Source organism: Cupriavidus pauculus (genome assembly GCF_022179805.1).
GTDB classification, from domain to species: Bacteria; Pseudomonadota; Gammaproteobacteria; order Burkholderiales; family Burkholderiaceae; genus Cupriavidus; species Cupriavidus pauculus_E.
Window position 1 is genome coordinate 54246 of record NZ_BPUO01000018.1, and the last position, 57671, is coordinate 111916.

43 protein-coding genes, 1 tRNA gene and 2 riboswitches (2 of these 46 cut by a window edge) are annotated in these 57671 nt (G+C 65.6%); of the genes, 10 read left to right on the forward strand and 34 right to left on the reverse strand.

The features are described from left to right. The 6 genes from MFF62_RS26705 to MFF62_RS26730 form a co-directional block, all read right to left on the reverse strand. Positions 1 to 425, reverse strand: the 5' portion of a protein-coding gene (locus MFF62_RS26705) for a GlxA family transcriptional regulator (protein WP_238266161.1). Its footprint begins 631 nt before the window's first position; 425 of the gene's 1056 nt are visible here — the first part of the coding sequence; the start codon lies at positions 423 to 425; the stop codon falls past the left edge of the window. A 43-nt stretch (positions 426 to 468) separates the two neighbouring features. After that, positions 469 to 1677 carry an MFS transporter gene (locus MFF62_RS26710; protein ID WP_238266162.1) on the reverse strand — a complete coding sequence of 403 codons (1209 nt, stop codon included), beginning with the start codon at positions 1675 to 1677 and terminating at the stop codon, positions 469 to 471. A gap of 112 nt (positions 1678 to 1789) precedes the next feature. Beyond that, complete coding sequence (locus MFF62_RS26715) at positions 1790 to 4993, reverse strand: bifunctional cytochrome P450/NADPH--P450 reductase (RefSeq protein WP_238266163.1); 3204 nt, start codon at positions 4991 to 4993, stop codon at positions 1790 to 1792. Positions 4994 to 5144: 151 nt separating this feature from the next. Further along, positions 5145 to 5549 carry an alternative ribosome rescue aminoacyl-tRNA hydrolase ArfB gene (gene arfB / locus MFF62_RS26720; protein ID WP_238266164.1) on the reverse strand — a complete coding sequence of 135 codons (405 nt, stop codon included), beginning with the start codon at positions 5547 to 5549 and terminating at the stop codon, positions 5145 to 5147. A gap of 58 nt (positions 5550 to 5607) precedes the next feature. Then, entirely contained in the window at positions 5608 to 6999 is a 1392-nt protein-coding gene (locus MFF62_RS26725) for an FAD-binding oxidoreductase (RefSeq protein ID WP_238266165.1), read from the reverse strand. A gap of 194 nt (positions 7000 to 7193) precedes the next feature. After that, positions 7194 to 8426: an RtcB family protein gene (locus tag MFF62_RS26730; RefSeq protein ID WP_283205384.1), complete on the reverse strand. Its 1233-nt coding sequence runs from the start codon at positions 8424 to 8426 to the stop codon at positions 7194 to 7196. 152 nt (positions 8427 to 8578) lie between these two features. Here MFF62_RS26730 and MFF62_RS26735 point away from each other — a divergent pair, with 152 nt between their 5' ends. Beyond that, the gene (locus MFF62_RS26735) at positions 8579 to 8932 is read left to right on the forward strand and encodes a hypothetical protein (protein ID WP_238266166.1); all 354 of its coding nucleotides are present in this window, start codon (positions 8579 to 8581) and stop codon (positions 8930 to 8932) included. 37 nt (positions 8933 to 8969) lie between these two features. On the opposite strand, the gene MFF62_RS26740 is transcribed toward MFF62_RS26735, so the two are convergent. Next, a tRNA-Arg gene (locus MFF62_RS26740) sits at positions 8970 to 9045 on the reverse strand. A 322-nt stretch (positions 9046 to 9367) separates the two neighbouring features. On the opposite strand from MFF62_RS26740, the gene MFF62_RS26745 reads away from it, so the two are divergent. Beyond that, on the forward strand, positions 9368 to 10270 hold the full coding sequence (locus MFF62_RS26745; RefSeq protein WP_238266167.1) for a c-type cytochrome: 903 nt from the start codon (positions 9368 to 9370) through the stop codon (positions 10268 to 10270). A 114-nt stretch (positions 10271 to 10384) separates the two neighbouring features. Here MFF62_RS26745 and hemN read toward each other — a convergent pair whose 3' ends face one another. After that, positions 10385 to 11854: an oxygen-independent coproporphyrinogen III oxidase gene (gene hemN, locus MFF62_RS26750; RefSeq protein WP_238266168.1), complete on the reverse strand. Its 1470-nt coding sequence runs from the start codon at positions 11852 to 11854 to the stop codon at positions 10385 to 10387. Positions 11855 to 12097: 243 nt separating this feature from the next. On the opposite strand from hemN, the gene MFF62_RS26755 reads away from it, so the two are divergent. After that, entirely contained in the window at positions 12098 to 13270 is a 1173-nt protein-coding gene (locus MFF62_RS26755; RefSeq protein WP_238266169.1) for an ABC transporter substrate-binding protein, read from the forward strand. A 152-nt stretch (positions 13271 to 13422) separates the two neighbouring features. Here the strand turns inward: MFF62_RS26755 and MFF62_RS26760 are convergent, their stop codons facing one another. From MFF62_RS26760 to MFF62_RS26770, 3 genes are all read right to left on the reverse strand, one after another. Continuing rightward, positions 13423 to 14721, reverse strand: coding sequence for an ATP-binding protein (locus MFF62_RS26760; protein ID WP_238266170.1), 1299 nt, complete (start codon positions 14719 to 14721; stop codon positions 13423 to 13425). 4 nt (positions 14722 to 14725) lie between these two features. Next, positions 14726 to 15460: a response regulator gene (locus tag MFF62_RS26765; protein ID WP_238266171.1), complete on the reverse strand. Its 735-nt coding sequence runs from the start codon at positions 15458 to 15460 to the stop codon at positions 14726 to 14728. A gap of 366 nt (positions 15461 to 15826) precedes the next feature. Further along, positions 15827 to 17914, reverse strand: a complete 2088-nt coding sequence (locus tag MFF62_RS26770; protein WP_238266172.1) for a UvrD-helicase domain-containing protein — start codon at positions 17912 to 17914, stop codon at positions 15827 to 15829. A 304-nt stretch (positions 17915 to 18218) separates the two neighbouring features. Here MFF62_RS26770 and MFF62_RS26775 point away from each other — a divergent pair, with 304 nt between their 5' ends. From MFF62_RS26775 to MFF62_RS26800, 6 genes are all read left to right on the forward strand, one after another. Next, positions 18219 to 18443 carry a glycine zipper 2TM domain-containing protein gene (locus tag MFF62_RS26775; RefSeq protein WP_238266173.1) on the forward strand — a complete coding sequence of 75 codons (225 nt, stop codon included), beginning with the start codon at positions 18219 to 18221 and terminating at the stop codon, positions 18441 to 18443. A 116-nt stretch (positions 18444 to 18559) separates the two neighbouring features. Then, positions 18560 to 18647: riboswitch (glycine riboswitch) on the forward strand. A gap of 21 nt (positions 18648 to 18668) precedes the next feature. Further along, positions 18669 to 18791, forward strand: a riboswitch (glycine riboswitch). 83 nt (positions 18792 to 18874) lie between these two features. Further along, a complete protein-coding gene (gcvT, locus tag MFF62_RS26780) occupies positions 18875 to 20002 on the forward strand; it encodes a glycine cleavage system aminomethyltransferase GcvT (RefSeq protein WP_238266174.1) in 1128 nt (375 codons plus the stop codon). A gap of 111 nt (positions 20003 to 20113) precedes the next feature. Next, positions 20114 to 20494, forward strand: a complete 381-nt coding sequence (gcvH, locus tag MFF62_RS26785) for a glycine cleavage system protein GcvH (RefSeq protein WP_238266175.1) — start codon at positions 20114 to 20116, stop codon at positions 20492 to 20494. A gap of 78 nt (positions 20495 to 20572) precedes the next feature. After that, positions 20573 to 23500: an aminomethyl-transferring glycine dehydrogenase gene (gcvP, locus tag MFF62_RS26790; protein WP_238266176.1), complete on the forward strand. Its 2928-nt coding sequence runs from the start codon at positions 20573 to 20575 to the stop codon at positions 23498 to 23500. A gap of 102 nt (positions 23501 to 23602) precedes the next feature. Then, entirely contained in the window at positions 23603 to 24979 is a 1377-nt protein-coding gene (locus MFF62_RS26795; protein WP_238266177.1) for an L-serine ammonia-lyase, read from the forward strand. A 77-nt stretch (positions 24980 to 25056) separates the two neighbouring features. Continuing rightward, positions 25057 to 25794, forward strand: a complete 738-nt coding sequence (locus tag MFF62_RS26800) for an MBL fold metallo-hydrolase (RefSeq protein ID WP_238266276.1) — start codon at positions 25057 to 25059, stop codon at positions 25792 to 25794. Positions 25795 to 26020: 226 nt separating this feature from the next. Here the strand turns inward: MFF62_RS26800 and MFF62_RS26805 are convergent, their stop codons facing one another. From MFF62_RS26805 to MFF62_RS26915, 23 genes are all read right to left on the reverse strand, one after another. Continuing rightward, the gene (locus MFF62_RS26805; RefSeq protein WP_238266178.1) at positions 26021 to 27136 is read right to left on the reverse strand and encodes a YbdK family carboxylate-amine ligase; all 1116 of its coding nucleotides are present in this window, start codon (positions 27134 to 27136) and stop codon (positions 26021 to 26023) included. After that, the gene (locus MFF62_RS26810; protein ID WP_238266179.1) at positions 27136 to 28359 is read right to left on the reverse strand and encodes a cation:proton antiporter; all 1224 of its coding nucleotides are present in this window, start codon (positions 28357 to 28359) and stop codon (positions 27136 to 27138) included. The genes MFF62_RS26805 and MFF62_RS26810 overlap by 1 nt, the downstream gene beginning before the upstream one ends. A gap of 173 nt (positions 28360 to 28532) precedes the next feature. Continuing rightward, positions 28533 to 30485, reverse strand: coding sequence for a hypothetical protein (locus MFF62_RS26815; protein WP_238266180.1), 1953 nt, complete (start codon positions 30483 to 30485; stop codon positions 28533 to 28535). Positions 30486 to 30682: 197 nt separating this feature from the next. Next, a complete protein-coding gene (locus MFF62_RS26820) occupies positions 30683 to 31834 on the reverse strand; it encodes a branched-chain amino acid ABC transporter substrate-binding protein (protein ID WP_238266181.1) in 1152 nt (383 codons plus the stop codon). Positions 31835 to 31990: 156 nt separating this feature from the next. Beyond that, the gene (gene putA, locus MFF62_RS26825; protein ID WP_238266188.1) at positions 31991 to 35953 is read right to left on the reverse strand and encodes a trifunctional transcriptional regulator/proline dehydrogenase/L-glutamate gamma-semialdehyde dehydrogenase; all 3963 of its coding nucleotides are present in this window, start codon (positions 35951 to 35953) and stop codon (positions 31991 to 31993) included. 225 nt (positions 35954 to 36178) lie between these two features. After that, the gene (locus tag MFF62_RS26830) at positions 36179 to 38515 is read right to left on the reverse strand and encodes a primosomal protein N' (protein ID WP_238266194.1); all 2337 of its coding nucleotides are present in this window, start codon (positions 38513 to 38515) and stop codon (positions 36179 to 36181) included. Between the two features lie 501 nt (positions 38516 to 39016). Further along, the gene (hemE, locus tag MFF62_RS26835; RefSeq protein WP_238266201.1) at positions 39017 to 40120 is read right to left on the reverse strand and encodes a uroporphyrinogen decarboxylase; all 1104 of its coding nucleotides are present in this window, start codon (positions 40118 to 40120) and stop codon (positions 39017 to 39019) included. Between the two features lie 99 nt (positions 40121 to 40219). Next, on the reverse strand, positions 40220 to 41176 hold the full coding sequence (locus MFF62_RS26840) for an alpha/beta hydrolase (RefSeq protein ID WP_238266202.1): 957 nt from the start codon (positions 41174 to 41176) through the stop codon (positions 40220 to 40222). An 818-nt stretch (positions 41177 to 41994) separates the two neighbouring features. Next, positions 41995 to 42411, reverse strand: a complete 417-nt coding sequence (locus MFF62_RS26845) for a F0F1 ATP synthase subunit epsilon (RefSeq protein WP_238266204.1) — start codon at positions 42409 to 42411, stop codon at positions 41995 to 41997. Positions 42412 to 42540: 129 nt separating this feature from the next. Continuing rightward, positions 42541 to 43944, reverse strand: coding sequence for a F0F1 ATP synthase subunit beta (atpD, locus tag MFF62_RS26850; RefSeq protein WP_238266209.1), 1404 nt, complete (start codon positions 43942 to 43944; stop codon positions 42541 to 42543). A gap of 33 nt (positions 43945 to 43977) precedes the next feature. Then, the gene (atpG, locus tag MFF62_RS26855; protein WP_238266217.1) at positions 43978 to 44853 is read right to left on the reverse strand and encodes a F0F1 ATP synthase subunit gamma; all 876 of its coding nucleotides are present in this window, start codon (positions 44851 to 44853) and stop codon (positions 43978 to 43980) included. 71 nt (positions 44854 to 44924) lie between these two features. Continuing rightward, positions 44925 to 46466, reverse strand: a complete 1542-nt coding sequence (gene atpA / locus MFF62_RS26860; protein WP_238266223.1) for a F0F1 ATP synthase subunit alpha — start codon at positions 46464 to 46466, stop codon at positions 44925 to 44927. Between the two features lie 39 nt (positions 46467 to 46505). Next, positions 46506 to 47048, reverse strand: a complete 543-nt coding sequence (locus MFF62_RS26865; protein WP_238266224.1) for a F0F1 ATP synthase subunit delta — start codon at positions 47046 to 47048, stop codon at positions 46506 to 46508. 2 nt (positions 47049 to 47050) lie between these two features. Next, positions 47051 to 47521 (reverse strand): F0F1 ATP synthase subunit B, encoded by a 471-nt coding sequence (locus tag MFF62_RS26870; protein WP_238266227.1) that lies wholly within the window; start codon positions 47519 to 47521, stop codon positions 47051 to 47053. Positions 47522 to 47626: 105 nt separating this feature from the next. Next, positions 47627 to 47893, reverse strand: coding sequence for a F0F1 ATP synthase subunit C (gene atpE, locus MFF62_RS26875; RefSeq protein ID WP_092138471.1), 267 nt, complete (start codon positions 47891 to 47893; stop codon positions 47627 to 47629). An 86-nt stretch (positions 47894 to 47979) separates the two neighbouring features. Further along, entirely contained in the window at positions 47980 to 48849 is an 870-nt protein-coding gene (gene atpB / locus MFF62_RS26880; protein ID WP_238266230.1) for a F0F1 ATP synthase subunit A, read from the reverse strand. A 285-nt stretch (positions 48850 to 49134) separates the two neighbouring features. Continuing rightward, positions 49135 to 49662: an ATP synthase subunit I gene (locus MFF62_RS26885; RefSeq protein ID WP_238266233.1), complete on the reverse strand. Its 528-nt coding sequence runs from the start codon at positions 49660 to 49662 to the stop codon at positions 49135 to 49137. 436 nt (positions 49663 to 50098) lie between these two features. Beyond that, on the reverse strand, positions 50099 to 50992 hold the full coding sequence (locus MFF62_RS26890) for a ParB/RepB/Spo0J family partition protein (RefSeq protein WP_238266234.1): 894 nt from the start codon (positions 50990 to 50992) through the stop codon (positions 50099 to 50101). Between the two features lie 36 nt (positions 50993 to 51028). Further along, on the reverse strand, positions 51029 to 51802 hold the full coding sequence (locus MFF62_RS26895; RefSeq protein WP_238266236.1) for a ParA family protein: 774 nt from the start codon (positions 51800 to 51802) through the stop codon (positions 51029 to 51031). Between the two features lie 76 nt (positions 51803 to 51878). Then, on the reverse strand, positions 51879 to 52586 hold the full coding sequence (gene rsmG, locus MFF62_RS26900) for a 16S rRNA (guanine(527)-N(7))-methyltransferase RsmG (RefSeq protein WP_238266240.1): 708 nt from the start codon (positions 52584 to 52586) through the stop codon (positions 51879 to 51881). Beyond that, the gene (gene mnmG, locus MFF62_RS26905) at positions 52587 to 54542 is read right to left on the reverse strand and encodes a tRNA uridine-5-carboxymethylaminomethyl(34) synthesis enzyme MnmG (RefSeq protein ID WP_238266243.1); all 1956 of its coding nucleotides are present in this window, start codon (positions 54540 to 54542) and stop codon (positions 52587 to 52589) included. Between the two features lie 222 nt (positions 54543 to 54764). Further along, positions 54765 to 55649, reverse strand: a complete 885-nt coding sequence (locus tag MFF62_RS26910) for an N-formylglutamate amidohydrolase (protein ID WP_404990842.1) — start codon at positions 55647 to 55649, stop codon at positions 54765 to 54767. Positions 55650 to 55658: 9 nt separating this feature from the next. Beyond that, a complete protein-coding gene (locus MFF62_RS26915) occupies positions 55659 to 56672 on the reverse strand; it encodes a Bug family tripartite tricarboxylate transporter substrate binding protein (protein ID WP_238266245.1) in 1014 nt (337 codons plus the stop codon). A 129-nt stretch (positions 56673 to 56801) separates the two neighbouring features. On the opposite strand from MFF62_RS26915, the gene MFF62_RS26920 reads away from it, so the two are divergent. Beyond that, positions 56802 to 57671: the 5' portion of a LysR substrate-binding domain-containing protein gene (locus MFF62_RS26920; RefSeq protein ID WP_238266248.1), read on the forward strand. Its footprint extends 51 nt past the window's final position; 870 of the gene's 921 nt are visible here — the first part of the coding sequence; the start codon lies at positions 56802 to 56804; its stop codon lies beyond the right edge, outside the window.

Here is a 57671-nt window from a genome sequence, read left to right on the forward strand (position 1 = left end):
CAGTGGGTGGTGACGCGCTGGGCGTCGAGTAGCCCGGTACGGCACAGCACGAACGCGCCCGTGCAGACCGCGCCCATGCGCCGCACGCTGGCCGATTGGTCGCGCAGCCAGCCGACCAGCCGCGCATCGTCGGCCGACAGCCGGGCACCTGCGCCGCCAGCCACCAGCAGCGTGTCGATGGGCTTGCCGATACGTTCCGCTGCGTGCCAGTACGGCGCTTCGGCCACCAGCTTGAGCCCGCATTCGGTATCGACCACGCCATCGTCGCTGACGCTGACCACGTGTACCTCGTAAGGCGGCTGGTCGCGGCCGCGTAGCTTGTTGGCCGTGCTGAAGACCGCCGTGGGGCCGGTGACATCAAGCTCCTGTGACGGGTTCGGCGCGACGATCACGACGACGCGCGGCGGGGCGGTGACGGATTGCATGGATACGGGAAGAGTCGATGCGCAGGAGCCTGCGGTACGCCGATCATACTGCGGCGGCCACGCCCGCCGCCCGCTCGCGCCGCTGCCACGCCAGCGTGATCGCCAGTGCCAGGGCCAGCGCCGGAAGCACGGCCAGGTTCACGCCCTGCCATCCCCAGACCACCAGCACCTGTCCGGCCGCCAGTGTCGCGGCGGCCGTGAGCACCGCCGCCGAGAACTCGCTGACGGCTTGCGTGCGCGCCCGCTCGGCCGGCCGGTAGCTGCCCACCAGCAGCGTCGTGCCGCCCACCGACATGAAGTTCCAGCCCACGCCCAGGCACAGCAGCGCCACGTAGAAGGCCACCAGCGACGTCGAGCACAGGGCCACCACGGCCGCCAGCGCGGACAGTGCGATGCCGGCCTTCAGCATCGCCGGGTTGCCGTAGCGCTGCAGCAGCCAGCCCGAGAAGAACGATGGCGCGTACATGCCCACCAGATGCCATTCGATGATCTGCGCGCCCTGCCCGATCGTGTGGCTGCACGCGATGGCCGCGATGGGCGTGGCCGTCATCACGAACATCATGACCGCGTTGCCGATGCCGTTGTTGGCGAACGATGCCAGGAACACCGGCTGCCGCACGATCTCGCCCAGCGGCCGGGCCGGCCGGTTGTCCGTCGCCCCGCCGGCCAGCGCGGCGGCCGGCGGCTCGCGGTAAGCCAGCATTAGCAGCATGACGGTCAGCGCGCCGAACACCGCCACCACCGCATACGATCCGGCAAACGGCGTGGGCTGCATCATGTCGACGCTCCAGGCGGCAATGGCCGGGCCGCACACGGCAGCCACCACGCCGCCGGTCAGCACCACGGAGATCACGCGGGGCTTTTCCGGCACCGGCGCGGCATCGGCCGCGGCCAGCCGGTAGAACCGTGCGAACGCCTGGAACACGCCGACCAGCGCCGTACCGAGGCAGAACAGCCAGAAGTCGTGCCGGTAGATGGACACCACCGACACCCAGCCGCCCAGCATGCAGGCCACGCCGCCCGTACAGAAGGCAAAGCGGCGCCCGAACCGCTCGATGGCGAACGGCACGGCGATGGACGTCAGGGCCGCCGCCACGGTGATCATCGCGAATGGCAAGGTGGCCAGCGCCTTGCCCGGCGCCAGCGTGTAGCCAACCAGCCCGGTCAGGGTCAGGTCGACAGAAACGGCGGATGTGAACAAGGCCTGGCACAGCGCCAACACGCGCGCCTGCCGCATCGCAACGGAAGCCATCGGCATCTCCGGAAGTCAGGAAAGGGATGGTTCCAAGCGTACGAAGCCGCGCTGGCGGCCGAGAGACAACGTTCCGTCGAATCCTGCCAACCAGCCGGCTGCCGCCAGGTGGCTAATTAAATACGTCCTGCCGATAGCGGCCCTGCTCGACCAGCGCGGCGAACCACGCCGACGCGGCATCTGGCGCCATGCCGCCCAGTTGCGCGCCGATCTCGATCAGCACCTGCCGTACGGCCGGGGCCATGCGGCGGCCATCGCCGCATACATAGACCGTGGCGCCGGCCTGAAGCTGGGCCCAGACCTCCGCGCGTCGCTGCCACAGCAGGTCCTGCACGTAGCGTGGCGCATCGGGCACGACCGACAAGGCGGTGTGCACCTCGACCACGCCTTGCGCGGCCCATTGCGCGATCTCGTCGTGGAACAGCCAGTCGTGCCCGGGATGGCGGCAGCCGAAATACAACTGCACCGGCGCGACGGCCTGCCCTGCCGACTGCTGTGCCGCGCGTTCCTCGATAAAGCCACGGAACGGCGCGATGCCGGTACCGGGGCCGATCAGCAGCATCGGCGCGGTCGCATCGTCAGGCGGGGCGAACGGCGGGTTCGGCGTGCGGATCGATGCCGACACCTGCGCGCCAGACGGCAAGCCCTGCAGCCAGGTCGAGGCCACGCCCCGGAACTGGCCGCGCCCCGACAACGCGGGCGCCCAGACCGTACCCACCAGCAGCACCGCCACGTCGGGCGATACCAGCGGCGAAGAGGCAATCGAATAGAAGCGCGGCCGCATCGGCACCGTGCAGGCCAGCAGTTGCCGCAACGTCAGCGTGATGGCCGGAAACCGCTCCAGCACATCGAGCAGGCCCAGCCGGCGCGCGGCTACCTGCGTGGCATAGCCAGCGTCAGCGTCGTCCGAGGCAAGCTGTTCCAGCGACTGCCGCGTGAACGGGCACCGCGTGGCCTCGGCCAGCGCGCGCAGCGTCTGGCGCGACACTACGTCCTGCAGTTCGACGAAATGCACCAGCAGTTGCCGCAGCGGCAGCGCTTCGCCAATCGGCAGGCCGCGCCCGGCGCCGTGCGGTGCGCTGAGCGTGACCATGGCCTCGGGATCGAGATCGAGCCGCTCGCACAGGTCCGCCACCAGCCGGGCCTCGTTGCGCGGCCAGACCGCGATGTGGTCGCCGGTGCGGTAGGTCACGCCGGGCGGCAGTTGCAGCCGCATGGCTCGTGTGGAGGTGCGCGGGGCTTCGACCGAGAAATCCCACAAGCCGGTGGGATCGTTCACTAGCTCGGTATTCGACAGCACCGTGAACGGCTGCGTGCCCGCTGGCAGCGTGTCCGCGCGCATCGCATCGACACTGCGCACCTGCACGTCCACGCCGATACCGCCCGCGCTGGCGCCGTCGGCCTGCAACGTCTGCCAAAGCTGCGCGAGCCAGCGCTCGGCGGTCTGGTCGAAGTCGGCGTTGCCGTCGGCCTCGCCGCGCGGCAGCAGCGGCACCGCACCGGCCCCTGTGAAGAAGTCGAACAGCCGGCGTGGAAACGCCTGATACGTGGCCCATTGCGAATTGCCGCAGCCAAGCAGCGCCAGGCGCAAGCCGTCGGCGCGATAGCCACTGGCGGTCCCGCCATCGAGCATCGCCTCGAAGCGGCGGCCCGAGTCGGGCGCGCGGCCGTTGTAGGTGGCGGCCACCACGACCAGCAGGCCCGATGTGGGTAACGCATCAACCATGTCGTCCAGGTCGGCCAGCTTGGCCTCGAACCCGGCTGCCACCGCGCCGCCATGGATCTGCTCGGCCAGCTCGCGCGCCGTACCCAGGCTCGACGCGCACAGCACGGTCAGCGCCTGGCCGTTGCCGCGCACTTCCGCCTGGGCCATCTCTGCTTCTGTACCCGGTGCCGTATCGGCTACAGCCTGCGTGACGATCCGCTCATGGGGTCGCCGGCGCCGCGCACGCAGCACCAGGCCGTCGGGCTTGATCGTCAGCGTTTCTTTGAGCCGGAAGCGATAGTCGTACGGATCGTGGAAGGCGAAGTTACGCAGCATCAGGGCCAGCGCCAGCTTGGCTTCGGTCAGCGCGAATTGCCGGCCGATGCAGGCGCGCTCGCCGTGGCCGAACGGCATGTAGGCGTGCGCGGGCAGCCTGGCCTCGTTCTCCGGCAGGAAGCGGTCGATATCGAAACGCTCGGGGTTCTCCCATACCTTCGGATCGCGATGCAGCGCGGTCAGCACCACCGAGATGCGCCGGTTCTGGCGCAGCCGGTAGCGGCCGCCGATCACTGCATCCTCGAACGGCGCCACCGCGAATGCCGGCGCCGTGGGCCACAGCCGCAGCGTTTCCTTGAGCACGCGATCGAGCACCGGCATGCGTGCCAGATCGGCGTACACGGGTGGCGCATCGCCGGGCAGCACCGCGTCCACCTCGGCATAGGCTTGCGCCAGCACGCCGGGATTGCGCAGCAGTTCGTACAGCGTGAAGGTCAGTAGGCCGCTGGTGGTTTCGTGGCCGGCAATCAGGAACGTAATGACCTGGTTGCGGATGTTGGCGTCGTCGAGCTGGCGGTCGGTCTCGGGGTCGCGCGCCTCCAGCATCAGGTTCAGCAGGTCCATGCCCGGCCGGGGCGCGGCCCGGCGCTGGCGGATCACGTCATCGACCAGATCGCGCATGTAGGCCACGTCGTCGGCAAACTGCCGGTGCGCGCGGCCCATGAAGCGGTCCTGGATTGGCAGCCGCGTGAGTTTGCGCATGGCCTCTTCCAGCGCGCCGACCATCGCCACGATGAACGGGTCGAGCTGGTCGCTGGCGAACGACGCGAAGTCATAGCCGAAGCCGGACAGCGCGATTGTATCGAGCGTGAGCCGCGTCATGTCGTCGGCCACGGCGATGTCGGCGTCGGGGCCGTTGTGGCTCCACTTGTCCACCAGCCGGTTGGCCACGCGCAGCATCACGTCGAAGTAGCCCTTCATCGCGCGCTGGCTGAACGCCGGCATCAGGATGCGATGCGCGCAGCCCCAGTTCGGCTCGTCGCCATGCGCGGTGAACAGGCCGTCGCCGGCCATGTCGCGCAGGTACGACAGCGGCGGGCCGATGATCTTGCGAAAGCGCGCCGGGTCGCAGATTTCGGCGGCCAGCGCCACCGACGACACGAACGGCACGCGCCGGCCCGCGAAGTCGAGTTCGAAGATGCCGTCGTGATGGCGGCTGCGCGCCAGCAGGTGCTGCCCGACTTCACCGGGCGTGATCTGGAACAGGTTGCCGACGACAGGCCAGCCCGGATCACGGGGAATCGGCTCGAAGGCATCGGCGGGTACGGATGTCATGGATGGGGACGTTCCTGGCAGTTATCGTTGGCAGTTCCAGAGCATGCCCGCCAATGGCCGGCTTGTCCCACCCCGCTATCGGGCGTTTGAAATATTTGTTCGATTACTTCGCATGGGCGCCCGGCCCCCGCCCGGTCAGCTTCCCGCGCGCCTAGTCGACCACCCGCCCCCGCATCGCCTTGATCTGGCCGCGCTGCACCTTGGCATCCACGCGGCGTACCTTCGACGCTCGCGTGGGGCGCGTGGCGCGCCGGATACGCGGCGGTTCGGCCACGCTGCGCACCAGTTCGTGCAGGCGCCCGATCGCTTCGTCGCGGTTCATCTCGAGGCTGCGGTGCTGCTGCGCCTTGATGACGATCACGCCATCGCGCGTGATGCGGTGGTCGTGCAACGCCAGCAGGCGTTCCTTGTGGTCGGGGGCCAGCGACGACGCGCGCACGTCATAGCGCAGGTGCACCGCGTTGGACACCTTGTTGATGTTCTGCCCGCCCGCGCCCTGCGCGCGGATCGCGGTGATCTCGTATTCGTGATGGGAAATGTGGATGTCGTCGGCCATGCGGGCCATCATAGCAACGCATGGCGCGACGGTGTGTGTCGGCGCGTTTCGGCGCGTATCACGGCGCCGGCTGGATGTTCTGGTTCGTGCGGAACAGGTTTTGCGGATCGTAGGTGCGCTTGGCCTGCGCCAGCCGGTCGAAGTTGTGCCCGTACGCCGCGTTGACGCGCGACGTCTCGTCCTCGGTCATGAAGTTCACGTAGACGCCGCCCGTGGCGTATGGCGCCGACGCATTGAAGAAGTCGCGCGCCCAGGCGATGCAGGTGGCGTCCTCGTCGGCGCGATCCCAGCGCGAATGGACGTTCATCACGTACCTGGCGTCGCGATGGTGATACGCCGTGGCATCGGGCGACACGCGGTTGGCCACGCCGCCCACCTGGCCGATGAAGATCTCGGCATTCGCCGACGGCCCGCGCGCGGCAAAGTCGGTCATCAGGTCGATGGCCGCGTCGTCCAGCCGCGTGAAATTGTGCGACTTCCAGTAGTTGCGCGCACCCGGCGTCAGCAGCGGATCGAACGCCTGCTGCCACGCCGTGTACGGTACCTGGCCCACGTGCTCGCCCACCGCCTGGCCAAACGCGCGCAGCGGCGCGATGTCCTTGTCGGCCTGGGTCGGGTCCCCCGTGTGGAATACGGCCAGCACCACCACGTTCGCACCATGCGCCGATGATGGCAGGAACGGCAGCGGCGGCGCCTTGCGTAGCACGACCCAGACGTTCATGTCCGGGGGCATGGCCGATTCCGCGAACGCGCGGTATTGGCGCAGCACCGACTTGCCTTCCACGGCCGGGAACACGATCAGCCCGGCGGTGACCATCGGACCCACCCGATGCAGCCGGAACTGGAACAGCGTGACCACCCCGAAATTGCCGCCCCCGCCGCGCAGCGCCCAGAACAGCTCGGGCTCGTGCGTGGCATCGGCCCAGTGGCGTTGCCCATCGGCCGTGACCACTTCGCAGCCCAGCAGGTTATCGACGGTCATGCCGTACTGCCGCGTGAGCCAGCCAAAGCCGCCGCCCACCGTCAACCCGGCCACGCCCGTGGTGGAGTTGATGCCGAGCGGCGTGGCCAGGCCCTGCGCCTGCGCCTCGTGATCGAAATCGCCCAGCGTGGCGCCCGGGCTGACCCAGGCCACGTTGTCGCGCGCATCGATATGGACGCCGCGCAACTGGGACAGGTCGACCACCAGTCCGTCGTTGCAGATGGCGCTACCGGCGATGTTGTGCCCGCCGCCGCGCACGGCAATCGACAGGCCATGGTCGCGCGCGAAGTTGACGGCCTGCATGACGTCGGCCGTGCCCGTACATTGCACGATGACCGCTGGCCGGCGGTCGACGGTGGCATTCCAGACGGTACGCGCGACGTCGTACCCTGGGTCGTTCGGCAACAGCACCTTGCCGCGCACGGCGTGGCGCAGCATGTCGACATGATCGGCGGCTAGCGTGGGCATGATGGGCTCCCCTTCTGCTTAGAAGAAACGCTGACGGAAGAGTTATTCATGCAAGGCACGCGCCAGCCGACCGCAAACGGCTTGTGCGCGACGGTTGGCGCGATGATGTGCCTGCTTATGGATGCCGCAACGACGCAATCGGTTGCATCGGTGAGGCGGCGCACGCGAGACACGGGCGCCGGCGGGGGCCGAACCTACCCCTTCACGCAGACCACCTGGCGCAGCGTGTGCACGACTTCCACCAGGCTGCGCTGCGCGGCCATCACGGCGTCGATGTCCTTGTACGCCATCGGGATCTCGTCGATCACGGCCGCGTCCTTGCGGCATTCCACATGCGCGGTGGCCTTGACCTGGTCCGCCACGGTGAAGCGGCGCTTGGCCTCGGTGCGGCTCATGGTGCGGCCCGCGCCGTGGCTGCACGAGCAGAAGCTTTCCTCGTTGCCCAGGCCGCGCACGATAAAGCTCCGGGCGCCCATCGATCCCGGGATGATGCCAAGCTGGCCCTTCTGCGCCGACACTGCGCCCTTGCGCGTGACGAACACATCGGCGCCAAAGTGGCGTTCCTTCTGCACATAGTTGTGATGGCAGTTCACCGCGTGTTCGTCTACCTCGAACGGCTTGCGGATCACGCCGCGCGCGGCGGCGATTACGGCCGCCATCATCACCTCGCGATTGCGGCGCGCGTAGTCCTGCGCCCAGCCCACGGCTTCCACGTAGTCGTCGAAATGTCGGCTGCCTTCCTCGAAGTAGGCCAGGTCGCGGTCGGGCAGATTGGCGATGTGCTGGCGCATGTCCTGCTGCGCCAGCTCGATGAAGTGCGTGCCGATGGCATTGCCCACGCCGCGCGAGCCGCTATGGAGCATGAACCAGACGCTGCCGGCCTCGTCCAGACACACCTCGATGAAGTGGTTGCCCGTGCCGAGCGTGCCCAGATGGACGTGGTTGTTGGTACGCGCCAGCTTCGGGTACTTCTGGCAGATCCTGTCGAAGCCGGGCACCAGTGTCTTCCACACGTCGTCCACCTGCTGCGGCGCCCGGTCGCCCCAGGCCCCCGGATCGCGCCGGCCCGGCGCCCGGCCATGCGGCACCGCGCGCTCGATGGCGCCGCGCAGCCCGTGCAGCGAATCGGGCAAGTCCGCCGCCGTCAGCGTGGTGCGCGCGGCCATCATGCCGCAGCCGATATCGACCCCCACCGCCGCCGGGATGATGGCGCCCTGCGTGGGAATCACGGTGCCAATGGTCGACCCCTTGCCCAGGTGCACGTCGGGCATCACCGCCAGATGGCGGAACACGAACGGCATGCGCGCGGTGTTCTGCAACTGACGGCGCGCGTCTTCCTCGACCGGTACCCCGACCGTCCACATCTTCACCGGCTTGCCATGGGCCAGTTCCATGACCTGGTGGTCCGGGCTGTTTGGCTTGTTCATCGTGCTACCTCGACGGTGTTGCGGGGCGCTGGCGCCCTTCCTCTATGGCTGCGATCCGGGCCGGCACCCATCGGTTCCGCCCGTGCGGATTTCGTTCCACGCACCGACCTGCTAGAACAGAACTCTGGACTCGACAGAAGAAAGGGATTGCCATGAAGCACCTGCCCTCCATCCGCTTGCTCGTCCTCTCCCTCTGCCTGGCCCTGCTGTCGGCGGGCTGCACCTACTACGGCTACCCACCCGGCCCACCACCGCCCCAAGCCACCAACTACGACCGCTCGTTCTACGCGGCGGCCGACGCACTGCGCGACCAGGGCGTGACCATCCAGGTACAGGACCAGGCCACTGGCAACATTTCCGGGAATTTCGGCAGCACGCCAGTCAGCGCATCGATCCGCCAGCAGGCCGATGGCTCCATGCGCGTGGCGTTCACCACGGGCGATTCGCGCAACCCAGGGCTGATCGACCGGATTACGCAAAGCTACAACCGGCGGATGGGGCGGTAAGGCAGTAAGACTATTGGGAAGAGACTACGGAAAAACGTGGCGCGCCCGGCTGGGATCGAACCAGCAACCCCTGCCTTCGGAGGGCAGTACTCTATCCATTGAGCTACGGGCGCGATGTGAATTGTGTTGACAACGGCGAGTGCCGGCGTCGGAAAGTCGCATAGGATACCCGAGTTGTCCGTGGACGTCCATGCGGGATGCGCCGGGGCGCGTCAGCCCCGGGTTTTCACAGGTCTCTGAGCCGTCGCTTTTGGCTGCAACGGCGAAATCTTGGGTCTATAATCGGCAGCTATTTGCGTCGTACCAGAGACGTAGCGGGGTGGGAGATGGCCCCGGACGCGAAGACCGACAGATTCACACCCGAAAACAGGGCCAGACAAGCAAGCCGCCCCCAACGCGCTGTGCATAGGTTTCCCGCAAAATCGAGAGTTCTGTATGAGTGACGTCCATCAAAACGACCACCACGAGTCGCCAATCAAGACCCCTAAGCAACTTATCGCTGTGGTGATCGCCGCCTTTCTTGTGCCGATCATCGTCATCATCCTGCTGGTCAGTTTTGTCGGCCACGGCACCCATGAGGGCGCTGGTTCCACCCAGAGCGTGGAAGCGGTGAACACCCGCATCGCGCCGGTTGCATCACTGGAAATCAAGGATCCCAACGCCCCGCGCGTCTTCAAGACCGGCGAGCAGGTCTACAAGGAAGTCTGCGCAGCCTGCCACGCCACCGGTGCGGCGGGTGCGCCCAAGTACGGCGTGGCCGGCGACTGGTCGGCACGTATCGGCCAGGGCTTCGACGGGCTGCTCAAGGCCGTGCTGCACGGCAAGGGCGCGATGCCGGCCCGTGCCGGTACGGCGCCCGACGACCTGAGCGACTACGAACTGTCGCGCGCGGTGGTCTACATGGCCGATGCCGGCGGCGCCAAGTTCCCGGAACCGGCCGCTCCGGCCCAGGGTGCACCGGCCCAGGCCGCCGCCTCGGCGCCTGAAGCCGCAGCCGCACCGGCTGCCGCAGCCCCGGCTCCTGCTGCCCCGGCAGCGGCAGCACCGGCCGCAGCGGCTCCGGCGGCCGCCGCACCTGCCGCACCCGCTGCTGCGTCGGCGGAAACGGGCAAGAAGGTCTATGAGCAGGTGTGCGCCGCATGCCACGCCGCTGGTGTTGCCGGCGCGCCGAAGTTTGGCGACAAGGCCGCTTGGGCGCCGCGCCTGAAGGAAGGCATGGACGTCGTGCACAACTACGCGCTCAAAGGCAAGGGCGTGATGCCGCCCAAGGGTGGCTACGCTGGGCCGGACGCCGATGTCATCGCCGCTTCGGACTACATGGCCAACGCCGCCAAGTAAGTACCCGGTTCAGCGGCCCGCCTGGGCCGCACGCAAAAAAACCCGCGAACGATTTCGCGGGTTTTTTGTTTTTGGGCCGTCCTTCCGGCCACCAAATCGGCCTGTAACCAGCGCTCAGACCACGCGCGAGTAGCGCACCAGCGGTATCACCTTGCCATCGTTGGCCGCGCTGGCCGGTGCGGCCGGGCGGGCCGCGTCCTCGCGCAGGTAGCGGTCGAAGACCATGGCCACGCGCCGCACCAGCAACCGGCCCAGCGTCGTGATGTCGATGCGTGTGGCCGTGCGGCGGACCAGGTTGTCGGCCGCCAGCTTGTCGAGATCGGCCAGTTCGGGCGCGAACGCAGCGGCGAAGTCGATGCCGTGCTCGCGTTCCACAGCGGTGATATCGAGCGTACCGTTGCACATCAGCGCGCCGATGATGGACTTGCGCAGATGATCGTCAGCGGACGTTTCGAAACCTCGCACGATGGGCAACCGGCCGGCATCGAGCGCGGCGTAGTACTCGTCGGTCGTGCGGGCGTTCTGCACATAGTGCCCGGCCACCGCGCCAATCGCGGACACCCCCAGGCCAAGCTGGTCGTAGCCCGCGTGCGTGGCATAGCCCTGGAAGTTGCGTTGCAGCCGGCCCTCGCGCTGGGCCAGTGCCAGGTCGTCGTCGGGCAGTGCAAAGTGGTCCATGCCGATGTAGACATAGCCTGCGGCAGTCAGGCGCTCGATCGTCGATACCAGGATGTCGAGCTTCTCGGCGGCCGGCGGCAGTGTTGCTCCGTCGATACGGCGCTGCGGCTTGAAGACATGCGGCAGGTGCGCGTAGCTGTAGACCGACAGCCGGTCGGGCCGCAGGTCCAGCACCCGGTCGATCGTCGCATTGAAGCGCGCGGTGGTCTGGTGCGGCAGTCCATAGATCAGGTCCAGGCTGACCGACTGGAAGCCAAGACGCCGGGCCGCCAGCACCACGTCGCGCGTTTCCTCGTAGGACTGCACGCGGTGAATGGCCTGTTGCACCTCGGGATCGAAATCCTGCACGCCCAGGCTGATCCGGTTGAAACCCAGTTCGGCCAGCAGGTCCATGCGCGCATCGGTCACGCGGCGCGGATCGATCTCGATCGAGTGCTCGCCCTCGGGCAAGAGCACGAAATGCTCATGCAGCGCCGCCATCACGCGGCGCATTTCATCGGGATCGAGGAAGGTGGGCGTGCCGCCGCCCCAGTGCGACTGCATCACCGCGCGCCGTTCGCCAAGCTGCGCGGACACCATCGCCATTTCGCGCGCCAGGTAATCCACGTACCGCGCGCTGCGGCTGTGATCCTTGGTGATGATCTTGTTGCAGCCGCAGTAGTAGCAGATGTTTTCGCAGAACGGGATATGCAGGTAGAGCGACAGCGGAGCCGGCGCGTTGGCGCGGCATGCCTGCAGCGCATTGAGGTAGCCAGCGTCGCCGACTTCGTTGTGGAAGCGGTCGGCGGTGGGATATGACGTGTAGCGAGGGCCGTTGCCATCGATGCGGCCGGCCAGGCTGCGGAAATCGGCAAGGGCGCGACGGTCGAAGGCCGTGCTGGCAACGTCTGGATTGGGGGCGGACATGCGGGGACTCGTCTTGTGGGCGTGATTGACGACCGATGCTATGCCTCGCTCCGAACTGCAACTTTGACGCGCATCAACATCATGGCAACCGTACGCCCACCAGCCCCGCCAACGGGGGGCCTCAAGTCGGGAAAAAGTCACGGAAACGTCACGGAGGCCCGATAGTCTCGGGCCCGGCTCTCGAAGTCCCGCCTTTTGTTTTCGCTGTCGCGACACTTCCCGTCTACCGAATTCCACACTGCCATGCGCCCAGCCTTGCCGCAGTCGATCTCCTCTTGCGCGCCCGCCAGCACGGGCCGCCGCCGCGCCCTGCACATGCTGGGCGCGCTGTCAGGCTCCGTGGCACTGCCCGCATTCGCGCAGCCTGCCGGCCAGGTGCTGCGCCGCCAGTTCGTGGTGGGGCATCTGGTGGACCGTGCAGGTCCTCAGGCCGACCAGGCACGCGACTATCTGGCCGGGGCCAAGGTGATGTTCGATGCGTTCAATGCGTCGCCGGCGACGAATGGCGGCCTGCGCATCGTGCACGTGGTGCGCGATGCCGACGCATCGAACCCGCGCGCCGCCGCCTCGCAAGCGGTGGCGCTGGCCGACAACGAGCGCGCCGATGTGCTGTTCGGGCCCAGCGACAGCCTGCTGCCCACGCTGGCCAGTGCGTCCGAACTGACACGGCGCGGTGTGCAGATCGTGGCGCCGCTGTCCGGCTTGGCCATGTCGGCCGACAACGTCTGGTTCACGCGCGCCGACTACCAGTCTGAACTCGACGCGGCTGTGCATCAGTTGCGCAGCTACGGGCTGTCCAGCATCGCACTTGCTGTTTCGCCAGATTTTGCGGCGGGCACGCTCGGCGCGGGTACGCCGTGGCTGGCCCGGCTGGAGAAGGACGTCGCCACGCGTGCGGTATCGCTGGATGGCAATTTCGACGACAGCGCGCGGCGCATTGCCGCAGCGCGGCCCGGTGCCGTGATCGTGGCCGGCGATACGCTCGCCTACGGCAGCCTGGGGCGTGCGCTGGCTGCACGCAATTGGTACGGCTTCCTGGTGGGACTGTCGGCAGTCAGTCCTTCGTCGGCACGTGAAATCCTTGGTGCCAACTATGCGGGCGGCATGGTGGTAACGCAGATTGCACCGGGGCCGCAGGAGTCCACGCTGCGCGTGGTGAAGGAACACGTGGCACGCATGAAGCAGTACCTCGACGAACCGCCCTCGCCGGCCACGCTGGCTGGTTATATCGGTGCGGCGTGGCTGGTGCGTGCGGCGGCCGGCATGAAGGGCGCTGGTTCGGCCGAGCTGCGTCGGGCGCTGCAGGCGCGGGTTGATGTGGGGGATTTCACGCTGGACTTCACGCGTGGGTTCCGGGGGTCGCAGTATGTTCAGCTTGCGGCGATTGGGAAGAGTGGATTGCCGCAGCGGGCTTGAGCTTCTTGCTCCCCTCTCCCACTTGTGGGAGAGGGGTTGGGGGTGAGGGTCGGCGGCTCTGCTTGCCGACATGTCGCGATTTGAACTGCTGGCCCTCTCCCCCGGCCCCTCTCCCGCTCTGCGGGAGAGGGGAGAAAACAAGGGGCCAAAAATTAAGCGCGCGGTAGCGTGATGCTGACGCGCAGGCCGCCTTCGGGGCGGTTCGACAACTTCAATTCCCCGCCATGGCGCGCCACGATGTCGGCGGCAATAGCCAGGCCCATGCCTACGCCCCCAGTGGCGCGGCTGCGCGACGATTCCACGCGATAGAACGGTTCCAGCACGCGCTGCAATTCGGCCGGCGGAATCCCAGGCCCGTTGTCGCATACGTCGATCGACACGCGTTCGGGGCTGTCGGCCAGCACGATGTGCGCGGCGCCGCCGTAGCGGTGCGCATTCTCCACCAGGTTGACCACCGCGCGGCGCAGTTCGGCCGGGTATGCCAGCAACGGCGCGGCCTCGCCGGACAGGCGCACGTCCTGGCCGATCTCCTGCGCATCGTCGACCACGGCCTGCAGCAATGCCAGCACGTCCACACGCTGGCGTGGGCCGGCGCCATCGTCGCGGTCGCGCAGGTAGTACAGCGTGGCGTCGATCAGGCCGTTCATCTCGGCCAGGTCCTGACGCAGGCGGTAGCGCACGTCGTTGTCCTCGATGCGCTCGATGCGCAGGCTCATGCGCGTCAATGGCGTGCGCAGGTCGTGCGATACCGCCGCCAGGAAGCGCGACTGCTGCGCGAGCTGGGTGCGGATACGCTGCTGCATCAGGTTCAGCGCATGCGTGGCATCGCGCGCTTCGGCGGGGCCGGTTTCCTCGTCCAGCGGTGGCGCGTGAACGTCCTGCGCCAGCCGGTTGGCGCCACTGGCCAACTGCTGCACGGGCCGCGCCAGCAGCCGCGCGCCCACCCACGACGCAATCAGGATGGCCGCGAGCTGGAACAGCAGGCCCAGGTGCGGCGGCCAGATGCCTCGGATATGAAAACCGGGCTGCAGGCCGGGTGGACGATCGAAGTGGCGAGGCTCGCCGAACGGATCGCCACGCAGCGGCGGGCCATCGAAATCAAACGGCTCGTTGCCGCGCATGCCTGGGGGCGGACCGTGCGGCCGGTCGGGCATGAAGACGCCTTCGAGCGGATGCGGCGGTGGCCCGTTGGGCAGCAACTGGCCGGCCGCTTCGGCGTCGGATGCCGCGCGCCGCATGCGTTCCATGTAGCGCTCCGAGCCGGGGCGCGGAAACACGCTTTCGATCACGGTCACGCCCAGCACGTGTACGGCCAGCATGATGGCGGTCATCACGAAGAACAACCGCATGAACATCGAGTTGAACCGGCGACGACGGGCCGGTTCGACGGCGCGCGGATCGGGCCGCACCACCGAAGCACCGTCGGCGGACGGCGGGGTCGGACCAGCCATGCCGTCAGTGCTCCACGTTGCCGGTGAAGACGTAGCCCTCGCCGCGCACGGTGCGGATCAGCGACGAATCGCGCGGATCGTCGCGCAGCTTCTGGCGCAGGCGCGACACCAGCAGATCGATACTGCGGTCGAACACGTCGAGGTCGCGGCCGCGCGCATTGTTGATCAGCATCTCGCGGTCGAGCACGCGATTCGGATTCTCGATGAACGTGAGCAGCAGCCGGAATTCGGCGTTGGACAGCGGCACCACGGTTTCCTCGGCATCCACGAGCTGGCGCAGCGTGGTGTTCAGGCGCCAGCAGCCAAAGCGCATCTCGTGTCCCCCCGCCGTCGTGGCCGACGTGCGGCGCGTGTCGCCTCGGCTGCGGCGCAGCACGGTGTGGATGCGGGCCACCAGCTCGCGCATTTCAAACGGCTTGGTCACGTAGTCGTCGGCGCCTACTTCAAGACCCACCACGCGGTCGGCCAGTTCGGCACGGGCCGTCAGCATGATCACGGGCATGTTGCCCTGCTCGCGGATCTCGCGGCACAGCGTCAGGCCGTTTTCGCCGGGCAGCGACAGGTCCAGGATCACCAGGTCGTATTCCTGACGTCCCATGGCAGCGCGCATTGCCGCGCCACCCTCGGCGCCCTCGGCCTCCATGCCGAACGTGGCCAGGTATTCGGCCAGCATGGTACGGATCTGGGGATCGTCATCAACGATCAGCAGACGAACGGGCAGGTTGGAAGACAGGTCCATGGTGAAGATAGTGACGAAATACGAGGGAAGACGCCCGGAAGCGATCGGCCAATGTACCAGTCGCGAGATTACAGGCGATGCCGGCTTTGTATCAATCCTGATACGTGCATCGGGATGCACATGGCGTGGTGCTGGGGGATCGACGCCGGTCGGCAGGCGGAAAAATACGCTCCCGGTGCTGCCGCATCCGGGAGCGTTCAACAGGGAAGAAGCCGGGCTCGCATGCGCCCAGCCGCACCGCTACCGAAGGGCGGGCGCGGTGCGTCGCAGGAACGCCGAGGCGTTCATACGCGACGGCAATCGTAGTGAGCCGGCATGCCGGAGTCTTGTCGGGCTTGTATCAACCCGATGAGTCAGTGGCCGCGATCAGCCAGCGGCAGGCTTGTTGAGCAGCGCCTTCAGGCCGGCGAGCCGGTCCTTCGGGCTCATCGCCGGGGCGTCTTCCTGCGGCGCGGGGCCATCGTCGAGTTTCATCTCGGCGATGAAGCGCGACGGGTCGACCGAATAGGTTTCGCGAGCGCGCTTGCGCTTCTTGCACCAGCTGATCTGCAGGCTGCGCTGTGCACGCGTGATGCCCACATACATCAGGCGGCGTTCTTCCTCGATCTTCTCGTCGCCCAGGTCTTCGTCCTCGCGCGTATGGGGCAGGATGCCCTCCTCCACGCCCACCAGGAACACGTGCGGATACTCCAGGCCCTTCGACGCGTGCAGCGTCGACAGCCGCACGGCGTCCGGATCTTCCTCGCGGCCTTCGAGCATGCTCATCAGCGCCACGGTCTGCGTCAGTTCCAGCAGGTTCTTGCCTTCGTCGCCCAGCCCATCGGCCGTGTCAAAGCCAGTGGCCTCGCCCTCGCCTTCCGCTTCGGGCCGCGTGCCCTTGCGCTTGAGCCAGTCCAGGAATTCGAGCGTGTTCGTCCAGCGCGACTGCGCCTGGCGCTCGTCGAACGTGTCGTACAGATAGGCCTCGTAGTGGATGCCTTCCATCAGGTCGTCCAGCACCACGGTGGCCGGGTCCTTGGACGCGCGGTCGGCCAGCCGCACCATCGATTCGCAGAACGTGCGCAGCGGCTCCAACTGGCGCGGCTGCAGCTTGGCTTCGATGCCGCCCATCATCGCGGCCTCGAACAGCGACACCTTGGCCTGGCCCGCAAACGTACCCAGTGCTTCGAGCGTGGTGTTGCCAACGCCCCGGCGCGGCGTGGTGATGGCGCGGATGAACGCGGGATCGTCATCAGGATTGGCGATCAGGCGCAAGTACGCGCAGATGTCCTTGATCTCGGCCTTGTCGAAGAAGCTCTGCCCGCCGGAGAGCACATACGGAATGCGCTCGCGCCGCAGGATCTGTTCGAACAGCCGGGCCTGGTGATTGCCGCGATAGAGAATGGCGTAGTCGCGAAACTGCGCGCGGCGCTCGAACTTGTGGGCCGACAGCCGGAACACCACCGATTCGGCCTCGTGCTCCTCGTCGTTCATCGGATGCACGGCGATGGGGTCGCCCATGCCGTGTTCCGACCACAGCTTCTTGTCGAACAGCTTCGGGTTGTTGGCGATCACCGCGTTGGCCGCTTCCAGGATGCGCACGGTCGAGCGGTAATTCTGTTCCAGCTTGACGACCTTCAGGTCCGGAAAGTCGGTCTGCAGCAGGCGCAGGTTGTCGAGCGTGGCGCCGCGCCAGCCGTAGATGGCCTGGTCGTCGTCGCCCACCGCCGTGAAGGCGGGCGCACGCAGGTGCGATCCGCCGGCCAGCAGCTTCAGCAGCTGATACTGGCACGCGTTGGTGTCCTGGTATTCGTCGACCAGGAAGTAGCGCAGGCGGTTCTGCCACTTCAGGCGCACCGCCTCGTCGCGTGCGAACAGTTCGGCAGGCAGGCGGATCAGGTCGTCGAAGTCCACGGCCTGGTACGCATGCAGCGTGGCTACATAGTTGCGATAGACCAGCGCGGCCTGGTGCTCGTCGGCGTCCGCTGCCTGGGCAATCGCCGTCTCGGGGTCGATCATGCTGTTCTTCCAGAGCGAGATCGTGCTCTGCACGCTGCGGATCAGCTTCTTGTCGGTGGTGCCAAGCTGCTCCTGCACCAGTCCGAAACAGTCGTCCGAATCCATGATCGAGAACTGCGGCTTCAACCCGACATGCTCGGCTTCCATGCGCAAGATTTGCACGCCAAGCGAGTGAAACGTACAAACCGTCAGCTGCTTGAGTGGAATGCGCTTCCCTTCGCGCGTGGTCTTGCCTTCCATCAGCTTGGCAATGCGCTCCTGCATCTCCTTGGCCGCCTTGTTCGTGAACGTTACGGCGGCAATGTGACGCGGCTCGAACCCCTTGTCCTCGATCAGGTGGGCGATTTTCTGCGTGATGACACGCGTCTTGCCGGAGCCGGCGCCCGCCAGCACAAGGCAGGGGCCGTCCAGATAGCGGACCGCTTCGGATTGCGCGGCGTTGAGTCCGTGAGTCATGAGGCAGGGGGATCGGGGCAGACGGAATGGCTTGCGGCGCACGTGCGATGCCGCGCGCCAAAGGCGTCGATCCTAACACGCTCATGGGGGCGAAAAACTCTGTCGGGCGGCGTCCGACAAGAGGCGTTTCAGGCTGGTAACAATCGTAAAGCGGGGGCACCCGGGGCATGGAGCTTGCCTCTTATCGGACACGACCGCACGGGTCCGGCGCCAGGCAGCGCGGCCGGTTCGGGAGACATCAACACAACAAATCGGAAACGATGATTTCGACGTCAACACGTTCGACGACAACAAGGAGCCAATCATGAAGATGCTTCAAAGCCTGACGAAAGCCGCCCTGATCGGTGCCACGCTGGTGAGCTTTGCCGGTTGTGCGGACATGACCCCGAAGCAGCGCAATACCGCCATCGGCGCGGGCGCAGGTGCCCTGGGCGGCGCCGTGCTGACCAATGGCAGCGCGCTGGGTACGATAGGCGGTGCCGCCGTGGGCGGCGTGGTCGGTAACGTCGTGACCAAGGACAACCGCTAAAGCCTGGAGGGCTGGTCTCGCCGGCCGGGGGAATTTAGGGACGGGGCCGGTCGCCGCCGTCGCGCTGGCCGTCAGGTTGGCGTTTGACAAAGGCAGACCGGTCCCGTACATTCTCGCGCATCCGGCCGGGAGAGCGCGCAGCAACTGCGCCGCCGAAGGGGAACTACCCAAAAACTCTCAGGCACCATGGACCGACCGGATCGGCATGCAACATGCACACGATGCATGCCGCACTCTGGAGAGCGACATCCGCCACTGCATTGACGCAGCGGTGAGCATGTCCACCGAAGGGGCGCACGCGGCAACGAGCCGCGTAATCTCTCAGGTATCGAGGACAGAGGGGTCATCCGCCGCAGCGGATTGGTTGCGCATTTGCGCGGCCGAGCGTTGCGGCGGATGACCCTTTTTTCGTTTTCGATCCGAGGATACCCATGACGCTCCAGGCAACGCCCCTCAATGCAATCCACCGCGCCCTCGGCGCCCGCATGGTCGACTTCGGCGGCTGGGACATGCCCGTCAACTACGGCTCCCAGATCGAGGAACACAACGCCGTGCGTGGCGATGCCGGCATGTTCGACGTCTCCCACATGTGCGTGGTGGACCTGCACGGCGCCCAGACCCGCACCTTCCTGCGCGGCCTGCTGGCCAATAACGTGGACAAGCTGCAAACGCCGGGCAAGGCACTGTATTCGTGCATGCTCGACGAGAAAGGCGGCGTCATCGACGACCTGATCGTCTACTTCTTTGCCGAGGACCATTTCCGCCTGGTGGTGAACGCCAGCACGGCCATCGGCGACATCGAATGGATCCGCGCCCGCAACACGGCCACCGGCAGCGACGTGAAGATCACGCCGCGCCGTGGCGACGTAGCCCCCGAAGGCGCCGGCAAGCTGGCCATCGTGGCCGTGCAGGGTCCCAACGCCCGCGCCAAGGTCTACCAGGCATTCCCGTCCACCCAGCCCGCCGACGCGCTGAAGCCGTTCAACGCGCTGGTCGTGCAGGACCCCGAAATGGGCGAGCTGATGGTGGCGCGCACCGGCTATACCGGCGAAGACGGTTTCGAGCTGGTAGTGCCGGCCGAGAACGTGGCTGGCATCTGGGAAAAGCTGTCGGCCGCCGGCGTACGCCCGGCCGGTCTGGGCGCGCGCGACACGCTGCGCCTGGAAGCCGGCATGAACCTGTACGGCCAGGACATGGACATCAATACCTCCCCGCTCGACGCGGGCCTGGCCTGGACCGTCGACCTGCAGAGCGAGCGCGACTTCATCGGCAAGTCGGCGCTGCAGGCCGGTGGCCAGAAGCAGACGTTCGCGGGCCTGATCCTGCGCGACAAGGGCGGCGTGCTGCGCGCGCACCAGAAGGTAGTCACCGCGTCCGGCGACGGCGAAATCACGAGCGGCACGTTCAGCCCCAGCCTGCAGCAGTCCATCGCCTTTGCGCGGCTGCCGAAGGACGTGGCGCACGGCACCGACGTCCAGGTCGAGATTCGTGACCGCAAACTGACCGCGACTGTGGTTAAACTGCCGTTTGTGCGCAATGGCAAGGCACTCGTGAGCTGAGGCATCGCCCGGCTTCACATCCAACGGTCGCCCTTCCACCCGTCCGCTCGAGCCCAACCTGCTGCGGGCGGGTGAATGAAACAAGAAACACACTGTATCCCGGAGAACCTCATGAACTTCCCCGCTGACCTGAAGTACACCGAGTCGCACGAATGGGTGCGCGTCGAATCCGACGGCACGCTGACGATCGGCATTACCGACCACGCACAGGACGCACTGGGCGACATCGTCTTCCTGGAACTGCCCGAAGTGGGCAAGTCGGTTGGCGCCGGCGACGCGCTGGCCGTCGTGGAATCCGTGAAGGCGGCTTCCGACATCTACGCGCCGGTGGCCGGCGAAGTCATCGCCGTCAACGACGCCGCCTCGGCCTCGCCGGAGTCGGTCAACACCAACGCCTTCGACGCCTGGCTGTTCAAGCTGAAGCCGGCCAACGCCGACGACGTGAACGGCCTGATGGACGTCAACGCCTACAAGGCCAGCGTCGGCGCCTGATTGCGCTGACCGTTTGATGCCGCGCGCGGCGGCCAGGCTGACCACCTGCCCGCCGCCCGCTCCACGAGATTCCTTGCCATGAATGCCCCGATTCCCATGAACGCTGCCGCCCAAGCTGCACGGCCCACGCTGGCCGAACTGGAGGCACGCGATGCCTTCGCCGCCCGCCACATCGGCCCCGACACCGCCGAACAGCAACACATGCTGCAGGTGCTGGGCTTTGACAGCCGCGCCGCGCTTGTCGACGCCGTGGTGCCCGCCGCCATCCGCCGCCGCGACGGCATGTCGCTGGGCGAATTCACCGCCCCGCTGACCGAGGAAGCCGCGCTGGCCAAGCTGCGCGGGCTGGCCGGCAAGAATCGCGTACTGAAGAGCTTCATCGGACAGGGTTACTACAACACGCTCACCCCGGGCGTGGTGTTGCGCAACATTTTCGAGAATCCCGCCTGGTACACCGCGTACACGCCTTACCAGCCGGAAATCTCCCAGGGTCGCCTGGAAGCGATGCTGAACTTCCAGCAGATGATCACGGACCTGACCGGCCTGGACATCGCCAATGCGTCGATGCTGGACGAAGGCACCGCCGCCGCCGAAGCCATGACGCTGCTGCAGCGCGTGAACAAGCATGCGTCGAACACGTTCTACGTGGCTGACGACGTGCTGCCGCAGACGCTGGAAGTGGTACGCACGCGCGCGCTGCCGATGGGCATCGAGGTCAAGGTCGGCCCTGCCGCCGACGCCGCCCAGGCGCACGCGTTTGGCGTGCTGCTGCAATACCCGGGCGTGAACGGCGACGTGTCCGACTACCGCGCGATTGCCGATGCAGTGCACGCCGCCGGTGGCCTGGTGGTGGCCGCCGCCGACCTGCTGGCGCTGACGCTGATCGCCGCACCCGGCGAATGGGGTGCCGATGTGGCCGTGGGCAATTCGCAGCGCTTTGGCGTGCCGCTGGGCTTCGGTGGTCCGCACGCCGGCTACATGGCCGTCAAGGACGCCTTCAAGCGTTCGATGCCGGGCCGCCTCGTCGGTGTGAGCATCGACGCGCAGGGCAACCGTGCCTATCGCCTGGCCCTGCAGACGCGCGAGCAGCATATCCGCCGCGAGAAGGCCACCTCGAACATCTGTACCGCACAGGTACTGCTGGCCGTGATGGCATCGATGTACGCGGTCTACCACGGCCCGCAGGGTCTCAAGCGCATTGCGCAGCGCGTGCATCGCCTGACCGCCACGCTGGCGGCCGGCCTGAAGACGCTGGGCCTGGCACCTATCAATGACACGTTCTTCGACACGCTGACGCTGGAAACCGGCTTCAACACCGAATCGTTCCACGCCACGGCCACGCAGCGCGGCATCAACCTGCGCCATGCGGGCGGCTCGCGCATCGGCATCTCGCTGGACGAGACCGCATCGCGCAACGACGTGGTCACGTTGTGGGAAATCTTCGCGCACGGCAAGCCGGTGCCCGACTTCGACAAGATCGAAGCCTCGGTCGGCGACGGCATCCCGGCCAGCCTGGCCCGCCAGAGCGCCTACCTGACGCACCCGGTGTTCAACACGCACCATGCGGAACACGAGATGCTGCGTTACCTGCGCATGCTGGCCGACAAGGACCTGGCGCTGGACCGCACGATGATTCCGCTGGGCTCCTGCACGATGAAGCTCAACGCCACCAGCGAGATGATTCCCGTGACGTGGCCCGAGTTCAGCAACATCCACCCGTTCGCGCCGCTGGACCAGACCGTCGGCTACCGCGAAATGATCGACCAGCTCGAAGCCATGCTGTGCGCCGCTACCGGCTACGCCGCGGTGAGCCTGCAGCCGAACGCGGGCTCGCAGGGCGAGTACGCTGGCCTGCTGGTCATCCACGCCTACCATGCAAGCCGTGGCGAGAGCCATCGCGACATCTGCCTGATCCCGTCGTCGGCACACGGCACGAACCCGGCTTCGGCGCAGATGGCCGGCATGAAGGTCGTGGTGGTGGCGTGCGATGACAACGGCAACGTCGATCTGGACGACCTGGCCAAGAAGGCCGAGGCGCACAGCAAGAACCTGGCCGCGATCATGATCACGTACCCTTCCACGCACGGCGTTTTCGAGCAAGGCGTGCAGCAGATCTGCGACATCGTGCACAAGCACGGCGGCCAGGTCTACGTGGACGGCGCCAACATGAACGCGATGGTCGGCGTGGCCGCACCGGGGCAGTTCGGCGGCGACGTGTCGCACTTGAACCTGCACAAGACGTTCTGCATTCCGCACGGCGGTGGCGGCCCGGGCGTGGGGCCGGTGGCCGTGGGCGCGCACCTGGCGGACTTCCTGCCGAACCAGGAAAGCGTTGGCTATCGCCGCGACGACAACGGCATCGGTGGTATTTCGGCCGCACCGTTCGGCTCGGCCAGCATCCTGCCGATCTCCTGGATGTACATCGCGATGATGGGCTCGGCCGGCCTGACCGCCGCCACCGAGAACGCGATCCTGACCGCCAACTACGTGGCGCGACGCCTGTCGCCGCACTTCCCCGTGCTGTACACGGGCCAGGGCGGCCTGGTGGCGCACGAGTGCATCCTGGACCTGCGTCCGCTGCAGAAGTCCACGGGCATCACCAACGAAGACGTGGCCAAGCGCCTGATGGACTACGGCTTCCACGCCCCGACCATGAGCTTCCCGGTGCCGGGCACGCTGATGATCGAGCCGACCGAGAGCGAGTCGCTGCACGAGCTCGACCGCTTCATCGACGCGATGATCGCTATTCGCGGCGAAATCGCCCGCGTGGAAGACGGCAGCTTCGACCGCGAGGACAACCCGCTCAAGCACGCGCCGCACACCGCCGCGGTGGTGGTGGGCAACGAGTGGAGCCACAAGTACACGCGCGAGGAAGCCGCGTATCCGGTGGCGTCGCTGCGCACGCAGAAGTACTGGCCGCCGGTTGGCCGTGCGGACAACGTCTACGGCGACCGCAATCTGTTCTGCTCGTGTGTGCCGATGAGCGAGTACGCTGAAGGGGAGTAAGCCCTCCGGCCGCGTCCGCTTGAAGTCCTTCATCCGCCGCATCGACGATGCGGTTCTGGCGGCGTGCCGGTAGGCACGCCGTCTTTGTATCCGGAGTCAGCCGTGGCAGTCAGCGTCTTTGATCTATTCAAGGTAGGTATCGGCCCGTCCAGCTCGCATACCGTGGGGCCCATGCGCGCGGCGCTCATGTTCGCGCACGGATTGGAGCGCGATGGCCTGTTGGCGAGTGTGGCCAGCGTACGCGTGGAGCTGTATGGATCGCTGGGCGCCACGGGCAAGGGGCACGGCACAGACAAGGGCGTGATCCTGGGCCTGATGGGCGAATCGCCCGATACCGTGGACCCCGATGGCATCGACGGCAAGCTGGCCGCCTTGCGTGCCAGCAAGCAGTTGTCGCTGCTGGGCCGCCATGTGGTGCCGTTCGTGGAGCGCGAGCACATCGCGTTCTATCGGCGCGAAGCCATGGCCGAGCATCCGAACGGCATGAAATTCCACGCCTTCGCCGCCGACGGCGCGCCGCTGCGCGAAGCCCGCTACCTGTCGGTGGGCGGCGGCTTCGTGGTCACGGCGGGCGCGCCCAACACCCAACTGGCTGCCGCCGAGAAGCAGTTACCGCATCCGTTCCGCAGCGGGCGCGCGATGCTGGACATGGCGCGCGCCAGCGGCAAGTCGATTGCGCGGCTCATGATGGAGAACGAGCTGACGTGGCGCTCCGAGACCGAGGTGGTCGACGGCCTGCTGCATATCTGGGACGTGATGCAGCAATGCGTGGAACGCGGCTGCCGCACCGACGGCGAGTTGCCCGGGCCGTTCAAGGTCAAGCGGCGCGCGCCAGAATTGCATCGCCACCTGACCCAGCGCGCGGAGCGCACGCTGTCCGATCCGCTATCGGTCATGGACTGGGTCAACCTCTACGCGATTGCCGTCAACGAGGAAAACGCCTCCGGCGGGCGCGTGGTCACTGCGCCGACCAACGGCGCTGCCGGCATCATTCCGGCGGTGCTGCACTACTACGATCGCTTCGTGCCCGGCGCGAACCGCCAGGGCGTGGTGGACTTCCTGCTGACCGCCGGGGCCATCGGCCTGCTCTACAAACTCAATGCGTCGATTTCCGGTGCGGAAGTGGGCTGCCAGGGCGAAGTCGGCGTGGCCTGCTCGATGGCGGCCGGCGCACTTGCCGCAGTGCAAGGCGGCACGCCGGAACAGGTCGAGAACGCGGCAGAGATCGGCATGGAGCACAACCTTGGCCTGACCTGCGACCCGGTGGGCGGGCTGGTGCAGATCCCGTGCATCGAGCGTAACGCGATGGCGTCGGTCAAGGCGGTCAATGCCGCACGCATGGCCCTGCGTGGTGATGGCACGCACTATGTGTCGCTCGACTCCGTGATCAAGACGATGCGCGAGACCGGCGCGGACATGAAGACCAAGTACAAGGAAACGGCGCGCGGCGGCCTGGCGGTCAATATCGTGGAGTGCTGAGGTCCGTGATTCCAGTTGCCGGCGCGATCCGGCGACGTATCATGGAAGCACTTTCGGTTTGCCACAAAAATACCGCCATGCAGACCTTTCACCAGTTGTTCGACGACACGTCGTCCACCTTCACCTACCTGCTGATCGACGCCGCCACGCACGAGGCGGTACTGATCGACCCGGTCGACCGCCAGTACACGCGCGACCTCGTGTTGCTGGACCAGACCGGCGCCCGCCTGGTATGGATCGTCGAAACCCACGCACACGCCGATCACATTACGTCGGCCGGCCAGCTTGCGCGCATCACTGGCGCCAGCACGGCCGCCCCGTCGGGCTGCGACATCAAGCCTGCACTGAAGCAACTGATCGACGGCGACACGATCACGTTCGGCAGCCAGGTGCTGCGCGCGATCCACACGCCGGGCCACACCGCCGGCAGCATGAGCTATCTGTGGGAAGAATCCGAGGGGCCGCGACGCATCTTCACGGGCGACGCGCTGCTGATCGATGGCTGCGGGCGCACCGATTTCCAGTCGGGTGATGCCGGCACGCTGTTCGACAGCCTGACGCAGAAGCTTTTCCGGCTACCCGACGATACGCGCGTCTTTCCCGCGCATGACTACAAGGGACAGACCGAATCGACCATCGGCCGCGAGCGCGCCACCAATAGCCGCGTGGCGGGCCGCACCCGCGATGAATTCATCGCGATGATGCGTAATCTGAATTTGCCGCGTCCGAAGTTGATTGATATCGCGGTGCCGGCCAACCAGCAGCTTGGGCTGGTGGCGGGGCGCGATGGGGAAAGTGTGCCGCACGGGGCTTGATCTACGCCTATTCGGTTTGGCTCCCCTCTTCCGCGGCCTAGTCTTTCTCCCCTCTCCCGCGATTCTGCTCCCCTCTCCCGCTTGCGGGAGAGGGGTTGGGGGTGAGGGCAACGAGGTTCTGCTTGCCGATTTGGTCGCAATTTGAACCGCCGCGCCCTCACCCCCTGGCCCTCTCCCAGAGGGAGCGGGGAGAAAACAAGAGGCAAAATCTTGCCCCCTCAGCCGCCTACCCTTCCCACTGCTCGCAAGTACGCCTGACCGTATCCCGCAGGCTGTGCGCCTCATCATTGACCGCCCGCACCAGCTTCGCGTCATTGTCACGCGCCGCTGCCTGCGCACGGATATTGGCCAGCGCCTGGAGAGACCCCAGCGCCTCGGCGTGCGGCTCCAGCGCGTCGCAGATCGACAGGATATGGTCCGCGATCGGCATGCGGGTCAGTTCGTTCGGATGCACGTACTCGGCCTCCATGCCGAAGCGGCACGCCTGGAAGCGGTTGAACGTGTACACCAGGTAGTCGTCTTCTTGCGGCATGAACGGCCGCGACAGCAGCAGGTAGCGCGCCAGCGCCTGGATATAGGCCGCGATGTCGCAGGCGCGTTGCACGGTCAGCGGGGTGTCCATCACGCGCACTTCGATCGTGCCGAACTCCGGCTTGGGACGGATATCCCAATAGAAGTCCTTCATGCTTTCGATCACGCCAGTGGCCCGCATCTTTTCGAAGTAGGCCGTAAAGCCGTCCCACGTCAGCACATGCGGTGCGCGCCCGCTCATCGGGAAGGCGGCCACCGAATTCAGGCGCGCCGACGCAAAGCCGGTATCCACGCCCTGCACATACGGTGACGACGCCGCCAGCGCGATGAAGTGCGGCACGTAGCGGCCAATCGCATGGAGCAGGAACAGCGATTCGTCCGCGCTCGGGCAGCCGATGTGGACGTGCTGGCCAAACACCGTGAACTGCTTGGCCAGATAGCCGTAGAGCTCGGAAATGTACTGGTAGCGTGGCGAGTCGGAGATGGTGCGCTCCGACCACACCTGGAACGGATGCGTGCCTCCGCCGCAGATGCCGAGGTTCAGCCCGCGCGATGCGTTGACCATCAGGTCGCGCATCACGGTCAGTTCCTCCAGCGCCTGGGCGTAGTCGCGGCAGATGCCCGTGCTGATCTCGATCATCGACGGGCTGATCTCGGGCTTGATGTCGCCGGCATGCTGCGCGCCCTTGAGCGCGCGCAGCAGGTCGGGCGCGAACGGCGCCAGGTCGTAGTCGTGTCGATTGACGAGCTGCAGTTCCAGCTCGACGCCGAAGGTCAGCGCCTCGGAATGCTTGAACGGTTCGAGCGACATCAGCGCCCTCCTCCTTGATCCCGTGTCTCGCCGGCAAAGCGCAGCGCCCAGGCGGCGATGATCGGCGCCAGCAGCTGCTCGATCGCGAGCGCACACAGGATGATCGATGCGAGCGGTGCCCCCGTGCCGGGATACAGCCGGGCCACGTCGCTCATCAAAAGATAAGCCAGCCCCGACATGGGCGCCAGCGCCAGGCCCAGTGCCATGCACTGGCGCAGGCTCATCCCCGAGAACGAACCCAGCGACACCACGCCCGCCAGCTTGGCCACCTGCCGGAAGAACACCAGCGCCACGGCAAACGTTCCGCCCACCAGCCAGTCCTTGGCCGTCAGCGGCAGGCCCAGCGACACCACCATGACGATGATCAGCAGGCTGCCGGCGCTACCGAAGTGCGTGGGCCAGACATGCGGCTGGCGGTCCTGGTGCTTGAACACCACGCCGGCCAGCATCAGCGTCAGCGGCATCGACAGCTTCAGCACGCGCGTCAGCGCCAGCGTGAACAGCACCAGCCCCACCAGCACCAGGAAGCTGTAGTGATCGTCGGCCGACATGCGCGCATAGATCGCATGGCCAACCTTGCCCACGATCCACGCCAGCAGGCACGAGCCCACGAGCAGGTACAGCGGATGCAGCAGCGCCGCGCCCAGGTTGCCATATTCGGAATGGAGCCAGCCCGTGGCCACCTGCACGATGGCGGCGGCGTAGATGGAATTGAGCGCCGACATCGCCATCAGGCGCTCGGTGACCTGGCCCTCGGCACGCAGCTCGTTCTTGAGCTGCAGCACGATGGTGGGCGATGTGCTGACCGCGATGCCGCCCGCCAGGATGGCCACGCCCGGGGACGCGCCCATCCACTGCAGCACCGTGGTGACCAGGCCCCAGGTCAGCAGGCTTTCGGCGGCGCTGGTGAACAGCAGCCACGGATTGGCGCGCAGCCAGGACAGCGACAGCCGGTGGCCCAGTTCGAACAGCGCCAGGGCCAGCGCCATATCTATCAGCACGCGCGTCTGCGCGATCATGTTGTCGTCGACGATGCTGCGGCCGAGCATGCCGGCGAACAGCCCCACCACCGCGTACCCAACGATACGCGGACAGCCCAGCCACCGGCGGCAGACCTCTCCGGCCAGCCCCGCGCCAACCAGCGCGAGACCCACCCAGAACAGCCCGCCCGGCACCAGCGGCAGCGAGGGAAATAGTTGGCTCAATCCGTTCATGCGCGACATGGTAACGGAAGGACACGTCGGGAAATGTAAGTGCTTGTCCGACACTTTCCCCAACGCGCGCGCAACTTACGGCTTTTCCAAACAAAAACTGCCATCGTCTCCGATAGCGGTTTTGTAGGACTTTCAAAATCAGAATCATCCCGTGCGGCAACCCACATTGGGCCACGCCGCGGTCAGACGCCCCAGACTTTCCAGCGCGGCCGCGTTGCCTTCAGTGCGGTTTCCACCTTGGCGTACAAGCCACGCGTGCTGCCCTTTTCGGCTTCGAGGCCGCGGGCGCGCTCGAACCACGACAGCGCCGTCTCCCGCTGGCCCATCCCCAGCGCCGCCTGCACAGCGGCCAGCCAGGTCGGTGCGTCCCAGTCGTCTCGTGCGGCAAAGGCCATCTGGAAATCGGTCAGTGCCTCGGGATGGCGCTCTAGGTCCACCAGCAGCTTGGCACGCTGCACGCGCGCCGGCGCCTGGCTGCGTGCATCGCCCTCGGCCAGGTCCACGGCCTGCTCGATCAGCGGCAAGGCGCGCTCGTGGTCGCCAAGGTCGCGCCAGATCTGGCCAAAGCGGCCGCTGACCCAGGCGTCCTCGATCAGCAGCGAGCGGCGCTGCAGGGCTTCCAGTTCGGCCACCGCATCGGCCTTGTCGTGCTCGTCCATCGACGCCATGCCCGACTGCAGCAGTGCGCCGTAGTGCGCGCGGGCATGGGCCATGGCGTGCGCGCCTTCGGTACGGGCCTCTACGGGCAGCGCGTCGAGCCTGGCGTCCATGTGTGCCAGCGCGGCGCTGGCCGATTCGGCCGCATCGCGTCCGCCAATCGCAGCCCAGGCCGCCACCAGACGGCTGAAGGCCCAGCTCACGCCAGCCGGATTGCGCTCCACCGGATGGCGGTTCAGCACCTCGCCGGCCAAGTCCACCACCTGCTGGTGCTGGCCCGCCGACGCGTAGGCGTCGAGCAGGTCGATCCAGTGGTCGATGAAGTCGCTGGCCGCCATGCCCTTGCGATGCAGCGCCACCTTTTCGTCGAGGTGCGCGGCATCCGCCGGCAGCGTGCGCGCCATCAGGCGGCACAGCAGCGAATAGAGATGCGGATCGGCGTTGCCGCCGTGGCCCTGCGCGTCGCCCTCGCCGGTTTCGAAATAGGTCTCGAAACAGGACAACCCCTTGCGGCACATGGCTTCGAGCATAGGCTTGAGCGCGGCCTGCGAGGCTGGCACTTCGTCCAGGAAGCTGCCCAGCGCGCCGGCGGCATGGAAGTACAGCGCGCCATCGTCGGCGTCGGCAGTCACCGCGAAACCGGTCCAGGCCGGCTGTGCCGGCGCGTTGCCGGCAGCCGCCACATGGGCCTGATGGCGCCACGTCAGCGCGCGCACCTGTGCTAGCGGATCGGGCCGCTGGCGCAGATAGGTTTCCAGATCGTCCAGCGCCGCCGCCGGGTCCACGCCCAACCGCAGCGGCGCGCGCAGGCGCCGTGCCTCGGGGTGATCAGGCTGTTCGCCCAGCACCCGCTCGGCCTGGGCGGCCGCCAGTGCGTCGCCTTCGGCGGGCGTCAGGTCCAGCAACTCGGGGGAATCAAGCGCAATACGGCCCAGGCAGATGCGCAGCAGCGGTTCGCCCAGCTGCCCGGCGGCATCGCTGCGTGCCACATAGTCCTGCACCAGCGGCAGGATGTCGCCGGCGCCCAGGTCGGGCGACCGGTACAACAGGTCGTGCCAGTAGCGGCCGGCCAGCGCAAAGTCGTTGAGCCGGAACGCGACAAAGCCGGCGTAGAAATGCGCGGCCCACTCGCCCGTGGCCAGACCGTTGCGGCGCGCGGCCTCGTGCAGCCACGGCTGCGCCTCGGCGTCGCGGCCTTCGCGCATCAGCAACGTGCCATACATATGGACCAGCGCTCCGCGCGAGGCCCAGCGATGCATCGGCGCCAGCGCCAGCTCGGGCAGGCGCGCCATCGCTTCGTCCAGCGCGGCCAGCGCCGCGGCCACGTCGCCACGGTCGGACTGGATCTGTGCGCGCAAAGCGGCGTAGTCAACTACCTCGGGGTGTGCCGCCCATAGCTGGTCGGCAACCTGCAGCGCCTCGTCGTGGCGCCCGGCATTGGCCAGCGCGATAGCGTGCTCGTAACGGACATCCTGCACGGCCCGCTCCTTCCTGAATTCAGCAAAAGCGGAATTATGCGCCAATGGCGTGGCGTGCTTCGGAGAGAACAGCGGTAAAAGTGCGCCTGCTTACGATTGCACACAATAAAAAACGCCACCCGGACCAATGCCCGGGTGGCGTCAGTTCTGCTCGCGGGCCGGCCGTAGGAAAGCCGTCCGGCGCGCGTGGCGGTGGATTACTTGCCGCCCACCGTCTCCAGCACGGTCCACTTGCCGCCTTCAACCTTGTAGACGGTGATGCCGCCGTCCTTCAGGTCGCCGCGTGCGTCGTACGACAGCGTCTTGGTGGTCACGCCCTGCATGTTCGTGGCTGCCAGCACCGGCAGGTAGCGTGCGGGGTCGGCCGAGCCGGCCTTGACCATGGCGGTCATCATCGCGGTGGCGCCGTCATAGGCGTACGGAGAATACGTCTGCACCTTCGAGCCGAAGCGCTTCTCGTACTTCTTCTCGTAGGCGGCGCCGCCCGGCATCTGTTCCAGCGGCAGGCCGGCCAGCGATACCACGGTGCCGTCGGCGGCGTTGCCGGCCAGCTTCAGGAAGTTGTCGGTCTTGGACATTTCGCCCGACACGATCGGCGATTTCATGCCCAGTTCCTTGACCTGCTTGGCCATCGGAGCCGATTGCGTCTCGGCGCCGCCGTAGAAGATCACGTCCGGGTTGCTGCGCTTGATGTTGGTCAGCACGGCCTTGAAGTCCACGGCCTTGTCGTTCGTGAACTCGCGGCGCACGATCTTGCCGCCGGCGGCCTTGGCGGCCTTCTCGAACTCGTCGGCCAGGCCCTGGCCGTAGGCGGTGCGGTCGTCGACGATGGCGATGTTCTTGGCACCGAGCTTCTTCACCACGAAGGCGCCGATCACCGAACCCTGCTGGGTGTCGGACGTCATCATGCGGAACGTGGTCTTGAAGCCCTGGCGGGTGTACTCGGGCGCCGTGGCCATGGCGATCTGCGGAATGCCGGCACGGTTGTAGACCATCGACGCGGGAATGCTGGTACCCGAATTGAAGTGGCCGAGCATGCCCTGGATGCCGGCGTCCACCAGCTTCTGCGCCACCACCGAACCGGTCTTCGGATCGGCCTGGTCGTCTTCGGAGATCAGGACGAACTTGACTTCCTTGCCACCGATCTTCGGCTTGGTGGCGTTCATGTCATCGATCGCCAGGACGATGCCGTTCTGCATGTCCTTGCCGTACTGCGCCTGGCCACCGGTCAGCGGGCCAGCGTAGCCCAGCTTGATTTCCTGTGCCTGGGCGAAAGCGGCCGAGGCGGCGGTCAGGCCTGCAACGGCCATGGCAACGGTCATGGCCGTCTTGCGGAATGTCGAGCTCATCAGTTCTCCTTGGGTCCCATAGGGTGCCATATGGTGCCGGTGTCGGCATATTTGCGGATCGGCGTTGGCAGCACCGTTCCGTTCCTGGGTCGCGCGGCAGGGTCGGGATCGCCGTCCCCCGCCACACACTTCCTGACAATCCGCCGGGGCCGTGCCTCAGCCGATCGTCATCAGACTTGCATTGCCGCCCGCCGCCGCCGTGTTGACGGACAGCGAACGCTCGATTAACAAACGCTCCAGCGCGATATTCGGTTCACCTTGCGCCAGGCCCTGCACGCCGACGATCGGACCGGGGCGCGTGGCCACCTGTTCGCACACGGTGCGAAGCTGGTCGGAATCGCCGTGGTGCAGGACGGCATCGAACGCCAGGTCCGTGCCCAGCCAGTCGGAAACCACGCGGACGCGCGATTGTACTGCGGCCGGCAGCCGTGCCAACAGGGTCTTTGCCACCGGTGTGTCAGGCCACAACGCTTCCGCACCCACCGCCAGCACGGCGGCCAGTTGCAGCGCCAGGTCGGACTCGGCCTGCGCCAGGCACAGCACGCGGTCGCGCGGCAGCAGCGAGTACGTATTGCGCTCGCCGGTGGGACCGGGCAGCGTCACCGACATGCCCGACGCCGACGCTGCGGCAAAGCGGTCGCAGGCTGCGGCCACCTCGGGCAGCGCGCCCTTGGCCCAGTCCTTGAGCGCACCCAGTTCTGCGCTCACCGGCACGGCCGGCGCGGTGCCGCCCACATCCGACGCACGCACGGCTTGCGCCACGGCATCTTGCGGGCAGACCGACAACAGGCGGTGCAGGTACAGCGGGCCGCCGGCCTTGGGACCGGTGCCGGACAGGCCTTCGCCGCCAAACGGCTGCACGCCCACCACGGCCCCCACGATATTGCGGTTCACATACAGGTTGCCCACATGGGCGCGGTCTACGATATGCGCGATCGTTTCGTCGATGCGGGTGTGGATGCCCAGCGTCAGGCCGTAGCCGGTGTGGTTGATCTGGTCGATCATCGTGTCCAGCGCGGCGCGCGGGTAGCGCACCACGTGCAACACCGGCCCGAACACTTCGCGCTGCAGCTCCTCGATCGAATCAAGTTCGATCAGCGTCGGCGGCACGAACGTGCCGTTGCGGCAGGCAGCCGTCTGCGTGACGTTCGGATCGGCCTGATACACGCGGCGGCCCTTGCCGCGCATGGCGTCGATATGGCGCACGATATTGCCGCGCGCTTCGTCGTCGATGACCGGGCCGACGTCGGTGGACAGGCGATCCGGGTTGCCCAGCGTCAGTTCGCCCATGGCGCCCTTGAGCATTTCCAGGATGCGGTCGGCCACGTCTTCCTGCAGGCACAGCACGCGCAGTGCCGAGCAGCGCTGGCCCGCCGAGTCGAACGCCGAACTCACGACATCGCCCACCACCTGTTCGGCCAGGGCCGACGAGTCGACGATCATCGCGTTCTGCCCGCCGGTCTCGGCGATCAGCGGGATCGGACGGCCCGCGGCATCGAGGCGACCCGCCACGTTACGCTGCAGCAGGCGTGCCACTTCGGTCGATCCGGTGAACATCACGCCCTTGACGCGGGCATCACCCACCAGCGCGGCGCCCACGGTTTCGCCCCGGCCCGGCAGCAGTTGCACGGCGCCATCGGGCACGCCGGCTTCGCGCAGCAGGCGCACGGCGGCGGCGGCGATCAGCGGCGTCTGTTCGGCCGGCTTGGCCAGTACCGGATTGCCGGCGGCCAGCGCGGCGGCCACCTGGCCGGTGAAGATCGCCAGCGGGAAGTTCCACGGGCTGATGCAGACCACCGGGCCCAGCGGACGGTGCGTGTCGTTCGAGAACGTCTCGCGCACCTGCACCGCGTAGTAGCGCAGGAAGTCCACGGCCTCGCGCACTTCGGCAATCGCATTCGAGAACGTCTTGCCGGCCTCGCGCATGATGACGCCCATGAGCGACTGCATCTGGGCTTCCATCAGGTCGGCGGCACGCTCCAGCGCGGCGGCGCGCACCTCGGGCGGCGTGGCCTGCCAGATCGGCGCCACGTTCACGGCGGCCGTCAGTGCCGCTTCGATTTCGGCGGGCGTGGCTTCGCTGACCTGGCCCACCACGTCGCGGTGGTCGGCCGGGTTCAGCACCGGTTCCGATTTCGCATCGTCACGCGGCACATCGGCGCCCAGCAGCGGAAGCGCGCGCGGCACGTCGCTCGTGCCGGCCAGCAGCGCCGACGACAGCGACGCCAGGCGGTGTTCGTTCGACAGGTCGATGCCCGCCGAATTGGCGCGCGACTTGCCGTACAGCGTGCGCGGCTGCGGAATGCGCGGATGCGAAAACCCCAGCGTGCCTTCGCTCTTGTGCATCTGCTCGACCACGGCCACCGGGTCGGCCACCAGTTCGTCGAGCGGAATCGAATCGTCGGCGATGCGGTTCACGAACGACGTGTTGGCGCCGTTTTCCAGCAGGCGGCGCACCAGGTAAGCCAGCAGGGTCTCGTGCGTACCCACCGGGGCATAGATGCGGCACGGGCGGCCGAACTTGCCATCGGCCTTGGTGCCCACGATCTGGTCGTACAGCGGTTCGCCCATGCCGTGCAGGCACTGGAACTCATACTGGCCGGGATAGTAGTTCTGGCCGGCGATCTGGTAGATGGCCGACAGCGTGTGGGCGTTGTGCGTGGCGAACTGCGGATAGATCGCATCGGGCACCGACAGCAGCTTGCGCGCGCACGCCACGTACGACACGTCGGTGTACACCTTGCGCGTGTAGACCGGGTAGCCTTCCAGACCGTCAACCTGGGCGCGCTTGATCTCGCTGTCCCAGTAGGCGCCCTTGACCAGGCGGATCATCAGGCGATGGCGGCTGCGGCGGGCCAGGTCGATCAGGTAGTCGATCACGAACGGGCAGCGCTTCTGGTAGCCCTGCACCACGAAGCCGATTCCGTTCCAGCCGGCCAGCTCGGGTTCGAAGCACAGACGCTCCAGCAGATCGAGCGAGATTTCCAGGCGGTCGGCTTCCTCGGCGTCGATATTGATGCCGATGTCGTACTGGCGCGCCAGCATCGTCAGCGACTTCAGGCGCCCGTACAGCTCGGAAATCACGCGCTCGTGCTGGGCGCGGCTGTAGCGCGGGTGCAGCGCCGACAGCTTGATCGAGATGCCGGGGCCTTCATAGATACCGCGGCCGCGCGACGCCTGGCCAATCGCGTGGATCGCCTGCTCGTACGACGCCAGGTAGCGCTGGGCATCGGCCTCGGTCATGGCCGCTTCGCCAAGCATGTCGTACGAATAGCGGAAGCCTTCGGCTTCGTACTTGCGCGCGTTGGCCAGTGCCTCGGAAATGGTCTCGCCGGTCACGAACTGCTCGCCCATCAGGCGCATGGCCATGTCCACGCCCTTGCGGATCAGCGGTTCGCCGCCCTTGCCGATGATGCGCGTCAGCGCCTTCGACAGCCCGGCTTCGGTATGGGTGGCCACCAGACGGCCGGTCAGCAGCAGGCCCCACGTGGCGGCGTTGACGAACAGCGACGGGCTCTGGCCCAGGTGCGACTGCCAGTTGGCGCCGCTGATCTTGTCGCGGATCAGCGCATCGCGCGTGGCCTTATCGGGAATGCGCAGCAGCGCTTCGGCCAGGCACATCAGCGCCACGCCTTCCTGCGACGACAGCGAGAATTCCTGGATCAGCCCCTGCACCAGCCCTTCGCGGCCGGTACCCACCTTCTGCTCGCGCAGCTTCTGCGCCAGCGCCTTGGCCATCTTGATCGCGGCATCGGCCTGGGCCTGCGGCAGGCGGGCCTGCTCCAGCAGCACCGGCACGCATTCGGTCTCGGGCCGGCGGTAGGCCGACGTGATGGCCGCGCGCAGCACCGACTGCGGCTGGATGCTTTGGGCGAACTCCAGGAACGGCTGGGGCATGACATCGGCGTGCGCGGCGTCGCCCGCATCGGCGCCATCGGCATCGCCCGGCAGCGCCGCGCCGGCCTCGTGCGGCAGATGGCCACGCTCGACCTGCTCCAGGTACGTGAAGATGGCCTGCTTGATCAGCCAGTGCGGCGTGCGGTCGATCGATTGGGCAACACGTTTGAGGCGTTCGCGCGAAGCATCGTCGAGTTTGACGCCGAGGGTGGTGGTGGCCATGCGGAAAGTTCTCCAGCGGATCTTGAGTAAGACGGTGGGCAGCCAGGCTCGAAACGCACGTACTCATATGAACGCACCAATGGACGCACATACGGGCCAGACTACCGGATTGGCGCGATCTTACTCTCGGAGATTTACTAGGTGCAACCTAGTACAACCCCTTGGTTGCGCTGAGGGTTGTCGGGTTGCACTGACGCAACATTTTTCCTGTGTGGCGGATGGCGCTCAGATCCGCAGCGGATCGATTTCGAGCTGCCAGCGCACCCCTTTCACCCGTGTGCCAACTTCTTCGAAAGTCGGCACCCACTCACTGACAAAGCGCTGCAGTACGGGACGTGACCCGGCTTCCACCAGCATCTGGGCGCGCTCCTTGTTGAACAGCCGGACCATCGACATCGGCACCGGGTCGTGCAGTTGCACCTCGGGCGCCATCGCGCAGGCATCGGCCTGCTCCCGCGCGGACTGCAGGAACGCCAGCGCGCGTTCGAGCTGGCCATGCTCGGCGGTGATCAGTACCTGGTAGGCGTACGGGGGCAACCCGGCCTGCCGGCGCTCGCGCAACTGGCTGGCCGCGAATCCATCATAGTCATGGCGCGCCAAAGCCTGCAAAGCGGGCGCGTCGGGGTAGCGGGTCTGGATCATCACCTCGCCGCCCAGCCCTGCCCGGCCTGCCCGGCCCGACACCTGCATCAGCGACGCGAACAGGTGTTCCGCAGCCCGGAAATCGTGGCTGAACATCGCGGCGTCCGGATGGACGATGCCGACCAGCGTCACGCGCTGGAAGTCGTGCCCCTTGGCCACCATCTGCGTTCCCACGAGGATGTCCACCTCGCCGGCGTGCACCTCGTCGAACATCTGCTTGGCACTGCCCTTGCGGCGCGTGGAGTCGGCATCGATGCGCGCCACCCGTGCCTGTGGAAAACGTGTGGATAACGCTTCCTCGATCCGCTGTGTGCCCCGGCCCAGCGGCGCGATATCGACGTTGCCGCAGTCCGGGCAGTGATGCGGCACGGGCGATTCGAGCCCGCAGTGGTGGCAGCGCAGGCGCCGTTCCGGCCGATGCAGCACTAGGTACGCGGAGCAGCGCGGACAACCGGTCAGCCAGCCGCAACTGTCGCAAGCCAGCACGGGCGCATAGCCGCGCCGGTTCAGGAACAGCAGGCTCTGCTGGCCGCGATCGAGCCGTTGCTGGATGGCATCGAGCAGCGGCACCGACAGCCCCTCGAACAGCGCGCGCTGCCGCTGGCGTTCGTGGTTCAGATCGATCAGCCGCACCGTCGGCAGCGCCGCATCGGCCTGCGCGCGCTCGCGCAGCACCAGCTTGCGGTAGGCGCCCTGCTCGGCCCGGTACCAGGTTTCCATCGACGGTGTGGCAGAGCCGAGCACCACGGGAATGCCGAGCTGGTTCGCGCGCCACACGGACAGATCGCGGGCGGAATAGCGCAGCCCTTCCTGCTGCTTGTATGACGTATCGTGCTCTTCGTCGACCACGATCAGACTCAGGTACGGCATCGACGCCATCACCGCCATGCGGGTCCCCAGCACGATGCGCGCCTCGCCACGGTGGGCGGCCAGCCATTGCAGGCTGCGCTCCTGATCGGCCAGCCCGCTGTGGAGCACGGCCAGCGGCAGGTGCGGAAAGCGCTCGGCAATCCGTGACTGCAACTGCGGCGTGAGATTGATTTCCGGCACCAGCATCAGCACCTGTGCCGCCGGGTCGGCCGCCAGCCGCTCGGCAATGGCGTGCAGATAGACCTCGGTCTTGCCGCTGCCGGTCACGCCGTGCAGCAGAAAGGCCGCGTAGCCGGTGCTGGCCGCGATGGCGTCGACGGCTTCGCGTTGCTCGGCGTGCAGCGTGGGGGCAACCGATGGCGCCTGGGTGGTATCCGTGGCAAGCACAGGCCGGTCGGCATGGTCACAATCGAGCCAGCCAGCGGCGGTCCATTCCTCCAGCCGTTGCGGGGCGGCGGTGCAGAGCTCGCGGGCGTCGGCCAGGCGTACCCAGTCCTGCGTATCGACCAGCAGGTCGGCCAGCGCCTTCACGGTACGGGCGCGAGGCGGCACCGCATCGCGCAACGCCGCGCCCTGCCCGTCGCGTACCCGGTACTGCGTGGTCCGGGCCCGCTGGCCCAGCCGCTCCCAGGTTTCCGCCTCGCGCAGCGACGGCGGCAGCGCCGGCAGCATGACCTCGCCAAGCCGGCGGTGGTAATACCGTGCGGAGAACCGGGCCAAGGCGATCCATTCGGCACGCAATGGCGGCATCCAGCCGATGCGCTGGACGATGGGTCGAAGACGGTCTGCGGGGACGTCGGATTCGTCGGTGCGTGCAACCGCCACCCCCACTACCTGCCGCTTGCCGAATGGCACCACCACGAGCTCGCCGGGCGCCACGCCATCATCGGCCAGGTAATCGAAGCAATCGTCGGCCGGGGTATCCAGTGCCACGCGGACGATGCGGCCAAGGGGGGCGACGGGGCCGGCGGGATCGGCCGCGTGTCGGCTCGGCGCCACAGCTTCAGTGGAGTTCGTCGTATCGACCTGGCCGGGTGTGCCGGAAGTCATGCACCGCCCCTTGCATGGTGCAACTGGAATGCGCCGGCATTGTGCATGCGCGATCGGCCAGCAATGGAGAGAGAAGTCTGTGTGCGGCGCAACATCAACTTAAAGTAAAACTTCAAATGTGACCCTAAGTCGATGATCCACGGATGGTTTTGCCAACCTGTCGCCGGACCTGTGGATAACTTTGTTGAAAAGTCGCGTCAACGACCCGCCAAGGCGCTTGACACAAGGCTTTCATCGCCCTTGCACCTGCATTTGAAGAACATTCAAAGCCTTATGAATCAAGGACTTGCAAACACCCCCCAACTGAGTTAGGGAGTAACCCGCTCGTGCAGTGCCGCAAACCTATCGGTGTGCATAAGTCAAGCCTTGACAGCAACTCCCCAGCACCTTTTTGGCGAAATGTCGCGAAATAGTTTACTTGACAGGAAGCGCGTAGCGCCTCCTGCGACACTGGACGCCGAATACCCATCACATCGTTGCGGCGCGGGGGAATCCTGAATATCAGGCCGCGGGTGCAACCGGGGCGCTGCGCAGCTTGCGGCTATAGGTGTGCACTTCGTCGACCAGAACCGACACGGCTTCGGGCGGCGTGAACTGCGAAATGCCATGGCCCAGGTTGAACACGTGGCCGTCGGCACCGCCGCCTGCTGCATAACTATCCAACACCTGACGCACCTGTGCGCGAATCGCCGCTTCGGGTGCAAACAACACCGTCGGGTCGATATTGCCCTGGAGCGCGACCTTGCCTTCCGTGCGGCGGCGCGCCTGGGTCAGGTTGACGGTCCAGTCCAGACCGATGGCGTCCGGCTCGATGGCGGCAATCTGTTCCAGCCAGATACCGCCGCCCTTGGTGAACACGATGACCGGAATCTGCTGACCGTTGTGCTCGCGCTTCAGGCCCTGCAGCACGCGGCGCATGTAGGCCAGCGAGAACGTCTGGTACATGCCGTCGGCCAGCGCGCCGCCCCAGGTGTCGAACACCATCACGGCCTGGGCGCCGGCTTCGATCTGGGCGTTCAGGTACGCGGAGACCGCCTGCGCGTTGATCTCCAGGATGCGATGCATCAGGTCCGGGCGACCGTACATCATGGCCTTCACGGTGCGGAAGTCGTCCGAACCACCGCCTTCAACCATGTAGCAGGCCAGCGTCCACGGGCTGCCCGAGAAGCCGATCAGCGGAACACGCTGGGCGCCGTCCTGTACCAGCGCGCGGCGGATCTCGCTCACCGCGTCGAACACGTATTGCAGCGACGCCATGTCCGGCACGGCCAACTTTGCCACATCGGCTTCCGTACGCAGCGGGTGAGCAAAACGCGGACCTTCGCCCTGGGCGAACGACAGGCCAAGGCCCATCGCGTCGGGCACGGTCAGGATGTCGGAGAACAGGATGGCCGCATCGAGCGGATACCGGTCCAGCGGCTGCAGCGTCACTTCCGTGGCGTACGCCGGATTCTTTGCCAGGCCCAGGAAGCTGCCGGCGCGAGCGCGCGTGGCGTTGTACTCGGGCAGGTAACGGCCCGCCTGGCGCATCAGCCACAGCGGCGTGTGTTCGGTGGGTTGCCGGCGCAGCGCGCGCAGGAAGGTGTCGTTCTGCAGTACGGTCATGGTCATCCTCGTGAGACCGCCATTCTACGGGAACGCCGCGATGCGCAGCCGCACGCGCCGGTGATGGAAGTCATATACCCGTGGGCTTGGCGCGCCGTGTCAGATGTCGTCGAAACTGGCCACGAACGCCTGCGCCGCGCGACGCATCCATTCGCGGGCGCGCGGGGCCTCGGGCTGCAGCCGGGCAAAGCCGTGCGTCATGCCGCTGGCTTCGATCGTGATCACAGGAGCATCATGGCGCACCAGGAAGTCGGCGTAGGCCAGCCCGTCGTCGCGCAGCACATCGTTCGCCGCCACCATCACCACGCTGCTCGGAGGCAATTGCGCCGGGGGCGTGGCCATCAGGTGAATGCGCGGATCCACGTGCGCCGCGCCTTGCGCCAGGCCTTCGGCGCCAATGTACTGGGTCCAGAACCACGCCATTTCATCGCGCGTCAGCCCGGGACCATCGGCAAAGGCGCGATAGCTCTCGGTGGTCAGCACCGGCGCCGCCACCGGGTAGATCAGCAATTGGGCGTTGACTACGTGCCGGCCCGCTGCATCGTTGAGTTCACGCGCCGCGACGGCGGCGAGATGGCCGCCCGCACTGTCTCCGGCCACGGCCAGGAAGTTCGCTGCCAGCCCCAGCCGTACGCGGGCATCTGCAAGCCACTGCACTGCCGCGATAGCATCGTTGCAAGGCGTCGGGAACGGTTGTTCGGGGGCCAGGCGATAGTCGACACTGGCGACTGCGCAGCCGGTATCCGCCGCGAGCAGTGCCGCCACGGTGTGATGCGTGGTCGGCGAACCCACCACCCAGCCGCCACCGTGGAAGTAGACGATCAACCTTGGTTCGTCGACATCGGCCGGGCGGAACAGCCGCGCCGCAATCGTCGCGCCATCCACCGGGATCTCGATGTCCGAAATCGTCATGCCATCGGGATCGGGCAATTGTGACCGAGCCGCTACGTCCTCAAACCGCGAACGGCGATCGACGGCACTCTGCGCGACAGGTTGGCCGGCATAGAGGTCCGCCATCTGGCGGTAATAAGCTTGGAGTTGGGGGTCGATGGCCATGGCGGACTGTGCGTCGATTCGAACGTCCGCCAGTGTAGCGGTTACAACGCCGGGCTCGGGAGGGGCGTCGTCATCAAAAATGTGCCGCCCGAACCGTTTCCAATCGTAACGCTGAATGCGCTAGCGAACACAATTTTGCGGGACCCGATTTCTATATCCCACGAAGGTGGGGAAAGTCTTAAGCGTTGGCGGAAAAAACGTAATGCATTCAGTACGCTACGGCGCCAATGTCTTTACATTCCCGGCTAGGCAAACTGCGATTCGCTGCTGTGAAAACGCTTTCAAAAACGAATAAAAGTGTCTAAAACGCCGAATTCTTAGCTGCCGGGCTTTCATCTTCTTTCAAATCGATACATTTTGTTACTGCCATGCCAAGACCTTTCCCCCACAATGCATTGACAGACCAGCGCTTGGTGTGAGGCACCCCCGCCGCTAAAGCCTTGAATAATAAGGGGTGTAGAAGAAAGCCTGAGCAGTAACCCGATTTATCCGGACCAGCCGAACGAAGTCGACTGATCCGGACACCAGGAAGACCCGGCAGCGCGCGGCTTGAGTTTCGAAGATTGAAGACTCGCCGATGATGCGGACGAAAACGTTCCGCTGCGCATGTAAGTGACATCCTGGACCGAACCCGTTCCTTCGAATTGACCCCTCGAAGGGATTTTCCCGTCCGCGCGGAGCCTCCCCGGCCCGCGCGCTTTTTTTTGTGGTCCAGGCAGAGAAATATAGCGTCCGGTAGAAAAAAAGGCAGCCAGTTGGCTGCCTTTTTCATTTGCCGCGCTCCAAAAAAACAACAGCGCGGCTGCTCCAGGTAATGCTTACTTCTTACGACGCAGGCGGGCGATTGCAGCCAGTTGCGCGGCGGCCACGGCCAGCTCGCTTTGGGCGCGAGCCAGATCCAGGTCGCTGCTCTGGTTCTGCATCAGTTCCTCGGCCGCACGCTTGGCTTCTTGAGCCTTGGCCTCGTCCAGGTCGGTGCCGCGAATCGCGGTATCGGCCAGAACGGTCACGTGCTGCGGCTGGACTTCGAGAATGCCGCCGGCAACGAAGACAAACTCCTCGCTACCGTCTTCCTTCTCGATACGCACCGCGCCCGGCTGGATGCGGGTGATCAGCGGCGTGTGGCCCGGCAGGATACCCAGCTCACCCGTCTCGCCCGGCAGCGCCACGAACTTCGCCTGACCGGAGAAGATCGACGATTCCGCGCTGACGACGTCTACAAGAATGGTTGCCATATAAGATCCTTTCTCCAGAAAGCGTTTGCTTCCCGAAAATCAGGAAGCATGGTCCTCGCCTTCGCGCCGCATGCGGCACCCGGCCTGGGGCCGGACCGCAATGCCGCGCACGAAGGCGGAAGACGCCGCTTACTGAAGCTTCTTGGCCTTCTCGAAGGCTTCGTCGATCGAACCCACCATGTAGAACGCCTGTTCCGGCAGGTGATCGCATTCGCCGTCCACCAGCATCTTGAAACCACGGATGGTTTCCTTCAGCGGCACGTACTTGCCCGGCGAACCCGTGAACACTTCGGCCACGTGGAACGGCTGCGACAGGAAACGCTGGATCTTACGAGCGCGCGAAACGGCGAGCTTGTCTTCCGGCGACAGTTCGTCCATGCCCAGAATCGCGATGATGTCGCGCAGTTCCTTGTAGCGCTGCAGCGTCTGTTGCACGCGGCGGGCCACTTCGTAGTGCTCCGTACCCACCACTTGCGGGTCCAGCTGGCGCGAGGTCGAATCGAGCGGATCGACGGCGGGGTAGATACCCAGCGCGGCGATGTCACGCGACAGCACGACGGTCGAGTCCAGGTGCAGGAAGGTCGTTGCCGGCGACGGGTCGGTCAAGTCATCCGCAGGCACGTACACGGCCTGGATCGACGTGATCGAGCCAGTCTTGGTCGACGTAATACGTTCCTGCAGCTTGCCCATTTCTTCAGCCAGCGTCGGCTGATAGCCCACGGCGGAAGGCATACGGCCCAGCAGTGCCGACACTTCGGTACCGGCCAGCGTGTAGCGGTAGATGTTGTCGACGAAGAACAGGATGTCACGGCCTTCGTCGCGGAAGCGCTCGGCCATGGTCAGGCCGGTCAGCGCCACGCGCAGACGGTTGCCCGGCGGCTCGTTCATCTGGCCGAACACCATGGCCACCTTGTCGAGCACGTTCGAGTCCTTCATTTCGTGGTAGAAGTCGTTCCCTTCACGGGTACGCTCGCCCACGCCGGCGAACACCGACAAACCGCTGTGCTGCTTGGCGATGTTGTTGATGAGCTCCATCATGTTCACGGTCTTGCCCACACCGGCGCCACCGAACAGGCCAACCTTACCGCCCTTGGCGAACGGGCAGACCAGGTCGATCACCTTGATGCCGGTTTCCAGCAGGTCAACCGACGGCGACAGTTCGTCGAACTTCGGTGCCTTCTGGTGAATCGCGCGACGTTCGTCAGCGGCGATCGGGCCGGCTTCGTCGATCGGGCGACCCAGCACGTCCATGATGCGGCCCAGCGTACCGTGGCCAACCGGCACGGAGATGGGGGCGCCGGTGCTCTTCACCGACATGCCACGGCGCAGGCCGTCCGACGAGCCCAGGGCAATGGTACGCACCACGCCGTCGCCGAGCTGTTGCTGCACTTCGAAGGTCAGACCCTTCTCGGCGAACGACTTGTCGTTGCCCTCTTCGAGCACGAGTGCGTCGTACACCTTAGGCATAGCGTCGCGCGGGAACTCGATGTCCACCACGGCGCCAATGCACTGCACAATATTTCCGATACTCATTTCGTATCTCCGATAGCTTGAATTCTTGACGCCTTAGACCGCAGCTGCGCCGCTGACGATTTCCGACAGTTCCTTCGTGATGGCTGCCTGGCGGGTCTTGTTGTAGACCAGCTGCAGTTCGCCAATCACGTTCTTGGCATTGTCGGAAGCCGCCTTCATGGCCACCATGCGCGCGGATTGCTCCGACGCCATGTTCTCGGCCACGGCCTGGTACACCAGCGCTTCGACGTAGCGGACGAGCAGCTCTTCCACAACCGTCTGGGCGTCGGGCTCGTAGATGTAATCCCACGAGTAGGCGCGCTTTTCATCTTCGGTCTGGCTCAGCTTGTCAGCCGCCAGCGGCAACAGTTGCTCGAACATCGGCTCCTGCTTCATCGTGTTGATGAACTTGGTATAAGCCAAGTACACCGCGTCGACTTCGCCGTTGGTATATGCGTCGAGCTGGACCTTGATCGCGCCGATCAGCTTTTCCAGATGCGGGGTGTCACCGAGCTGCACCACGTTCGAGACCACCTTGGCGCCAATGCGACCCAGGAACTGCATGCCCTTGGTACCGATGGCGGTCGCTTGCACGTCCACGCTGCGGCCCTGCAGGGTCTTCAGTTCATTGGTCACCGCACGCAACACGTTCGTGTTCATGCCGCCGCACAGGCCCTTGTCCGTCGTCACGACGATCATGCCAACGCGCTTCACATCGCGCGCCACCATGAACGGGTGCTTGAACTCGGGGTTGGCGGTGGCCAGGTGCGCGGCGATATTGCGCACTTTCTCAGCGTACGGGCGGGCGTTGCGCATCCGTTCCTGCGCCTTGCGCATTTTGGATGCGGCGACCATTTCCATCGCCTTGGTGATCTTGCGCGTGTTCTGCACGCTCTTGATCTTGGTTCGAATCTCTTTCGTTCCGGCCATATCTTTCCTCTCCATTCGAGCCACGCCGCGTACCTTGCGGCAGCTGCGGCGCAGCGCGTGGAATCACGCGGTTAGAACGCGGCGGACTTCCTGAAATCCTCGATCGCTGCACGCAGGGCGGCTTCGTCGTCCTTCGACAGATCCTTGGTATCTTCGATGCGGTTGACGAGGTCGGCGAACTTGGTCTTCAGGTGGTCGTGCAGGCCCTTCTCGAACGGCAGGATGTCCTTCACGTCGACGTTGTCGAGGAAGCCATTGTTCGCGGCGTACAGCGACGCGGCCAGTTGCCATACCTGCAGCGGCTGGTACTGCGGCTGCTTCAGCAGTTCCGTCACGCGGCGGCCGCGCTCCAGTTGCTTGCGGGTGGCATCGTCCAGGTCCGAGGCAAACTGCGCGAACGCAGCCAGTTCACGGTACTGGGCCAGGTCGGTACGGATACCGCCGGACAGCTTCTTCACCACCTTGGTCTGCGCTGCACCACCCACACGCGACACCGAGATACCGGCGTTGATAGCGGGGCGGATACCGGCGTTGAACAGGTCGGTTTCCAGGAAGATCTGGCCGTCGGTGATCGAGATCACGTTGGTCGGCACGAACGCGGACACGTCGCCGGCCTGCGTTTCGATCACGGGCAGCGCGGTCAGCGAACCGGTCTTGCCGGTGACGGCGCCGTTCGTGAACTTGGCCACGTAGTCTTCGTTCACGCGGGCAGCACGCTCCAGCAGGCGCGAGTGCAGGTAGAACACGTCGCCGGGGTAGGCTTCGCGGCCCGGCGGGCGGCGCAGCAGCAGCGACACCTGGCGGTAGGCCCAGGCTTGCTTGGTCAGATCGTCATAGACGATCAGTGCGTCTTCACCGCGGTCGCGGAAGTATTCGCCCATCGTGCAGCCGGCGTAGGCAGCCAGGTACTGCATGGCGGCCGAGTCCGAAGCCGAAGCAGCCACGACGATCGTGTACTCCATGGCGCCCAGCTCTTCGAGCTTGCGCACCACGTTCGAGATCGTCGAAGCCTTCTGGCCGATTGCCACGTACACGCAGAAGACGCCCTTGCCCTTCTGGTTGATGATGGCGTCGACGGCCACGGCGGTCTTGCCGGTCTGGCGGTCGCCAATGATCAGCTCGCGCTGGCCACGGCCGATCGGCACCATCGCGTCGATCGACTTCAGGCCGGTCTGCACCGGCTGGCTCACCGACTGACGTGCGATCACGCCCGGGGCCACCTTCTCGATCACGTCCGTTTCCTTGGCGTTGATCGGGCCCTTGCCGTCGATCGGCTGACCCAGCGTGTTGACCACGCGGCCCAGCAGTTCCTTACCAACCGGCACTTCCAGAATGCGGCCGGTGCACTTGACCGTATCGCCTTCCGAAATGTGTTCGTAATCACCCAGCACCACGGCACCCACCGAGTCACGCTCGAGGTTCAGTGCCAGGCCAAAGGTGTTACCCGGGAATTCCAGCATCTCGCCCTGCATCACGCCGGACAGGCCGTGCACGCGGCAGATACCATCGGTCACGGAAATCACCGTGCCGGTGTTGCGCACTTCAGCGTCGGCGCCAAGACCCGAGATGCGGGACTTGATCAGCTCGCTGATTTCTGAGGGGTTCAGTTGCATCACAATGCTCCTAATTCTTCAATCCGTCGGCCGTTGCGGTCAGGCGGTCAGCGTGGCTTGCATGGCAGCCAGGCGCGCGCGCACGGAGGTGTCGAGCACTTCGTCGCCGACCTTGACGCTCACGCCGCCAATCAGCGACGGGTCCACCGCCACCTTTGCGTACAGCTTGCGGCCGAACTTGCGTTCGAGTGCGGCGACCAGTTCGTTCGTCTGCGAGTCATCGAGCGGGAAAGCGCTGACGATCTCGACGTCGGACGACCCCTCGCGGGCGTTCTTGAGCGCATGGAACTGTTCGGCGATTTCCGGCAGCACCGTCAGGCGGTTGTTTTCCACCAGCAGGTTCACGAAGCGGCGAGCCTCGTCGTTCACCGGAGTCTTCAGCACCGACAGAAACACTTCCTGGAGCTTTGCGCCAGGAACGTTCGGATCGGTGGCGAGCGCCTGCATGTCGGGGTTGGCGGCAACCTGCCCCATCTCCGACACCAGTTCGGACCATGCACCCAGGTTGCCTGCACCGGCTTCGCTCGCGACGCGGAACAGCGCCTCGGCGTAGGGACGGGCAATGGTTGCGGTTTCAGCCATGATTAGAGCTCAGCCTTGAGTTGATTGAGCAGGTCTGCGTGCACCTGCGCGTTCACTTCACGCTTGAGGATCTGCTCTGCACCCTTCACTGCCAGCACGGCGACCTGGTCGCGCAGCGTTTCGCGGGCGCGGGTCACTTGCTGGTCTGCCTCGGCCTTGGCCTGGGCGATGATGCGTGCGGCTTCTGCCTGGGCGTTCTGCTTGATCTCGTCGGCGGCTGCCTGGGCGCGCTTTTCAGCGTCGGCCACGCGTTGCGCGCCTTCGGTGCGGGCTTCGGCCATAGCCTGGTCCACACGCTTGTTGGCGAGTTCAAGCTCCGCCTTGCCCTTTTCGGCAGCGGCGAGGCCATCGGCGATCTTCTTTGCGCGTTCGTCGAGCGCCTTCACCAGCGGCGGCCAAATGAATTTGGCAACAACCCACCACAGGATGAAGAACACGACCATCTGCGCAAAAAACGTTGCGTTCAGATTCATGGTGTGTTCCTTTCGGTAATCAAACTACAGATAAATGCACAAGGGCGGCGGGGCCATCGGATTGAGGCCTGCGCCACCCGTCAGCATCATGCAGACCGAAAAGACTTACTGAATGACAGCCAGCAGCGGGTTGGCGAAGGCGAACAGCATTGCAACACCCACACCGATCAGGAATGCAGCGTCGATCAGGCCAGCCAGCAGGAACATCTTGGTTTGCAGCGGGTTCATCAGTTCAGGCTGACGAGCGCAGGCTTCGATGTACTTGCCACCCATCAGGGCGATACCCAGGCAGGCGCCGATTGCGCCCAGACCGATGATGATGCCGATACCGATTGCGGTCAGACCCTGGATGTTGGCGAGATATGCTTGCATGATGACTCCTTTAATTTAGAGAGACTTAGAACCAAAAAACCAAAAAACGAAGAACCTGAAATCTTTGACCAGTGAACCCTGAGGGATCAGTGGTGATCGTGAGCCTGGCCGATGTACACCAGCGTCAGCATCATGAAAATGAAGGCTTGCAGCAGCACGATCAGGATGTGGAAGATGGCCCATACAGTGCCGGCAACCACGTGCCCGATGAAACCCAGTGCCGACAGGTCGGCGCTGAACGTCCAGATCGAACCCAGCAGCGCGATCAGCAGGAACACCAGTTCGCCGGCGTACATGTTGCCGAACAACCGCATGCCCAGCGAAACCGCCTTGGCCAGGAATTCGATGATGTTCAGGATCAGGTTGAACGGGGCCAGGTACCACTTGGCGCCGAACGGTGCGGAGAACAGCTCGTGCATGAAGCCGCCTGCGCCCTTGATCTTGAAGCTGTAGTAGATCATCAGCACCAGCACCGAGCACGACATGCCCAGCGTACCGTTCAGGTCGGCCGTGGCCACTGCGCGGTGGTGCGGAAGATGAATGTGGAAGATGCCCAGGACGTTGTTCAGGCCGGTGACCCAGTCCACGGGGATCAAGTCAATGGCGTTCATCATGGTGATCCAGCAGAACACCATCAGCGCCAGCGGGGCGATCCACGAACGGTCGCCGTGAATGATGCCCTTGGCCTGGTCGTCCACCATCTCGACGATCATTTCCACGAAGGCCTGGAAGCGGCCCGGCACGCCCGGCGTGACACGGCGCGCGGCCATGTACAGGAACAGCACTGCCAGGAAGCCGCACAGCACCGACCAGAACACGGTGTCGTAGTTGATGATGCTGAAATCGACCACGGAGTGCTGCTTGCCGCCGACCGAATTAAAGTTCTGCAAGTGTTCGGCGATATAGCCTGAGGGTGTGAGCACGTGCTCGGCGCCTTGAGTAGCTTCAGCTGACATGTCGAAACGATAGGTATATTGCGAAATCGGTTGGTCCGGCGCCCACTCTGGCGGCATTCCGGTATGCGTCTTGCTTTGGCCTTCGGTCACATGACCGGTTACCGCCTGGGCAAGCCCGCTGCATTGTTCTTGGGCAAAACCTTACTCACGCTGCGCTTCACCGTTGTGACGCGCGGCGCGTTGAAACACTTGATATTCCGGACGGGTGCCTCATCTGAGATGAACCCCACGCCGTGGCACCGCCTATAAGCAGCACCAAGGGCGACGGGATTCGCGTATATCCGCTTAGCGGATCGCGAGCGCCACCCAATAAGTCTTGAGCGCCAACAGGAACGTGACCAGCATCGGCACCCAGCGCAGATCGCGGTACAACACGATCACCAGCACCAGCAGTGCCATCGTGCCGAAGACCTTGATCGCCTCGCCGGCCACCAGGCCGCCGACCGACGGGTGCTTGCGCGACATGTACAGCCGCAGCGCGAAGAAGCCGCTGGGGATGAAACATGCCATGCCGCCGAAGAAGGCCGACCAGCCCGCCGGTGCGTGCTCACGCGCAAACACCGCCCAGGCCAGCGCCGACAACAGCGTCACGACGACCTGCGCCAGCACTACCTTGCCCGGTGTCATGCGCGACGGGCGCAATGCGCGCTCGCCAAGCATCTTCACCGCATCGGCACGCGACAGCGGATCGACAGCTTCCTCCTCGAGCGCGGCGTTATCATCCCAGTCATCGCGCCAGTCGTCATCTCGACGATTGCCACGGGGTGCCTTGCCGGCTTGCGAATTGTCCTGCTGACGGTCTCGTACCACCACCTGCCTAGCCTCGTTCCAGGCCGGAACTTTTCGCGTCCGGCCAGAATTCAAACCGCACGATTCTATTAGCAATAGCTGACACGAGTCAATCTGCTTTCAGTTAGCTTGCAGTGAATTTCGCACAACGGTTGCTATCACGCCTTCATGATGGATGGTGCGAAATTGCGCGGCAATGATGCGAAACGTAATTGGATTGCGCACGCCAACGCGTGCATGATGACGAATTCGCCGACGATGCAGGTCACTTTGGACGTGCACCGCAAATAGACACGCGGCCGCACCCGTGCGGTTATCGCGCAGATTTGCGCCACGGCGTGGTGCACAGGCATCTGGCTGTCGCGTGGCCCCGACAGCCTGCCAATTTCATTGGTAAATCAATTGCCGTATACCGGGGAAACGTATACGGCGCAGATGCCGGCTTATGCGGCAACGCCGCTCAGGCGCTGGCAGCCGGTTCCCGCAGCTTGACGAGCACGCCGTCGAGCGCGTCGTTGCTGCTGAAGTGGATGGTCAGCTGGCCTTTGCCGCGCGCGCCGAGCTTGATCTGCACGGCCAGGCCCAGCGCGTCGGACAACTCTTCTTCCAGGCGCGCCACATCGCGCGTGCCATTGCCCTGCTTCTGCTTGAGCGACTTCAGGTCGAACGGCTTCAGTGTCGACGCCACGAGCTTCTCGGTCTCGCGTACCGACAACCGCTTGTTGACGATCTGGTTGGCCAGCGTGATCTGGTTGGCACCGTCCACGGCCAGCAGTGCGCGCGCATGACCCATATCAAGGTCGCCAGCCATCAGCATGGTCTGCACCGGCGACGCCAGGTTCAGCAGGCGCAGCAGGTTCGACACCGCACTGCGCGAACGCCCCACCGATTCCGCGGCCTGTTCATGCGTGAAACTGAACTCGCGGATCAAGCGCATGATGCCCTGCGCCTCTTCCAGCGGATTCAGGTCTTCGCGCTGGATGTTCTCGATCAGCGCCATCGCGGCGGCGGCTTCGTCGGGCACGTCCTTGACCAGCACCGGCACCTTGTCCAGGCCCGCGAGCTTCGACGCACGGTAGCGCCGTTCGCCGGCGATGATCTCGTAGCGATCGGCCTCGGCCACGCGCCGCACCAGGATCGGCTGCATCAGCCCCTGGGCGCGGATGCTGGCGGCCAGTTCCTGCAGCGCGCCTTCGTCCATGCGCGTGCGCGGCTGGTATTTGCCGGGCTGAAGCTGATTCACGCTCAGCACCGACGGCGCGCCTTCCTGCTTCGCGGTTTCCACGATTTCGGCAGGACCACCGAGCAACGCTTCCAGTCCCCGACCCAGGCCCTTCTTCTTAGCGGTCACCATGCTCACCACCCTTCCCTGTCTGTTCGTTCGTGCCGCTCAACCGAGCTGGCGGACGCGCGCGATCATCTCCGCGCCGAAATCGAGATACGCCTTGGCGCCCTTGGACGACGCGTCGAACGCCACGCCCGGCATGCCATACGACGGCGCCTCGGCCAGCCGCACATTACGCGGGATCACGGTCTTGAATACCTTGTCGCCGAAGTGCGCCTCGAGCTGGGCCGACACCTGCTGCTGCAGGGTCACGCGCGGGTCGAACATCACGCGCAGCAGGCCAATCACCTTGAGTTCGCGGTTCAGGTTCGCATGCACCTGCTTGATCGTGTTGACCAGGTCCGACAGCCCTTCGAGCGCGAAATACTCGCACTGCATCGGCACGATCACGCCGTGCGCGGCGCACAGGCCGTTTAGCGTCAACAGCGACAGCGACGGCGGGCAATCGATCAGCACGAAGTCGTACTCGTCCTCGACCTCGGCCAGCGCCTGCTTGAGGCGACGCTCGCGCTGGTCCAGCTCCACCAGTTCCACTTCGGCACCGGCCAGTTCGCGGTTGGCGGGCAGCACGTCATAACGGCCCGACTCGGATCGCTGGCGCGCCTGCGCCACGGTCGCCAGTCCCACCAGCACCTGGTACACGCTGTGTTCCAGCGCCTGCTTGTCGATGCCCGAACCCATCGAGGCATTGCCCTGCGGGTCCAGGTCCACCAGCAGCACACGCTGTTCCTGCGCCGCCAGGCCGGCAGCAAGGTTCACCGTCGTGGTGGTCTTGCCGACGCCGCCCTTCTGGTTTGCGATCACGAATACCTTGGCCATATGTGCTTGCAGCTCCTGTGCGTGCCATTCGTATTCATGCGACGAATAACACTTACCAAATTCATCTTATGCGGATTCAACGCCGCGATAGCACTACCAAATGCCGTTCTGCGTCCAGCTCGGGGACGACAATCTTCGGTACCGCCTCCACCTGCCACGCCTGCATCAGGCCCGCGGCCTCCATGCGATCCATCTCGGCCTGCGGATACACGCCCTTCATCGCCAGCAGCTTGCCGCCTGGCGCCAGCAGGTGCCCGGACAGGTTGACGAAGTCGGTCAGCTCGGCGAATGCGCGCGACGTGATCACCGCATAGCCATGCGCATCCTCGATCTTTTCCACCGGGCCCCAGTGGGCGGTGGCATTGGTCAGGTGCAGTTGCGCACGGCACTGTGTCAGGAATGCGGTCTTCTTCTGGACGATGTCGACCATCAGCACATTCACGTCCGGACAGGCGATGGCCAGCGGCATGCCCGGCATGCCGCCGCCCGAACCCACGTCCAGCAGCCGGCCGCGCGCAGCGTCGGGTACGGCCTGGCTACGCGCAGCCTCGGCCAATGCCGGCACGGCGGCCAGGGAGTCCAGCAGATGATGCGTCAGCATCTCGTCGGGATGACGGATGGCGGTCAGGTTATAGACGCCGTTCCATTTGCGCAGCAGCGTCAGGTACGCGAACAGCGTATCGACCTGGGCGGCACCCAGTGCCAGCCCGATGGCGTCGAGCCCGGATTCCAGCCGTTGGCGTTGCGCGGCCTCGTCGACCGCACCGTGGCGAAGGCCCCCCACTCAGGCAGCCTCCTGACCGTCGTCGGTCTTGACGCCGGCAGGGGCTGCACGGCCCATGCCCTTCTTCTTCAGGTGCACGAGCAGCAGCGAGATGGCTGCCGGCGTGACGCCCGAAATACGCGACGCCTGGCCCAGGGTCTCGGGCCGATGCTGGTTCAGCTTCTGGCTGACCTCGAAGCCCAGCCCACGCACTTCGGTGTAATCGAAGTCGAGCGGCAGCCGGGTCGATTCATTGGCCTCCAGCTTGTCCACTTCGGCCGCCTGGCGAGCGATATAGCCGTGGTACTTGATACCGATCTCGATCTGCTCGCGAATCTGCTCTTCGAGCATGGCATCGTCGGCAAGCGGCGCTTCCGGTGCATAACGGCCGTCCTGCAGCGCGACGAGCGCCTCGTAGCGGACTTCCGGGCGACGCAGCAGGTCGGCCAGCGAGTATTCGCGTTCGATGGCCTTGCCGAGCAGCGGCACGGCGTCGGCCTCAGGCAGTACCGTCGGGTTCACCCACGTGGCCTTCAGGCGTTCTGTTTCACGTGAAACAGCGTCGCGCTTGCGGTTGAAGGCATCCCAGCGGATATCGTCCACCACACCGAGTTCGCGGCCGATCTCGGTCAGGCGCATGTCGGCGTTGTCCTCACGCAGGCTCAGGCGGAATTCAGCACGGCTGGTGAACATGCGGTACGGCTCGGTCACGCCACGCGTGATCAGGTCGTCGACCAGCACGCCCAGGTACGCCTGGTCACGACGCGGCGTCCAAGCATCGCGCTCGCGGACGAAGCAACCGGCGTTGATACCGGCAAGCAGACCCTGTGCAGCGGCCTCTTCGTAGCCGGTGGTGCCGTTGATCTGGCCAGCGAAGAACAGGCCCTGGATTGCCTTGCTTTCCAGCGATGCCTTGAGCCCACGCGGGTCGTAGTAGTCGTATTCGATGGCGTAGCCGGGGCGCAGGATGTGTGCGTTCTCCAGGCCACGGATCGAGTGGACCAGATCGAGCTGGACATCAAACGGCAGGCTCGTGGAGATGCCGTTCGGGTAGAACTCGTTGGTCGTCAGCCCTTCCGGTTCCAGGAAGATCTGGTGGCTTTCCTTGCTGGCAAAGCGATGGATCTTGTCCTCGATACTCGGGCAGTAGCGCGGCCCCACCCCTTCGATCACGCCCGTGTACATCGGCGAGCGGTCCAGGCCGCCACGGATGATGTCGTGGGTACGGCCGTTGGTATGGGTGATCCAGCAGGGCAGCTGCTGCGGATGCTGCTCCGGACGGCCCAGGAACGAGAACACCGGCACCGGATCCAGGTCACCGGGCTGCTCTTCCATGACCGAGAAATCGATCGAGCGGCCGTCGATCCGAGGCGGCGTGCCGGTCTTCAGGCGCCCTTGCGGCAGCTTGAGTTCCTTCAGTCGCGCCGACAGCGAGACAGCCGCCGGGTCCCCTGCCCGCCCGCCCGTGTAGTTGTCCAGCCCCACGTGGATCTTGCCGTCCAGGAACGTGCCGGCGGTGATCACCACGGCGCGGGCGCGGAAATCGATGCCTGCCTGGGTACGGGCGCCCACCACGCGGTCGCCCTCCACCATCAGGTCGTCGACGGCCTGCTGGAACAGCATCAGATTTGGCTGGTTTTCTAGGCGGGTACGGATGGCCTTGCGATACAGCACACGGTCAGCCTGGGCACGCGTGGCGCGCACGGCTGGGCCCTTGCTCGAATTGAGGATACGGAACTGGATACCGGACTCGTCGGTGGCGGCAGCCATCGCACCGCCCATGGCGTCCACTTCCTTGACCAGATGCCCCTTGCCGATGCCGCCGATAGACGGATTGCAGCTCATCTGGCCCAACGTTTCGATGTTGTGCGTGAGCAGCAGTGTCTGGCACCCCATGCGCGCGGCGGCGAGGGCTGCTTCGGTGCCGGCGTGACCACCGCCGACGACTATGACGTCGAATTCTTTCGGGTAAAGCATGGGACACCTCCTCCGGGAGGCTGGGCGGGAAATACGGGATGCCGAATTATAGCGGCATTCGTTTTGCGAACGATGCCCACGGCTATGTTTCACGTGAAACATGGCGCCAACGGTACGCGTGGCCGGGCCAACTGTGTTCCACGTGAAACACTCGGCCCAAAGAAAAAGGCCCCGCTTTCACGGGGCCCCTTCGGTCATCGATGTTTCACGTGAAACACTGCCTCAAATCCGGCTGCGGATATAGGCGGCGATCTGCACGGACAGCAAGGCAAGGTCGCGCTGGAGCGTGGCAAAGCCGGCATTGGGCACCTTGGTCGCCTCGTCCATATACAGCGGACGACGAATCTCGATCTGCAGGCTGTTGCGCCGCTCCGCCGGGCGCCCGATCTGGGCAATCAGCTGCACGCCCTTGTACGGATCGTTACGCGCCACGGTGTAGCCCATGCCCTTCAGCTCCCGCTCGACCAGATCCACGATGCCCGGCTCGCACGTCGTACCGTCGCGGTCGCCCAGCACGAAGTCGGCCAGCGGGTGCGGGCTGTTGATCTTGAGGCGCTCGTAGGCGTTGTTAGGCATCGAGTGCAGGTTCAGATGCCACAGCGCGCCAAAGCGCTGGTACGCCGTGTCTACTGCCTCGGCCAGCGCGGCATGGTACGGACGGTAGTACCGGTCGATCCGTTGCTGCACCTCGGCCACCGACAGCAGGCGGTCGTAGATGGGCGTGGTGGCATCCAGCTTGCGCCAGATCAGGCCGTAACCGAGCCGTGTCTTCTCGCCCGGCGAGAGTAGCGACGGCCAAGGAGCGACCAGCAGCTCGGGATCCAGGTCCTCCAGCATCCGGTTGGGATCGATGTAGACCCGGGGGAATGTCGCCCCGATCAGCGTGCCGCCCACCTTGGGAATAGCCGACCACAGCGTGTCGATATGGGTGTCCTCTCCCCCGCGCAGCCGTTGCAGCGGCACGGCGGCATTGAAGTCGACCGGATAGTAGGTGCCGCTATGCGGCGAATCGCAGACCAGTGGCAGCGCGTCGGCTTCGGGCAACGCCAGTGTGAACGGACCATGCGGCGCATCGCCCTGCACCGCGGCTGACTGGGCTTGGAACATCGTCATCGCTCAGTCCAGCTTGATGTTGGCGGCCTTGGCCACACGGGCGTAGCGGGCCATAGCCTGCTGGATCTGCGCCTTGAACTGGTCCGGCGTGGTGGGCACCAGCGTGCCGCCAGACTCCTCGATCTTGCGCTTGAACTCGGGGTTCAGCATGGCCTTGTGGATGGCGGCGTTCAGCTTGTCCACGATCGGCTGGGGCGTGCCCGCCGGCGCCACGATGCCGAACCAGCCACCCTCGCCCATGTCCTTGTAGCCCAGTTCGGCATACGTCGGCACGTTCGGCAGTTGCGGCGAACGCTGCGCGCCCAGCACGGCCAGCGCACGCAGGCGGCCCGCCTTGACGTGGGGCAGCGTGGTCGACAGGTTATCGGTGATGGCATTGACCTGCCCCGCCACCGCGTCGTTGAGCGCCAGACCGGCGCCCTTGTACGGCACGTGCAGCAGGTCGATCTTGGCCAGCATCATGAAGTTCTCGATGTTTACGTGGCCCAGCGAGCCGGCGCCCGGCGACGCAAACGTGTACTTGCCGGGGTTGGCCTTGGCCAGTGCCACGAACTCCTGCATGGTCTTGGCGGGTACGCTCGGATGCACCGCGAAGATGCTGGGGATCGCCGCCACGTTGGTGACGGGCGCGAAGTCCTTGATCGGGTCGTAGCCCAGCCTGGGGTATACGGCCGGGTTCGAGCCGTGCGTGCTCACCGTGGCCATGCCGATCGTGTAACCGTCGGGCGCAGAGCGGGCCACCTGCTCCATGCCGATCGAGCCCCCTGCCCCGCCCTTGTTGTCGACCACGATGGTCTGGCCCAGCTCACGGCCGGCAAATTCCGCCACCAGGCGTGCCGACAGATCCGTGGTGCCGCCCGCGGCAAACGGCACGATCAGGCGGATCGGCTTGTTCGGATAGTTGGACTGTGCGGATGCCGGCAGAGCGACGCCGCCAAGCGTGGCAGCGGCTGTGGACAACACTGTGGAAAACACCAGGCGCCGGCGCATGGCGCGGGTATTTCGGGCTCGGTTCATGGCTTCAAACTCCTCGTTTTATCGTTCTGAATCTGGGGATCCGAGTACTGAGTTTCGGGAGTTTACCGGCCCTGCACAAACGACTATATTGCACGGTTCCATTACCAAAGATCATCCTAGGGCTGCGTCATGCGTATACGGTCCCCGTCGATGTCCGAGCTGCACGCATTCGTCACGGCGGCCAGGCTGGGCAGCTTCACACGCGCCGCTGAAACGCTGTGCGTCACCCAGGGCGCCATCAGCCGGGCGATATCACGCCTGGAATCGCATTTCGGGCAGCCACTGATCCATCGCAATGCGCACAAGCTGACGCTGACCGACGCCGGGCGCCAGTATCTGGTAGCAATTAGTGGCCCGCTCACGGCCATCGAGAACGCCAGTACGGCCATGCTGGGCGACGACCGCCAGCATCACCTCACGCTGTCCGCCGTGCCCACGCTGGCCAGCGTCTGGCTGGTGCCACGCCTGCCGGACTTCCACCGCAAGCATCCGGACATCCAGTTGGAGTTCGTGCCCTATCGCCGCGACGAGGATTTTTCGGGTGCCAAGCCCGATGCGGCCATCCTGACCGGTCAGGACGACAACTGGCCACACCTGCAGGCCGACTACGTGATTGGGCGCGAAGTGGTGCCGATCTGCCACCCTGCCCGGGCGCATGCACGGCAGGCAGCAAATCTGTGGAAAACTCCGGCCGACCTGATGGCCGAACCACTACTTTTCCACACAACTGCCCCCAGGAACTGGGAGAACTGGCTGCGTGCCGCGGGCGTACCCAACGCTGCGCCGACACTGGCGCGCGGATTCGACCAAGTGTCGATCCTGCTGGAGGCTGTGAAGGCCGATATGGGCGTGGCCGTTTTGCAGCGATGCCTTGTCAGGGATGCGTTGCAGGCCGGTCAGGTGGTGGCGCCATACGACCTGCCGGTGACCCTGAACCGTGGATATTTCCTCTGCGCACCACGTGAAAAGCGCGACCACCGGGCCCTGAATACCTTCCGC

Excerpts from the sequence above, each read along its gene's own strand:
- atpB (WP_238266230.1), bottom strand. The coding sequence starts at position 48,849 with ATGTCAGCTGAAGCTACTCAAGGCGCCGAGCACGTGCTCACACCCTCA.
- MFF62_RS26865 (WP_238266224.1), bottom strand. The coding sequence starts at position 47,048 with ATGGCTGAAACCGCAACCATTGCCCGTCCCTACGCCGAGGCGCTGTTC.
- MFF62_RS26755 (WP_238266169.1), top strand. The coding sequence starts at position 12,098 with ATGCGCCCAGCCTTGCCGCAGTCGATCTCCTCTTGCGCGCCCGCCAGC.
- MFF62_RS26910 (WP_404990842.1), bottom strand. The coding sequence starts at position 55,649 with ATGTTCCAAGCCCAGTCAGCCGCGGTGCAGGGCGATGCGCCGCATGGT.
- MFF62_RS26715 (WP_238266163.1), bottom strand. The coding sequence starts at position 4,993 with ATGACATCCGTACCCGCCGATGCCTTCGAGCCGATTCCCCGTGATCCG.
- MFF62_RS26760 (WP_238266170.1), bottom strand. The coding sequence starts at position 14,721 with ATGGCTGGTCCGACCCCGCCGTCCGCCGACGGTGCTTCGGTGGTGCGG.
- MFF62_RS26840 (WP_238266202.1), bottom strand. The coding sequence starts at position 41,176 with ATGGCCATCGACCCCCAACTCCAAGCTTATTACCGCCAGATGGCGGAC.
- MFF62_RS26725 (WP_238266165.1), bottom strand. The coding sequence starts at position 6,999 with ATGCCCACGCTAGCCGCCGATCATGTCGACATGCTGCGCCACGCCGTG.
- gcvP (WP_238266176.1), top strand. The coding sequence starts at position 20,573 with ATGAATGCCCCGATTCCCATGAACGCTGCCGCCCAAGCTGCACGGCCC.
- MFF62_RS26895 (WP_238266236.1), bottom strand. The coding sequence starts at position 51,802 with ATGGCCAAGGTATTCGTGATCGCAAACCAGAAGGGCGGCGTCGGCAAG.
- MFF62_RS26915 (WP_238266245.1), bottom strand. The coding sequence starts at position 56,672 with ATGAACCGAGCCCGAAATACCCGCGCCATGCGCCGGCGCCTGGTGTTT.
- mnmG (WP_238266243.1), bottom strand. The coding sequence starts at position 54,542 with ATGCTTTACCCGAAAGAATTCGACGTCATAGTCGTCGGCGGTGGTCAC.
- MFF62_RS26710 (WP_238266162.1), bottom strand. The coding sequence starts at position 1,677 with ATGGCTTCCGTTGCGATGCGGCAGGCGCGCGTGTTGGCGCTGTGCCAG.
- hemN (WP_238266168.1), bottom strand. The coding sequence starts at position 11,854 with ATGTCCGCCCCCAATCCAGACGTTGCCAGCACGGCCTTCGACCGTCGC.
- MFF62_RS26765 (WP_238266171.1), bottom strand. The coding sequence starts at position 15,460 with ATGGACCTGTCTTCCAACCTGCCCGTTCGTCTGCTGATCGTTGATGAC.
- MFF62_RS26800 (WP_238266276.1), top strand. The coding sequence starts at position 25,057 with ATGCAGACCTTTCACCAGTTGTTCGACGACACGTCGTCCACCTTCACC.
- MFF62_RS26870 (WP_238266227.1), bottom strand. The coding sequence starts at position 47,521 with ATGAATCTGAACGCAACGTTTTTTGCGCAGATGGTCGTGTTCTTCATC.
- gcvH (WP_238266175.1), top strand. The coding sequence starts at position 20,114 with ATGAACTTCCCCGCTGACCTGAAGTACACCGAGTCGCACGAATGGGTG.
- MFF62_RS26745 (WP_238266167.1), top strand. The coding sequence starts at position 9,368 with ATGAGTGACGTCCATCAAAACGACCACCACGAGTCGCCAATCAAGACC.
- MFF62_RS26775 (WP_238266173.1), top strand. The coding sequence starts at position 18,219 with ATGAAGATGCTTCAAAGCCTGACGAAAGCCGCCCTGATCGGTGCCACG.
- MFF62_RS26810 (WP_238266179.1), bottom strand. The coding sequence starts at position 28,359 with ATGTCGCGCATGAACGGATTGAGCCAACTATTTCCCTCGCTGCCGCTG.
- MFF62_RS26770 (WP_238266172.1), bottom strand. The coding sequence starts at position 17,914 with ATGACTCACGGACTCAACGCCGCGCAATCCGAAGCGGTCCGCTATCTG.
- atpG (WP_238266217.1), bottom strand. The coding sequence starts at position 44,853 with ATGGCCGGAACGAAAGAGATTCGAACCAAGATCAAGAGCGTGCAGAAC.
- atpE (WP_092138471.1), bottom strand. The coding sequence starts at position 47,893 with ATGCAAGCATATCTCGCCAACATCCAGGGTCTGACCGCAATCGGTATC.
- MFF62_RS26830 (WP_238266194.1), bottom strand. The coding sequence starts at position 38,515 with ATGACTTCCGGCACACCCGGCCAGGTCGATACGACGAACTCCACTGAA.
- arfB (WP_238266164.1), bottom strand. The coding sequence starts at position 5,549 with ATGGCCGACGACATCCACATTTCCCATCACGAATACGAGATCACCGCG.
- atpD (WP_238266209.1), bottom strand. The coding sequence starts at position 43,944 with ATGAGTATCGGAAATATTGTGCAGTGCATTGGCGCCGTGGTGGACATC.
- gcvT (WP_238266174.1), top strand. The coding sequence starts at position 18,875 with ATGACGCTCCAGGCAACGCCCCTCAATGCAATCCACCGCGCCCTCGGC.
- MFF62_RS26730 (WP_283205384.1), bottom strand. The coding sequence starts at position 8,426 with ATGAACAAGCCAAACAGCCCGGACCACCAGGTCATGGAACTGGCCCAT.
- MFF62_RS26845 (WP_238266204.1), bottom strand. The coding sequence starts at position 42,411 with ATGGCAACCATTCTTGTAGACGTCGTCAGCGCGGAATCGTCGATCTTC.
- hemE (WP_238266201.1), bottom strand. The coding sequence starts at position 40,120 with ATGACCGTACTGCAGAACGACACCTTCCTGCGCGCGCTGCGCCGGCAA.
- putA (WP_238266188.1), bottom strand. The coding sequence starts at position 35,953 with ATGGCCACCACCACCCTCGGCGTCAAACTCGACGATGCTTCGCGCGAA.
- MFF62_RS26890 (WP_238266234.1), bottom strand. The coding sequence starts at position 50,992 with ATGGTGACCGCTAAGAAGAAGGGCCTGGGTCGGGGACTGGAAGCGTTG.
- MFF62_RS26735 (WP_238266166.1), top strand. The coding sequence starts at position 8,579 with ATGAAGCACCTGCCCTCCATCCGCTTGCTCGTCCTCTCCCTCTGCCTG.
- MFF62_RS26820 (WP_238266181.1), bottom strand. The coding sequence starts at position 31,834 with ATGAGCTCGACATTCCGCAAGACGGCCATGACCGTTGCCATGGCCGTT.
- atpA (WP_238266223.1), bottom strand. The coding sequence starts at position 46,466 with ATGCAACTGAACCCCTCAGAAATCAGCGAGCTGATCAAGTCCCGCATC.
- MFF62_RS26805 (WP_238266178.1), bottom strand. The coding sequence starts at position 27,136 with ATGTCGCTCGAACCGTTCAAGCATTCCGAGGCGCTGACCTTCGGCGTC.